General features: G+C 66.4%; 53 protein-coding genes and 1 riboswitch (2 of these 54 only partly in view). Of the genes, 14 read left to right on the top strand and 39 right to left on the bottom strand.

Annotated features, from left to right (window positions below):
* From AB1281_RS21375 to AB1281_RS21290, 18 genes are all read right to left on the bottom strand, one after another.
* Positions 1-2,144: the 5' portion of a host specificity protein J gene (locus AB1281_RS21375; protein WP_430346927.1), read on the bottom strand. Its footprint begins 1,345 nt before the window's first position; the window shows 2,144 of its 3,489 coding nt (coding positions 1-2,144); the start codon lies at positions 2,142-2,144; its stop codon lies beyond the left edge, outside the window.
* Positions 2,141-2,743, bottom strand: a complete 603-nt coding sequence (locus AB1281_RS21370; RefSeq protein ID WP_430346926.1) for a tail assembly protein — start codon at positions 2,741-2,743, stop codon at positions 2,141-2,143. The genes AB1281_RS21375 and AB1281_RS21370 overlap by 4 nt, the downstream gene beginning before the upstream one ends.
* On the bottom strand, positions 2,736-3,476 hold the full coding sequence (locus tag AB1281_RS21365; protein WP_430346925.1) for a C40 family peptidase: 741 nt from the start codon (positions 3,474-3,476) through the stop codon (positions 2,736-2,738). Before AB1281_RS21365 ends, AB1281_RS21370 begins: the two co-directional genes overlap by 8 nt.
* 60 nt (positions 3,477-3,536) lie before the next feature.
* Positions 3,537-4,232 carry a phage minor tail protein L gene (locus tag AB1281_RS21360; RefSeq protein ID WP_430346924.1) on the bottom strand — a complete coding sequence of 232 codons (696 nt, stop codon included), beginning with the start codon at positions 4,230-4,232 and terminating at the stop codon, positions 3,537-3,539.
* Entirely contained in the window at positions 4,229-4,549 is a 321-nt protein-coding gene (locus tag AB1281_RS21355) for a hypothetical protein (RefSeq protein ID WP_430346923.1), read from the bottom strand. The genes AB1281_RS21360 and AB1281_RS21355 overlap by 4 nt, the downstream gene beginning before the upstream one ends.
* A gap of 121 nt (positions 4,550-4,670) precedes the next feature.
* On the bottom strand, positions 4,671-5,783 hold the full coding sequence (locus AB1281_RS21350) for a hypothetical protein (RefSeq protein WP_430346922.1): 1,113 nt from the start codon (positions 5,781-5,783) through the stop codon (positions 4,671-4,673).
* A 203-nt stretch (positions 5,784-5,986) separates the two neighbouring features.
* Positions 5,987-7,123 carry a hypothetical protein gene (locus AB1281_RS21345; protein ID WP_430346921.1) on the bottom strand — a complete coding sequence of 379 codons (1,137 nt, stop codon included), beginning with the start codon at positions 7,121-7,123 and terminating at the stop codon, positions 5,987-5,989.
* A gap of 84 nt (positions 7,124-7,207) precedes the next feature.
* Positions 7,208-8,362, bottom strand: a complete 1,155-nt coding sequence (locus AB1281_RS21340; RefSeq protein WP_430346920.1) for a hypothetical protein — start codon at positions 8,360-8,362, stop codon at positions 7,208-7,210.
* A gap of 33 nt (positions 8,363-8,395) precedes the next feature.
* Positions 8,396-9,547, bottom strand: a complete 1,152-nt coding sequence (locus AB1281_RS21335) for a hypothetical protein (RefSeq protein ID WP_430346919.1) — start codon at positions 9,545-9,547, stop codon at positions 8,396-8,398.
* Between the two features lie 117 nt (positions 9,548-9,664).
* Positions 9,665-10,837, bottom strand: coding sequence for a hypothetical protein (locus AB1281_RS21330; RefSeq protein WP_430346918.1), 1,173 nt, complete (start codon positions 10,835-10,837; stop codon positions 9,665-9,667).
* A gap of 2 nt (positions 10,838-10,839) precedes the next feature.
* A complete protein-coding gene (locus AB1281_RS21325) occupies positions 10,840-11,169 on the bottom strand; it encodes a phage tail protein (protein WP_087921208.1) in 330 nt (109 codons plus the stop codon).
* Positions 11,169-12,440, bottom strand: coding sequence for a phage tail tape measure protein (locus AB1281_RS21320; protein WP_232289673.1), 1,272 nt, complete (start codon positions 12,438-12,440; stop codon positions 11,169-11,171). Before AB1281_RS21320 ends, AB1281_RS21325 begins: the two co-directional genes overlap by 1 nt.
* 162 nt (positions 12,441-12,602) lie before the next feature.
* Complete coding sequence (locus AB1281_RS21315; protein WP_014035628.1) at positions 12,603-12,860, bottom strand: DUF1799 domain-containing protein; 258 nt, start codon at positions 12,858-12,860, stop codon at positions 12,603-12,605.
* 50 nt (positions 12,861-12,910) lie between these two features.
* A complete protein-coding gene (locus tag AB1281_RS21310; protein ID WP_014035627.1) occupies positions 12,911-13,219 on the bottom strand; it encodes a phage tail assembly chaperone in 309 nt (102 codons plus the stop codon).
* Positions 13,219-13,878, bottom strand: a complete 660-nt coding sequence (locus AB1281_RS21305; protein ID WP_164117887.1) for a phage tail protein — start codon at positions 13,876-13,878, stop codon at positions 13,219-13,221. Before AB1281_RS21305 ends, AB1281_RS21310 begins: the two co-directional genes overlap by 1 nt.
* A gap of 73 nt (positions 13,879-13,951) precedes the next feature.
* Positions 13,952-14,308, bottom strand: a complete 357-nt coding sequence (gene gp17 / locus AB1281_RS21300; RefSeq protein WP_014035625.1) for a tail completion protein gp17 — start codon at positions 14,306-14,308, stop codon at positions 13,952-13,954.
* Positions 14,309-14,331: 23 nt separating this feature from the next.
* A complete protein-coding gene (locus AB1281_RS21295; protein WP_164117884.1) occupies positions 14,332-14,682 on the bottom strand; it encodes a head-tail adaptor protein in 351 nt (116 codons plus the stop codon).
* Entirely contained in the window at positions 14,679-15,191 is a 513-nt protein-coding gene (locus AB1281_RS21290; RefSeq protein WP_069138078.1) for a head-tail connector protein, read from the bottom strand. The genes AB1281_RS21295 and AB1281_RS21290 overlap by 4 nt, the downstream gene beginning before the upstream one ends.
* A gap of 376 nt (positions 15,192-15,567) precedes the next feature.
* Between AB1281_RS21290 and AB1281_RS21285 the strand changes: the two genes are divergently transcribed.
* Entirely contained in the window at positions 15,568-16,524 is a 957-nt protein-coding gene (locus tag AB1281_RS21285; protein ID WP_075675623.1) for a cation diffusion facilitator family transporter, read from the top strand.
* 111 nt (positions 16,525-16,635) lie between these two features.
* Complete coding sequence (locus AB1281_RS21280) at positions 16,636-17,061, top strand: organic hydroperoxide resistance protein (RefSeq protein WP_049399846.1); 426 nt, start codon at positions 16,636-16,638, stop codon at positions 17,059-17,061.
* A 210-nt stretch (positions 17,062-17,271) separates the two neighbouring features.
* On the opposite strand, the gene mmsB is transcribed toward AB1281_RS21280, so the two are convergent.
* From mmsB to AB1281_RS21255, 5 genes are read right to left on the bottom strand one after another with little or no spacing between them, the layout of a single operon-like run.
* Complete coding sequence (mmsB, locus tag AB1281_RS21275) at positions 17,272-18,162, bottom strand: 3-hydroxyisobutyrate dehydrogenase (protein ID WP_075675624.1); 891 nt, start codon at positions 18,160-18,162, stop codon at positions 17,272-17,274.
* The gene (locus AB1281_RS21270) at positions 18,159-19,334 is read right to left on the bottom strand and encodes an enoyl-CoA hydratase/isomerase family protein (protein ID WP_430346917.1); all 1,176 of its coding nucleotides are present in this window, start codon (positions 19,332-19,334) and stop codon (positions 18,159-18,161) included. Before AB1281_RS21270 ends, mmsB begins: the two co-directional genes overlap by 4 nt.
* The gene (locus tag AB1281_RS21265; protein ID WP_005407685.1) at positions 19,331-20,128 is read right to left on the bottom strand and encodes an enoyl-CoA hydratase; all 798 of its coding nucleotides are present in this window, start codon (positions 20,126-20,128) and stop codon (positions 19,331-19,333) included. The genes AB1281_RS21270 and AB1281_RS21265 overlap by 4 nt, the downstream gene beginning before the upstream one ends.
* Complete coding sequence (locus AB1281_RS21260) at positions 20,125-21,291, bottom strand: acyl-CoA dehydrogenase family protein (protein ID WP_134966924.1); 1,167 nt, start codon at positions 21,289-21,291, stop codon at positions 20,125-20,127. The genes AB1281_RS21265 and AB1281_RS21260 overlap by 4 nt, the downstream gene beginning before the upstream one ends.
* A gap of 14 nt (positions 21,292-21,305) precedes the next feature.
* The gene (locus AB1281_RS21255; protein ID WP_049399840.1) at positions 21,306-22,811 is read right to left on the bottom strand and encodes a CoA-acylating methylmalonate-semialdehyde dehydrogenase; all 1,506 of its coding nucleotides are present in this window, start codon (positions 22,809-22,811) and stop codon (positions 21,306-21,308) included.
* 115 nt (positions 22,812-22,926) lie between these two features.
* Between AB1281_RS21255 and AB1281_RS21250 the strand changes: the two genes are divergently transcribed.
* Entirely contained in the window at positions 22,927-24,294 is a 1,368-nt protein-coding gene (locus tag AB1281_RS21250; protein ID WP_032128200.1) for a helix-turn-helix domain-containing protein, read from the top strand.
* 425 nt (positions 24,295-24,719) lie between these two features.
* Positions 24,720-25,673: a DUF1028 domain-containing protein gene (locus AB1281_RS21245; RefSeq protein ID WP_430346916.1), complete on the top strand. Its 954-nt coding sequence runs from the start codon at positions 24,720-24,722 to the stop codon at positions 25,671-25,673.
* 97 nt (positions 25,674-25,770) lie between these two features.
* Here AB1281_RS21245 and AB1281_RS21240 read toward each other — a convergent pair whose 3' ends face one another.
* Entirely contained in the window at positions 25,771-27,663 is a 1,893-nt protein-coding gene (locus AB1281_RS21240; RefSeq protein WP_430346915.1) for a patatin-like phospholipase family protein, read from the bottom strand.
* A gap of 194 nt (positions 27,664-27,857) precedes the next feature.
* Between AB1281_RS21240 and AB1281_RS21235 the strand changes: the two genes are divergently transcribed.
* The 4 genes from AB1281_RS21235 to pncA all read left to right on the top strand — a co-directional run bounded on the left by AB1281_RS21235 (position 27,858) and on the right by pncA (position 32,216).
* Positions 27,858-28,907, top strand: a complete 1,050-nt coding sequence (locus tag AB1281_RS21235) for a bifunctional nicotinamide-nucleotide adenylyltransferase/Nudix hydroxylase (RefSeq protein ID WP_005411941.1) — start codon at positions 27,858-27,860, stop codon at positions 28,905-28,907.
* Positions 28,908-28,970: 63 nt separating this feature from the next.
* Complete coding sequence (locus AB1281_RS21230; RefSeq protein ID WP_430346914.1) at positions 28,971-30,380, top strand: nicotinate phosphoribosyltransferase; 1,410 nt, start codon at positions 28,971-28,973, stop codon at positions 30,378-30,380.
* Positions 30,381-30,472: 92 nt separating this feature from the next.
* Positions 30,473-30,686, top strand: a riboswitch (cobalamin riboswitch).
* 161 nt (positions 30,687-30,847) lie between these two features.
* Positions 30,848-31,534, top strand: a complete 687-nt coding sequence (locus tag AB1281_RS21225; protein WP_080376050.1) for an epoxyqueuosine reductase QueH — start codon at positions 30,848-30,850, stop codon at positions 31,532-31,534.
* Positions 31,535-31,589: 55 nt separating this feature from the next.
* Positions 31,590-32,216 (top strand): bifunctional nicotinamidase/pyrazinamidase, encoded by a 627-nt coding sequence (gene pncA / locus AB1281_RS21220; RefSeq protein WP_430346913.1) that lies wholly within the window; start codon positions 31,590-31,592, stop codon positions 32,214-32,216.
* 288 nt (positions 32,217-32,504) lie between these two features.
* Here pncA and purU read toward each other — a convergent pair whose 3' ends face one another.
* Complete coding sequence (purU, locus tag AB1281_RS21215; RefSeq protein WP_032128205.1) at positions 32,505-33,356, bottom strand: formyltetrahydrofolate deformylase; 852 nt, start codon at positions 33,354-33,356, stop codon at positions 32,505-32,507.
* Positions 33,357-33,470: 114 nt separating this feature from the next.
* On the opposite strand from purU, the gene AB1281_RS21210 reads away from it, so the two are divergent.
* Positions 33,471-34,382 (top strand): LysR family transcriptional regulator, encoded by a 912-nt coding sequence (locus AB1281_RS21210; RefSeq protein WP_430346912.1) that lies wholly within the window; start codon positions 33,471-33,473, stop codon positions 34,380-34,382.
* A 3-nt stretch (positions 34,383-34,385) separates the two neighbouring features.
* Here AB1281_RS21210 and AB1281_RS21205 read toward each other — a convergent pair whose 3' ends face one another.
* The 3 genes from AB1281_RS21205 to AB1281_RS21195 form a co-directional block, all read right to left on the bottom strand.
* The gene (locus AB1281_RS21205) at positions 34,386-35,486 is read right to left on the bottom strand and encodes an NADH:flavin oxidoreductase/NADH oxidase (RefSeq protein WP_430346911.1); all 1,101 of its coding nucleotides are present in this window, start codon (positions 35,484-35,486) and stop codon (positions 34,386-34,388) included.
* Between the two features lie 159 nt (positions 35,487-35,645).
* A complete protein-coding gene (locus AB1281_RS21200) occupies positions 35,646-36,452 on the bottom strand; it encodes an NAD-dependent protein deacetylase (protein ID WP_430346910.1) in 807 nt (268 codons plus the stop codon).
* A gap of 56 nt (positions 36,453-36,508) precedes the next feature.
* Positions 36,509-36,910 carry an acyl-CoA thioesterase gene (locus AB1281_RS21195; protein ID WP_049435481.1) on the bottom strand — a complete coding sequence of 134 codons (402 nt, stop codon included), beginning with the start codon at positions 36,908-36,910 and terminating at the stop codon, positions 36,509-36,511.
* Positions 36,911-37,062: 152 nt separating this feature from the next.
* Between AB1281_RS21195 and AB1281_RS21190 the strand changes: the two genes are divergently transcribed.
* A complete protein-coding gene (locus AB1281_RS21190) occupies positions 37,063-37,698 on the top strand; it encodes a LysE family translocator (protein WP_430346909.1) in 636 nt (211 codons plus the stop codon).
* A gap of 159 nt (positions 37,699-37,857) precedes the next feature.
* Here the strand turns inward: AB1281_RS21190 and AB1281_RS21185 are convergent, their stop codons facing one another.
* The 8 genes from AB1281_RS21185 to AB1281_RS21150 all read right to left on the bottom strand — a co-directional run bounded on the left by AB1281_RS21185 (position 37,858) and on the right by AB1281_RS21150 (position 48,594).
* Entirely contained in the window at positions 37,858-38,877 is a 1,020-nt protein-coding gene (locus AB1281_RS21185) for a ribonucleotide-diphosphate reductase subunit beta (protein WP_008264781.1), read from the bottom strand.
* 127 nt (positions 38,878-39,004) lie between these two features.
* Positions 39,005-41,407 carry a ribonucleoside-diphosphate reductase subunit alpha gene (locus tag AB1281_RS21180; protein WP_075675636.1) on the bottom strand — a complete coding sequence of 801 codons (2,403 nt, stop codon included), beginning with the start codon at positions 41,405-41,407 and terminating at the stop codon, positions 39,005-39,007.
* Between the two features lie 534 nt (positions 41,408-41,941).
* Positions 41,942-42,601: a hypothetical protein gene (locus AB1281_RS21175; RefSeq protein WP_294990235.1), complete on the bottom strand. Its 660-nt coding sequence runs from the start codon at positions 42,599-42,601 to the stop codon at positions 41,942-41,944.
* Between the two features lie 10 nt (positions 42,602-42,611).
* Complete coding sequence (locus tag AB1281_RS21170) at positions 42,612-43,259, bottom strand: DUF1120 domain-containing protein (RefSeq protein ID WP_101764727.1); 648 nt, start codon at positions 43,257-43,259, stop codon at positions 42,612-42,614.
* 126 nt (positions 43,260-43,385) lie between these two features.
* Positions 43,386-45,797, bottom strand: a complete 2,412-nt coding sequence (locus AB1281_RS21165) for a fimbria/pilus outer membrane usher protein (protein WP_430346908.1) — start codon at positions 45,795-45,797, stop codon at positions 43,386-43,388.
* Positions 45,798-45,838: 41 nt separating this feature from the next.
* Complete coding sequence (locus AB1281_RS21160; protein WP_430346907.1) at positions 45,839-46,558, bottom strand: fimbria/pilus chaperone family protein; 720 nt, start codon at positions 46,556-46,558, stop codon at positions 45,839-45,841.
* 267 nt (positions 46,559-46,825) lie between these two features.
* Complete coding sequence (gene zapE, locus AB1281_RS21155) at positions 46,826-47,926, bottom strand: cell division protein ZapE (protein ID WP_059034176.1); 1,101 nt, start codon at positions 47,924-47,926, stop codon at positions 46,826-46,828.
* Entirely contained in the window at positions 47,923-48,594 is a 672-nt protein-coding gene (locus tag AB1281_RS21150) for an alpha/beta hydrolase (protein ID WP_430346906.1), read from the bottom strand. Before AB1281_RS21150 ends, zapE begins: the two co-directional genes overlap by 4 nt.
* Before the next feature lie 43 nt (positions 48,595-48,637).
* Between AB1281_RS21150 and AB1281_RS21145 the strand changes: the two genes are divergently transcribed.
* On the top strand, positions 48,638-49,495 hold the full coding sequence (locus tag AB1281_RS21145) for an EamA/RhaT family transporter (protein WP_430346905.1): 858 nt from the start codon (positions 48,638-48,640) through the stop codon (positions 49,493-49,495).
* A 60-nt stretch (positions 49,496-49,555) separates the two neighbouring features.
* On the opposite strand, the gene AB1281_RS21140 is transcribed toward AB1281_RS21145, so the two are convergent.
* From AB1281_RS21140 to AB1281_RS21130, 3 genes are all read right to left on the bottom strand, one after another.
* Positions 49,556-51,001, bottom strand: a complete 1,446-nt coding sequence (locus tag AB1281_RS21140; RefSeq protein WP_430346904.1) for an ExeM/NucH family extracellular endonuclease — start codon at positions 50,999-51,001, stop codon at positions 49,556-49,558.
* A 185-nt stretch (positions 51,002-51,186) separates the two neighbouring features.
* Complete coding sequence (locus tag AB1281_RS21135) at positions 51,187-51,705, bottom strand: c-type cytochrome (protein WP_014035592.1); 519 nt, start codon at positions 51,703-51,705, stop codon at positions 51,187-51,189.
* 187 nt (positions 51,706-51,892) lie between these two features.
* Positions 51,893-52,507, bottom strand: coding sequence for a TetR/AcrR family transcriptional regulator (locus AB1281_RS21130; RefSeq protein WP_075675641.1), 615 nt, complete (start codon positions 52,505-52,507; stop codon positions 51,893-51,895).
* 159 nt (positions 52,508-52,666) lie between these two features.
* Here AB1281_RS21130 and AB1281_RS21125 point away from each other — a divergent pair, with 159 nt between their 5' ends.
* The 3 genes in view from AB1281_RS21125 to AB1281_RS21115 are tightly spaced (at most 26 nt apart) and all read left to right on the top strand, a layout consistent with a single transcriptional unit that may run on beyond the window.
* On the top strand, positions 52,667-53,830 hold the full coding sequence (locus AB1281_RS21125; protein WP_014645571.1) for an isovaleryl-CoA dehydrogenase: 1,164 nt from the start codon (positions 52,667-52,669) through the stop codon (positions 53,828-53,830).
* Positions 53,831-53,840: 10 nt separating this feature from the next.
* Positions 53,841-55,451, top strand: a complete 1,611-nt coding sequence (locus tag AB1281_RS21120) for a carboxyl transferase domain-containing protein (protein WP_197588865.1) — start codon at positions 53,841-53,843, stop codon at positions 55,449-55,451.
* A gap of 26 nt (positions 55,452-55,477) precedes the next feature.
* Positions 55,478-55,824, top strand: partial view of an acetyl/propionyl/methylcrotonyl-CoA carboxylase subunit alpha gene (locus tag AB1281_RS21115; RefSeq protein ID WP_430346903.1) — the beginning only. 1,636 nt of this gene lie beyond the right edge of the window; 347 of the gene's 1,983 nt are visible here — the first part of the coding sequence; the start codon lies at positions 55,478-55,480; its stop codon lies off the right edge, out of view.

Here is a 55,824-nt window from a genome sequence, read left to right as displayed (position 1 = left end):
GATACCGCGCCCAGCGCATTGACCGCGCGTACCCGCGCCAGATACTCGCCCGCATAGACGCCACGCACTTCCAGGCTCTGCGCCCCGACGCGTCCGGCGCGGACCCAGTTGAGATCACCACGGCGCCATTCCACGTCATAGCCGATCGCCTTGTCTGCGGCATCCCACTCGATGGTGAGCACGGACGTGGCGATGCCCTGGTCCACCACCACATGCGAGGCCATCCGCACGTTGGCCGGTGCCGGCTGCACGCTGGGCGGAATGATGCTGATCGGCGGCTGCTCCAGGCGCGTGCCGTCGTCGATGGCGGCGTACTTGCCCGGCACGTGCTTGAGCGCGGTGATCTGATAGGTCAGGTCCTCGCCTTCGCTGATCGACAGCACGCGATAGTGCTGCAGGGCCAGCTCCGGCGATTCCAGTGCCCAGACCGACTGCGCCACCGGTACCGCCGACCACGGCGCGGTGACCGTTACCGTCTCGCCGTCCACCGACTGCACCGTGCGTGCTTCGGTCTGCCCACTGGGCAGGGTGGCGCGCAGGGTGTCACCGGCCGCGATCTGCTCCGGCATGCGGTCCAGCACCAGGCTGCGCGTACCCGCGCTGCGGATACGCCCTGCATTGCGGCGGCCGGCGCGGTTCGGGTCGGCCACCTGGATCACGTCGCCAGGCATGCAGCCCAACGCGTCCAGGCCCACCGAGAAGCTGATGGTTTCGGTTTCCAGCATCTCGGTATGCAGGATGTGGTTACCCACGCGCTGCGCCTGCGAACGCGAGTGGCAGCCCACCGCCGTCACTTCGGTCTGGTTGATGCCGTAGCGGGCCACGCCGGGCAGGTGCTGTACCACTTCGACCTTCTGCCGGCCGAAGTCGTCCGGATCGATCCACGACACCAGGGCCACCGTGTGCCGCGCCGTGCGGCTGCTGCCGGCATAGTGGAAGCGCCCTTCGATGACGTTGGCCTGGCTGTAGGTCAGCACCGGGTCCTTGGGCATGTCGGCCGAGGCCATCACTTGCCCCGCCGCATAGAAGCTGATGCCGCGGAACATGGTGGCGATGTCCTGCAACACGCGATAGGCCTCGGCGCGGGTCTGCAGATACAGGCTGCAGGTGAAGCGCGGCTCTTTGCCGCCCTGGCCATCGCTGACCAGTTCATCGCAGTAGCGCGCGATCTGGTACAGCCGCCACTTGTCCACCCAGTCCAGCGGAACACGATGGCCCAGGCCGAAGCGATCGTTGGTGACGATGTCGAAGAACACCCAGGCCGGATTGTTGGTCCAGCCACTCTTGAAGGTGCCGTCCCACACGCCGCTGTAGAGACGGCTGAGCGGATCGTAGTTGGAGGGGATGCGTACGATGCGCCCCCAAAGCTGGTAGGACCGGGTGGGGATGTTCTGGAACTGGCTGGCATCAACCTGTACCGCCGCCAGCGCGCAGTTCGGATAGCGCAGCTTGGCATCGATGATCTCGGTCATCGACAGCACGTTGATGGTATCGGCGATGGTGCTGCTGTTGGCGTTGGCGGTCAGCCGGCGGATACGCACCTGCCACTGGTTGCCGGCAGGCAGATCGATGCGTCGGCTGCGCTCGTACTGGCTGGTGGTCTTGCCACTGAAGGCATCGGTCAGCACCGTGCTGAACGGGCCGCCGTCGGTGGACAGATCCACCGCATACATGATCCGGTAGCCTTCGGTGTCACCGTTCTCGGTGTTGGTCTTCTGCAATGCCGGCACCGCGAAGCGGATACGGACGGCCGACAGGTCGGCACCGGATACGGTTCGAACCACCGGCGCATCGCTGCGCAGCTCTACGTTGACGCCGACTTCGTTCTCGATGGAGGGGAAGCCACTGATGTGCTCCTGGTCCTGGGTGCCGGAACGCGTCTGCACGTCCACGCCGGAGAAGTTCAGCGTGCCGTCCGGATTCTCGATCGGCACCTGGTCCAGGTAGATCGACTGCTTGCCTGCGACCAGGCCGCGGATCTCGCCTTCGCTGGCGAGGTCGATGATGCGGGCCACCGCCATCGAGTGCAGGCTGTCGGCGGTTTCGACCGGGGTTCGGGCGTTGCTCGCGCCCTTCTTGGCGCCCGCCAGTACAGGCGCAGCTGCACTGCGCGTGCGCGGTGCGGAATGAGTGATCTGGTTCAAAACTGGTCCTCCGCCAGGATGCCGCCGCTGATCACGGCCGAGCCGATGAACATGCCCTTGCTGTCATGGCCGCCATAGGCGACCGGAACGGGGTTGCCCTGCGCCTGCGTGTTGACAGTGCCGTTCATGCTGTAGCTGGGTGCGTTCTCGGGTGTGTCTTTGGCGCCCAGGCCTTTTGGCTGGGGGGAGAGCATCTGCACGACACCGCCAGCGACCATGCCAATGCCCGACGTCATGACTCCCGCGCCACTCCCTGGTACGTAGGCATTCATGACCGCTCCGATGACTATCAGCACAACGCCCATGATCGTCTGCAGAACACCTCCCCGCTTGCTACCCATCATCACCGGCGCGATGCGGATGTCATCCTGCCCTGGCGGGTCGTGCAGCTGATCCCGCGACAGGTTCTGCCTGCCAGCGAACACAGCAAATTCCATGCCCTTGGCTTTGGCACCCATCAGGTACTGCTGGAACCCCGGCAGCATCGTGCACAGCGCATGCACGGCCTCGGCCGGGCTGTTCACCGCCAGCCGGAACCTGCGCCCAAAGCGTGCACCCAGCTTGCCGTACAGGCGGATCGTACGAAGACGGTCAGTCATGGCGCACCTCGCGATGGCGGACGATGCAACGGGTGCGCTCGGCCCACATGCCGCCGTAGGGCACGGTCTCGGACAGGCGGCCATGCAGGTGATGCAGCATCTGCCCGTCGCCGAGGTAGATGCCCGCGTGATTGGTGACCGGCGAGCGGATCTGCATCAGGATCATGTCGCCCCGCTGCGGTTCGCCCTCGATCAGGTCGAAGCCCTCGGCGTGCAGCCGTTCAAGGCTGTACAGGTCCTGGCCATGGCTCCACCAGTCATCCTGGCGTTCGTACTCGGACAGCCGGATGTCCAGTTCGCGTGCGTGGAAATCGCGGACCAGGCTGTAGCAGTCCAGCACGCCGTGGGCGAACTGGCGACCGACCAGCGGTGCCATGTACCCCGAGGGATGCAGGGTCTGCAGATCAGCGCACTGCGGTGGCTCGCCGGTTACCTGGCCGACGCTGACAATGTGCCAGGTCAGCCCGCTGCGCTCGCACATGACCCGATCGGCATCGGACGGCGTCGCGGCGGCATCGGGGTGGCTGTGCACCAGGGCCAGCACCTCGCCCTTGTCCTCCGCCACGGCATAGTCCTCAGCCGGCAGGCGGAAATGCTCGCTGGGCGTGGCGGCCACGTTGCGGCAGGGAAGATAGCGTTCGTGGCCTTCAATGGCCACGATCAGCCCGCAGCATTCGCGCGGGTACTCGGCCACGGCGTGCGCCTGGATGGCCTGCAGGGTTGTCGGTTGCATGTTTCACCCATGAAAAAGGCCCGCGCGGGCGGGCCTGGAAAGTGGAAGCGGGAGTTTCGATCAGGAGCGCAACAGGCCCGCGGCGGGGAAGCCGCCATAGGGAAGCGGCTTGTCCTGGCCGAAGCGCAGCTTGCAGCTGCGCACCCGACCGCCGCACTGGTCGCGTGCCGGATCGTCGGTGGCGACGTCGTCGCTGTCCGCTACCGCCGGACCGTTGTAGCCGCAGTACGCGCCGCGATAGCCGCCACGCACCAGCCAGCCACACATGCCGGCGATGATCTGCCTGCCCGGCAGCTGCTGGCCATTGAGATCGATCGCGGTGGTCAGCTCGAACTCGACCATCTGCTTGTCTTCGCCGATCTTGCGCTCGATGAACCAGACTTCGTCGGGGAAGTGCTCGGCGGGATCCGCGCTGGGATTGCCTTCCTCGAAATTGGCGGCATCCAGGTACTTGGCCAACGTCTGCCGGCGGATGATGCGGGCACCGACCAGGTCGTCGAACAACAGGCACATGGCGGTGATGCGGCCATCGATGTTGCTCACGCGCAGGCGCGGATTCGGTGGCTGGTCGCTGGTGCGTTCGAAGCCGCTGGCCTCGATCGGCCAGGGGCCATATTCCTGGCCCTGCCACCAGATGAGGCCGCTCTGCAGGTGTGCGTGGAAGAACAGCTTGTCGGCGCCGAAACTGCTGGCGTCGAGCTCGTATACGGTGATGCGGCCACCCGGCTCAAGCTGCTGGGCATCGGCGGTGATCATGGGGTGTGCTCCTGTTTCGACCAATCGAACATGTGGGGCTGTGGAAGTGCCGTACGAACCTGCTCCCAGGTCTCAATGTCTGCAGGCCAGTCCTCGGCAAGCTCCTCGAGTGCGACACTGACTGCGTCGCGCCAGGCGATCATGGCGGCGGCATTCTGCGCATAGCGGGGGACAGTACTGTTGATGTAGCTGCAGCAGTTCTCGATGCTGTCGTGGCCGAGGCGAAGTGCGTATGGCGTCATCCAGTCCCATGCCAGGGAGCGCAACAGTTCATGACGGCGCTCCGATGTCATGCTGAGCAGAGACTCAGCAGCCACTGCGGTATTTCCGGCCGCCACCCACTCCTCGTAAAGGGCCCATGAGCGGTGCCCTCTCGGTATGAAGGTGGATGACTCCGTGCACCTGACAATGTCTGGATTTCCTGTCAGTTGATACATTTCAGATCTCCGCGTCCGATGTCCAGTGCCACCACATTCCCCAGGCGCCACTGTTGTTGTTGCCGTAGAGTGAGAACCCCGATTGGGATGCGTCCTCGACCACGCCATTGATGTCGGCGTTGTTGTTCTGGCAGATTTTCCCTGCCGCTCCGGACTCGGAGGAGTAGAGGGTGACCGCCGCCGAGCTGCGTTTGGGAACCCGGTACTGCTGGTAGAAGAAGTTCAGAGCGTTCGCGGCGGTAGACTGTGCTACACAGCTCCGCCCTTGGCGGGTAACCGTTCCCGGGGATACCGCCGCGGGGTAGCTCTTTTCGAAGTAGCGTTGGCAGAGCATCAGCTCAATCGAGTCTGGCCGCAGTTCATACTCTGTCGGCGTAGCCCCTCGCTCCAGCTGCATGCACGTCAGGGAGAATGAGCCCGATTGAGCGACGAGCTGGCCGCCATAGGCCGCAGGCGTGCAGAAATCCACAATGACATGAAGCTTGCTGTTCGGTCCGACTGCTTTTCCCTGGATGCTTGGCAGGTCAGCCGTGAAGTAGCGCAATGAAGATGCAGTGCCAAGTTCCTGGACACCTGCATAAACGGTCACATCCGGAGATCCACCCGATCCGAAAGATTGGATGAAGCGCACGCCGACTTTTCTTCCGGGTGAATCCGCCCATGCCTGCATGCTCAGGGTGACTTTTGACCCGGACAGCGTCTGCACCCCTTCGACCGGCTGCGTACAGAAGGCTTCCGTGGCAGCAGTCGCCCCGGATACATCGCAGCTCATGTAGCCTGGAACGCCAAACGCGGGGGCTCCAAACTCCTTTCGAGCCACCCTGACCTGACCCGCCCCGGTACATACGATCTGATACCTGTCGGGAACATAGACTGCGAGCGGCGCAACCACCGTCCTGCTGCTTCCTCTTTGCCAGAAGCGGAAGTCACCATTGATCAGAACATTGCGTCCGGTCAGCCTGCCTGCGATCCCCGCGAGCGTGGATTCCACATTACCCAGCCCGTCATAGACCTCTGCAAAATTCGCATTGATCTTGGTGAACGCCGGGCGCTGTGTTTCACCCCGCTTGCCGTTCGCCTGAACGGTATCGAGGTCGATTATCTTTCTGCTCATTTAGCTTTCCTTGCCGCATCGTCGAAGCCTGCGGTCATGTTGTACTTCGGCCGGCTCATTCCGAGGGAATGCCGGGCCACGGAGGGTTCATGAATCCCCTCAGGACTGTCGGTTGCATGTGCCATCCATGAAACGGGCCCGTGTTGCGGCCAGGTGGCAATCGGGAGTGCAGCACGCTCGTTTGTGGGGGGCGGTTGCAGGGGTCAGAGCTCCGCGTCTGCGTGCACCAGGACCTGGGAGGTGGTCGACCACACCACCACCGCACCCCACTGCTGCATGTTGTTGGACATCGTGGACAGCACGGCCGCGTCCACGGTGGACTGCCAGCCCGGATCGCCACCGTTGAAGTTGATGAGGCTGCCTTCGGAGCCGAAGCCGACCAGGTTGAGCGCGGCAGAGGGCGAGGTGACCCTGGGCGCCACGCGCTTGCGTACCTTGAACGGAATGCACGCGCGCGTGTCGCCGTTGGCGGTGTAGGTGATGCCCAGGATCCGGTTCACATCCACCGTCTCGTAGTAGCGTTGGCACAGCAAGAGCTCCAGTGCTTCGGGCCGGCGATCGAAGTCGGTGGCGGTATCGCCTTCTTCGATCTGCACTTCGGCCAGTTGCACGCTGCCGCTCTTCTGCCCGGCGGCGAACGCCCGCGCGCCGAAGTCGGTACCGGCATCCAGCCAGAAGCTCAGTTGCAGGTAGCTGTCCGGGCCCAGCGTCTTGCCGGCAAGGCCGGGAACATCCACGGTGACCTGGTGCCATCGCCACAGGGTATCGAGTACGACCGAGGCGCCGATGCTGTCGCGTGCGGTGGACCCGCCCGTTCCGTAGGACTGCTGCAGTTCCACACCGACGCGGAAATCGTCCACCGAGGACCGCGCCTTGAAGCTGATGGTGACGGTGCGCCCGGCCAGGCTCCGGACGTCCTCGATGCGCTGTTGGACCAGCGCCATGTTGCCGGCACCGGCCACGCTCTGCACATCCAGCCGGAGCAGGTGGCGTGATCCGGCCAGCAGGCGCCCTCCCTGGCCGCCGCCTGCAGGCACATCCTCGCGTGTGACGGCCACCTTGGTGCCGATGGCATTGGCCAACCAGCGGTCGGCGATGTAGCGCGGGCCTGTGGATGCAGGAAACACTGCGCCACGCTGCCAGAGCCGGAAGTCGCCGTTGATCAGGCAATTGCGGCCAGCCATTCGGCCATCCAACCCATCCACCGCAGTCTGGACGGCATCCAACCCGCCATATACTTCGGCGAAGTTCTCGTTGATCTTGGTGAATGCCGGGCGCTGTGTTTCACCCCGCTTACCGTTCGCCTGAACGGTATCGAGGTCGATTATCTTTCTGCTCATTTAGCCTTCCATTCCGAATCAGCAAAGCCCAGGGACAGGTCGTTGCCCCGCCTGAAAAAGACGGTGGAACGCCATATCTGATACTCAGTAAATCTCTGCATCCGCCGTCCAGTGGAACCAGCCACCCCAGCGCCCGGGGGAGTTGCCCCAGGCTACTTCGAAGACGTTCGTCGCGATCGTGGGAACCGATGCGGGCGTTCGGCTGCTGTCGTCCTGATTGACATATCCGGGCTCGACCACATTGTTGTTGGGCCTGACGACAATCACCGGCGTCACTCGCTTGCACGTCTTGAATGGCACCGACAGGTAGCTGGTTGCGCCGCTCGCAGCCGAGTTGCCCCAGCTGTAGCGACCGCTGTTGGTCGGAGTTCCGGGAACGACGTCATTGTCATAGGACTTTTCGTAGTAGCGCTGGCACAGCTGCAGCTCGTGGGCCAGCGGGCGCAGGTCGAATGCCGTTGCCAGGTTGCCGCGCTCCAGCTGCATCATCGCAATACCAAACTCTCCGTTCTGGCCGGAGATGACACCGCCATAGGCATCCGCGCACAGATCCACCACCAGCCACAGGAAATCGCTGTCGGCATTGCTTCCCAGCGTCTTCCCCTTCACCGATGGCAGTCGCGCACTGAGCTGGAAATAGGTCCAGGACGCGGCGGTGACCGCTACGGTTCCCAGCTCCACGCTGACCGCAGCGGATGGCGAACCACCGGTGCCAAAGTGCTGGATGAGACGAACACCGATGCGTTTTCCTGGCGGGCCATAGGCGAAGCCGGAAACCGTCACTTCGCCGTCGGACAGCGTCGCCGCGCTCTCGACCTTCTGTGCGACGTAGGCGCTGCTACCTGCACTGGTCTTGGAGACAACGCTGTTGAGGAAACGGCGCGATTCCGGCGCGGCGCCGCCGGCAGGCAGATTGGCCCCGCGATTTGCGGTATGCGTGCAGCCCAGCGCTGCCACCGTCCAACGATCGGCCACATAGATCTCGCCGCCCTGGGTGGTGCCGGTAGTGGCCCGCTGCCAGAAATCGAAGTTGCCGTTGATCAGGCGGTTCCTGCCTGGAACTGCGGTCTGAAGAGCACGCTCCAGTGAATCCACACGCTGTCCGATCGCGGTCACGCCATCCAGCGCGCCATACACTTCTGCGAAGTTCTCATTGATTTTTGTGAACGCTGGGCGCTGCGTTTCACCCCGCATCCCGTTCGGCTGAACGGAATCGAGGTCGATGATCTTTCTCGTCATTGCTGTCGTCCTGAAAGTCCTGGGGGCGCCCAATCACAGCTCGGCTTCGGCCCACCAATGCCACCACCCGCCCCAGCGACCTGGATTGTTGGTCCAGCTGACTTCGTAGCCGGAAGGCGAGGCGTAGTTGACCAGGCAGGGAACGCGGGAGATGTTGTCTTCTGCGATATGTCCATCCTGCTGGATGTTGTCGGCCGAGATGATCATCACGTAGGGATGGGCACGCTTGGGTGCATGGAATCGCACACTCTGGTAGTGCGCCACTCCCGGTGAGTTGATTGAGAAGGCTTCGCGGCCTTCGTTGTGCGCGGTATTGGGCACGATGTCGAGGTTGTAGCTCTTCTCGTAGTAGCGCTGGCACAACGCCAGTTCCACACCCGGCGGCCGCCAATCAAAGCGCGTCGCTGCGAGTCCGGCTTCGACCTGGAACTGTGTGAAGCCGAACGATCCGTTCTGCGCCACCAGCTCGCCCCCCTGGCCGGTACCGCACAGGTCGAACACCACGTAGAGATGGTCATTGCCATTGCTGCCGAGCACCTTTCCTCGGGTACTCGGCAACTTCACCGTGATGCTGTGGCGCTTGGCGGTCGCCTCCAGCGTGAGTACGCCGGCTTCCAGCGTCACCTGTGGCGAAGGTGAGCCACCTGTTCCGAAATCCTGGATGACACGCACGCCCACACTGCGACCGGGCGCATCAGAGTTCGCCCATACCGAGATCGTGATCTCTCCGCTTGCACTGCGGACACCCTCGATCTTCTGCCCCATCCAGGCGCCACTTCTGGCGATGGCCTCGGATACGGTGCAGACCAGAATCGACCGGGTATCTTCCGGAAAACCGGCCTGCCCGTCGTACGCCACGCGCTGCACGTCGTGGTTGCAGACCAGTGCCGAGTTCGTGAAACGGTCGGCGAAGAATGTCTCCGCTCCCAACGTTCCCGAGCCGCTGCCAACACGACCGGACGTGCGACGTTGCCAGAACTGAAGGCCACCATTGATGAACAGATTCCTTCCAGGAATGCGCTCGGTAATGGCGTTCCCCACGGTTTCCGGGATCTTCGCAACATCGGTCAAGGCGTTGTAGACCTCGGCGAAGTTCTCGTTGATCTTGGTGAATGCCGGGCGCTGTGTTTCACCCCGCTTTCCGTTCGGTTGAACGGAATCGAGGTCTATGGTCTTTCTTGCCATTAGTGGCTCCTTGAACGAGGTGAATCGGTGGCGGCCGATCGGAGTTCGAGCACTTTCATTCCGTCATCGGGCGGGTCTCACGGCTTCCCGACCGGTCCCGCAGATGCATGAATGCACTCAGAGTTCGGCATCGGCGGTGTAGTGGCCTGCCAGGAGAACAGAGCCGCTTACCAGGAACCCTGCCCCGCCCACGTCCGCCATGAACGCCTGGCTCGTTGCCATGACTACATTGGTCAGGGTTCCCGCGCGCCATGCTCCGCCAGCGGCGTCGTAGTACCTCCAGAAGCTCGGCGATCCGATGTCGCCACCTTCCCCGCCTGCGTGGAACTGCAGCTGTGGCGTGCTGCGCATCGTACCTTTGAACTCTGCAACAACGCGGCAGGTTCCACTGTTGAAGGCCACCGCGTTCCGGTGCACGGCGGAGCTGCTCCTGCTGTTGGGCACTTCTGTAACAGGGAAGGACTTCTGGTAGTAGCGCTGGCATAGCGCAAGCTCGTGCGCCGGTGATCTCCACTCGAGGCGGGTCGCCCGTGCGCCGGCTTCCCACTGCATTTCGCCGAAGTACAACTGGCCTGCCTGCGCGCCGAGCCCCCCGGTGCGCGCATTGAAGTCGCTGCCTGCCGAGAGCCATACCGCACAGATGACCGAATCATCGCCACCGCCAAGCGTCTTACCGTAGATGGAAGGAAGACTGACGGTCTTGCTGATCCGGTTCAGGCCCTGTGCGAGCGTAAACACTTCCGGCTGTATCCCCGTGACAGTGGGGCTTCCGCCTGTTCCGAAGCGCTGCAGGAATTCGACTGCGATCTTTCTCCCTGCAGTGCCTGCGTTGTAGACCAGGAAGGATAGCGTGCTCTCTGATGCGGCAAAGGTCCGCACGCTTTCCACACGCTGCTCGAACAGGAAATGATGTCCGGCAGCGTTGTGGTTCCCGTTGCAATTGGCGGCCAACGTGAACAGGCTTTTCGGGAAGTTCGCATCGCCCGGGGCAACGGGTGATTTGAATATGCCAGCTCCATCCATCCCTCCCTGCTGTGCAAAGAATCTGTCTGCACAGTAGGCAGCGGCAGCGGTGAAGTTGTCCCCACGCTGCCAGAAGTCGAAATTCCCGTTGATCAAGCGGTTCTTTCCCGAGACAGAGTCTGCGATGGCACCAGGGATTCCCTCCAGCGCCAACGCAACATCCTGAAAGTTCTGGTTGATCTTGGTGAAAGCGGGTCGCTGGGTCTCTCCACGCTTCCCGTTGGGCTGGATGGTATCCAGGTCGATCCGTTGAAGATCCATGCTCATGCCTACGCCTGGAAGGTCTGCTCGAACGTGGCGGTGATGGTCGAGACCTGGCCACCGAGATGGCTGTCGGTGTAGGAATCACACATGTAGAGCCCCTGCCCCAGTGGTCCCTTCCACAGGAAGCTGCGGCCGGCATGACCATCCAGGAAGGCCACGATCTCGTTGATCGTCCTGCGGTTGCCGACGAACTGCAGCTGGTAGCTGCGTGAGGTTGCATTCAGACCATCGGCAGCGGCCTGCGCATAACCATCACCGAACTTCGCGCGCTTCACGGCGGCGGTGGTGGTTCCCGTACTCTGGCTGGTTGCCGGCCAGGTGAAGGTGTCGGTCATTACATGGCACTCCTGCTGAGCACACCACCTGCCTTCAGGTCACGACTCTGTAGTTCGCGGTACTTGCGTTCCACGAACTGGCCGATCTCGTTGCCGAACTGCTGCAGCATGCCTTCGTTGGTGGTGACTTCCTTGCCACCGTTGTTGTCGATGCGGATGCTTACACCCACTCCGCCACCACCGCCGCCGTGCGCGGCCACGCCGAGACGACCGTCCGGCCCGCGGCGCAGCGGCATGATCGCTTCTGGTCCCGCTTCGCCAAATACGCCGGCGCCCTTGGCGAAGGCGAACAGCTGCGGGGTGTTGTAGACACCGCCGGAGTAGGCCGACAGGCTCGGCGACTGGTAGACGCCACCGTTGGCGTTGGCCTCCACCCCCGTGCCATATCCGAACAGGCCCGCGATCTTCTTGACGCCCCAGACGATTGCCTGTTGGATGGCAATCATCTTGAGATCGGCGATGATCGACTTGGCCAGATCCTTGTAGTTGGACTTGCCCGTCTTCACGAAACTCTGCAGTGCCGCCTCGGCGCCGGTGAACGCCTTGGAAAAGGCATCCTGGGTAGACTTGGCGGAGTTCTCGGTCTTTTCCATGTACTCGCCGAGCGCGCTGCCGAAGCCCTTGCGGAACCCCGAAAGTCCTGTGGTGCCCTTGGTGTCCTTGGCGTCCTTGGTTTCGCCCGCCTTGGTATCACCAGCCTTGGCGTCCTTGGCAGTCGCCACGCCTGCAATCACCGCCGCCGCGTCCGTCGCTGCATCCTTGGGCGTCAGGTCGACCCCCATCAAGCCGGCGATCTTCCTCGCCCCCCAGACCAGCGCTTGCTGTGCAGCGATCATCTTCAGGTCGGCCAGGATGGACTGGGCCAGCTCCTTGTACTTGGACTTGCCGGTCGTCACGAAGCTCCGCAGGGCTTCGTCGGCGCCAGTGAACGCTTTGTCGAACGCCTTCTTGGCCGCCGTGGCGGTGTTTTCGGTCTTCCCGATATAGTCGCCGAGCGCGCCGCCCAGGCCCTTGCGGATGCCCGCCAGGCCCATGTCGTCCTGTTGGGCCTTCTCTTCCTTCTTTGCAGCCTTGCCAGCGTCCGCGGCGGCTGTGGTCGCACCCGCCTTCGCCGCCGCCTGCAGCTGCGTGTTCAAGGCAGTCAGTTGCGTGGACAGTGCGGTGACCAACGAAGCGCTGGTGGTCAGCACGGCATTGAATGCCTGCTGCACCGTATTGATCTTTTCCAGCTGCCGCTGGAACTCCTGTGTGCTGCCGGTCATCTCGGTCATGCTGCGCCTTGCTGCCTGCATGGCCGTTTCCAATGCGTTGCTGGCCTCCACGGTGGCCCGTGTGCTGCCAGGCGATGTAGTGCTCATTGAGTGTTCCTCGGGAGAGTCGGCTCCGCATCTGCGGAGCCGGGATCGGTCATCGGCGTAATCGCGATGGCCGGCTCATTCCTGTTGCATCTGCTCCAGGGCAGCGCGTTCGATGACGCGGATCGCCGCCATCACCTCGTCGTACTGTTCGCTGTCGAGCGCTTCGCGCTGCAGCTCGTGGTAGACCACGTTGTAATCCAGCCCGATCGGGCCACCTGCGCCGACGCGCCACTGGGTGGCAACCCGCGAGAAAAGTTCGATGGGAAGCACGCACTCCGGCCACAGCTCGACCTGCGGCGGTGGAAAGTGCTTTGCCTTCAATCCAAGCTGCATCAGCTCGGACTCGGTGGGGGCCCGCCAGTACAGGGCCCCCACCGCCTCGATCAGTTTCCCTTGCGTGCGACCTGCAGCGCCTGGGTGTAGCCACCGATGATGGCGCCATCCAGGCCGGCCTGCTGCTGCAGCGCGAGCTCGACGCCGGCGGTGTCCAGCGCCACATCGGCATCCCAATCCACCACGATGTCCAGGATCGCCTGGGCCACGCTCAACGTGTCATCACCCAGACGCTCCAGCAGGCTGGCGTAATCGGGCACCGACAGATGCCGGTAGGTCAGGTTGAGCTTCTGCTCGCGACCGTGACCGACGATGGTCAGGGTGCTCTTGAAGCTCTCCGGCGCCTTGACCTGGAACATCAGGCGCCCTCGACCAGGATGGAGTCTGCCAGCGCAGTGAAGGTTGCGGTGGTGCCCATCGGGGTGTTGGCGGCCATGGTCGGGTCGCCGTTGTAGCTCAGGTAACCGTACCAGTACAGCACGTCGCCGCCGACCAGCTTTGCCCGCAGGATCACCGGTTCGCCCTTGGCATCAGCCTTCTTCAGTGCCGGGTACCACGGCTTCTTCGGGTCGTAGAACAGCGGCAGGGTGATGGTCTTGGCGTTCTTGAAGGTCGGCAGCTGCACCTGGCGGCCGGTCGGATCCTCCAGCAGCGTGCCGCTCCAGTACTGCTGCTCGCCACCGGCGGTGGTCGGGTCGCCCTGCTGGTCCAGGTCGACGAAGGCGCCGGCCTTGCGCAGTACGCCCGCACCGCTGGTGCCCGGGAACAGCACGGTGTCGGTGGTATCGATGCCCAGCAGTTCAACGCTGCCGGTGGCTTCAGCGCCGGCGCGGGTGGCGCGGTTGTTCAGGGCCGGCCAGCCCGGCAGTTCGATGACCACCACATCGCCGGTGTCGACACTGTTGGCCGCGACGCTGGCCAGGGCCGGCGCGGCCTTGGAGATCGCGGTGGTGGCGATGGCGGTGGAGATGACCGGTGCGAAGCCGAACTGGGTGCCCTTGGGAAGCTTGAGTGCCATGGTGTATTTCCTCGTTGGATGAAAAAAAAGGCCCGGCGGTTGCCGGGCTGGGGTGTTGCGCGGGTGATGCGGTTTACGGGTCGACGTACCACAGGCCGAAATCGAGCCGCGCGCCGTGCTTGTGCAGCACCGGCTCATGCACGGCGATTGCAGCGCCGAACGACTCGGCGCTCGGCAGTCCTGCGCAGACCTGGTCCTCAATGGTGCGAATCAGGGTGTTGGCCTGGGCACGACTGTCTGCCCAGACGGTCAGCTGCACGCGAGCGTGCTTCTGTTCGGGAATGGAACCTTCGTTGAACCACACGGACTGCCCACCCACCTGCTGGTATACAGCGCATGGGTAGATGACCGGTTCCGGCGGGACGTCGGGATACAGCCGGCCTTGCAACAGCGGGGCCAGCAGCGCGTGCAGCTGTGCTTCGTAACTCATCGCGGTGTCCTGGTTGGCGTCGCTCAGGCAATGCCTGAAGACTGTTCGGTGAACAGCACCGTGCTCTGGCGCCGGCTGAAGTCGGGAGCAACGCCGGTGATGTCGAAGACGCGACCGTCATGCACGATGCGCATGCCGACGTGGATACCGGCCTGTCGTGCGGCCGCCAGACGGACATGGAACCGCTGGCGCCGGATCGTTGCCGGCAGTCGGCTTTCCAGCGTCAGCCGCTGCATGCTGTCGGCTGTATCGGCGGTGATGGCGGCCCACAGTTCGGCCACCGGCTGCCAGGCGTCCAGCGGCTGCCCCCAGGCATCGAGCTGGCCGTCCTGGCGCTCGATACGGATGCGACGATTGAGGTGGCCGGCATTCATGGCGTTGCGGCCGGCCGGTACGGATCAAGCAGTGCGGCCACGCCGAACGGCAGTTCCATTGCGATGGCAGTGGCGCCTGCCGGTGCATCGAGCGTCTGCGCAGAGACAACCACGGCTTCGCGGTGGGCGTACAGGTGGCCCAGCAGCAGGCGGACTGCTGCGCGGATACTGTCGTTGGCCGGCATGCCCAACAGCAGGCGTGCACTGCGCGCGGTGGCCACGGCCAGGCGGCGATCGGCCACATCACGCATGGCCTTGGCCTTGGCCGCGTTGGTCTCGGCGTTGGCGGCGGCAACCGCGGCTTCATGCCCGGTCACCGCCGCCGCCATGTCCTGCGGTAGCTGGTCCAGCGCCTGGTCCAGCGCGGCCTGGTCGGCGTACAGTTCGCGGCCCAGGTAGGCTGCGGCCGCGTCGCTGGCTGCTGCCAGCAGGTCACCCAGGATGGCGTCGTCAAAGTCGCCGTCGATACGGCAGTGCGCGCGGCACTGCTCAAGGGTCAGCAGGGGCATCGAATCCTCCTTCGTTGATGGATGTGGAGTGCCCCGACCCTGCGCGCACGGCGGCGCCCCACGCGGTCACCAGGACGGCGCGGGAAAAGCAGGATCGGGGCGGAAAACAGAACGGCCGCGACGCGAGCGTCAGGGCCGGTGGCGATGGCATCGCAGCGCGATGGCGCAAACGAAAGAAGCCCCCGGGGTCACCGGAGGCTTCTATGTCATCGTGGTACAAACGATACGCTTCGGGTGTGCACCCGTCAATCCGCAAACGGTTACCAGTCTGGTGACTCTTCCAGGCGCTGTGCGGCTGCGGTCACGGCGGCATGCTGCAGGCTGGATAGAATGGCGACGCGCTGCTCCCGCAGCCCATTTCCCGCTGGATTCCCGCATGCCTGCCACCCCCGAACGCTTCTTCGATGCGCGTACCGAACAAGGCGTGCTGCGCCTGTCCATCGCAGGCTCACTGCTGCTGGCCGCGGCAGCGGTGGTGTTCGGCCTGCTGGCCAATTCCTCGCTGATCATCTTCGATGGCATCTACGGCCTGATCGATGTGGTGATGACCTGGCTGTCATTGCTGGTCGCGCGGCTGATCGCTCTATCCACCAGCAGCGATGCGCTGCAGTCGCGGCTCAACCAGCGCTTCACAATGGGCTTCTGGCACCTGGAGCCGATCGTGCTGGGCGTGAGCGGCACATTGATGATCGGCGCGGCGCTGTATGCACTGGTCAATGCGGTGGACGCGTTGATGTCCGGCGGCCGCCATATCGCACTCGGTCCGGCCATCGCCTTCGCCGGGTTGTCGATCGTCGGCGAAGGTGCGCTGGCCTGGTTCGTGCTGCGTGCCAACCGTCGCATCGGTTCGGAGTTCATCGCGCTGGACGCGAAGAACTGGGTGATCGCCGCCAGCATGTCGGCCTGCTATCTGCTGGCCTTCCTCGGCGGTGTGCTGGTGCGTGGCACCTCGCTGGCCTGGGTCGGGCCGTACATCGACCCGGCCATCCTCGCCTTCGTCTGCGTGCTGGTGATGATCGCCCCGCTGGGCACCGTGCGCCGTGCGCTGGCCGGCATCCTGCTGGTCACCCCGCCGGAACTGCAGGCGCACGTGGACGCGGTGGCACGCGCGATCGTCGCCAGGCACGGCTTCGTCGAGCATCGCAGCTATGTCGCGCAGGTGGGGCGTGGCGAGCAGATCGAGCTGTTCTTCGTGGTACGCGAGGACGACCCGCCGCGGCCCCTGCTGGAATGGGACCAGCTGCGCGACGAGATCGGCGATGCGCTGGGCGAGGCCTCGCCGGACCGCTGGCTGACCATCATGTTCACCACCGACCGCGAGTGGACGATCTAGGCCGGCAGGACGATCAATCAAGTTTTTCGTACGAACTGCAACCCAACGTACGCAGAAACCGGGCAAAGTAGGCTCCAACGCAACACCCACCCACTGACCAGGAGCATCACGATGTCCATCGAAAAGGTTCTGTATACCGCCCAGGCCACCTCCACCGGCGGCCGTGAAGGCCGTTCCGTCTCGTCCGACAACGTGCTGGACATCCAGCTGTCGACCCCGCGTGAGCTGGGTGGCGCCGGCGGCCCGGGCACCAACCCGGAACAGCTGTTCGCCGCTGGCTACTCGGCCTGCTTCCTCGGCGCGCTGAAGTTCGTGGCCGGCCAGGCCAAGGTCGCGCTGCCGGCCGACACCACCGTCACCGGCAAGGTCGGCATCGGCCAGATCCCGACCGGTTTCGGCATCGAGGCCGAGCTGACCATCAGCGCTCCGGGCGTGCCGCGCGAGCAGCTGGAAGAGCTGGTGCAGAAGGCGCACATCGTGTGCCCGTACTCCAACGCCACCCGCGGCAACATCGACGTGACGCTGGTCGTTGCCTGATGCGGCCGGGGTCGGATCCCTTTGCCACCGGCAAAGGGCTCTGACCCCATCGCGGAGTATTCGGGGTCGGATCCCTTTCGCGTTGCGAAAGGGATCCGACCCCTCAAAAAAAATGGGCGGATGCCGGTCGAAACCGAACATCCGCCCATCCCACCTTCGTTGTCCCACATGGGGGCATGAGGTTGCCGGCCAGCGGCCGGCACTACCAGGTCACTTCTCGCTCGTGATGAGCTGCACGACGCTGGAGAAATCCAGCTTGCCGCGACCGGCCTGGTGGTTCATCGAGTACAGGTTGCGGGCCACTTCGCCCAGTGGAATCGAAGCGCCAACACTCATCGCCGCTTCCACCGCCAGGCCCATGTCCTTGAGCATCAGATCGCTGCCGAAACCGCCACTGTAACCGCGCGAGGCAGGCGCGTTTTCCAGCACGCCCGGCCACGGGTTGCACACTTCGGTGGCCCAGCTGCGGCCGGTGCTGACCGCCATCATCTGCGACAGCACCTTCGGGTCCAGCCCGTGCGCCACGCCGAGTGCGATGGCTTCGCCGGTGACGGCCATGATCACGCCCAGCGCCATGTTGTTGCACAGCTTGGCGACCTGGCCGGCACCGCTGGCGCCGACATGGAAGATGTTCTTGCCCATCGCCTGCAGCACCGGGCGCGCGCGTTCCAGCGCGTCCTCTTCGCCACCGACGATGAAGGTCAGGGTGCCGGCCTGGGCACCGGCGGTACCGCCGGATACCGGCGCGTCGATCATCTGCAGGCCACGTGCGGCGGCGGCTTCAGAGACCTTGCGGGCGCTGGCCGGGGCGATCGTGCTGCAGTCGATGACCAGCGCACCGGCCGGGATCGCGGCGAGGATGCCGTCGTCGCCCAGGTACACGCCTTCGACGTGGCGGCTGGCCGGCAGCATCGAGATCACCACTTCGGCACCGGCCAGGGTGTCGCGTGCGGACGATGCGGCGCTGGCACCGGCATCGACGGCGGCCTGCACCGCGGCCGGAACCAGATCGAACACGCGTACGCTGTGGCCGTTCTTGACCAGATTGGCGGCCATCGGGCCACCCATGTTGCCCAACCCGATGAATGCAATGTGGCTCATGCAAGGCTCCTTTCAACAAGGGGAGTGCCCAGGTCAGCCAGCGGATGCGCGGCATCGGCCCAGGGGGAAGCGAAGAAGGTGTCGGCCCACGCGGCGGTGGCCTCGGCCAGGGTGACCGGGTTCCACTGCGGATTGCGGTCCTTGTCGATCAGCAGTGCGCGGATGCCTTCGGCGAAATCACCATGGGCGGCGCAATGCAGGGCGACGATGTACTCCAGGCGATAGATCGCGGCGAGGTCCTGGCCGGCACCGCGGCGCTGCAGTTCGTACGACAGCCGTGCCGAGCCCGGTGCACCGGCGGCGAAGGTCTTCTGTGCCGCCTGCAGCCAGGCATCGTCGGTCTGCAGGCCGGCAATGCGCGCAACGATCACTTCAAGGTCATCGCCTTCGCACAGCGCATCGACCTGCGCCGCATTGGCCAGCAGCGGACCGGTCGCGGCATCGCTGGCATGCGATTGCAGCAGATGGCTGAGCCGCTCATGGTTGTGCGCGGCATCGCCCGACCAGGCCACCTGCAGCAGCGCATCGAACACCGCGCTGCGGCGTTCTTCGGCCACATGCACGTCGGCCAGGCCGGCGTAGATGGCGTCGCCCGAGTTCAACAGTGCGCCGGTCAGGGCCAGGAACAGGCCGCCCTTGCCCGGCACGCGCGGCAGCAGCCAGCTGCCACCCACATCGGGGAACAGGCCCACGGTGATTTCCGGGAAGGCCAGCTTGGAGCGCTCGCTGACCACGCGGTGGCTGGCGCCGGACATCAGGCCGATGCCGCCGCCCATCACGATGCCGTGGCCCCAGCACAGGATCGGCTTGGCGTAGGTGTGGATGAGGTAATCGACGCGGTACTCGACGTCGAAGAACTCAGCGGCGTAGTCGTTCTCGCGGATGTCGCTGCGGCCGGCCTCGCGGAAGGCGACCATGCTCTTGTACAGGCCGTGCAGGTCGCCGCCGGCGCAGAACGCCTTTTCGCCGGCGCCCTGCAGCACCACCATGGCGATGCCATCGTCGTCGGCCCAGGCATTCAGCTGCTTCAGCAGCAGGTGCGCCATCGGCAGCGAGAAACCGTTGAGCGTACGCGGCGCATTGAGCGTGGCGATGCCGATGCGCGTGCCGTTGCCGGCCACACGCTCTTCGAACAGCACCGGTGCGTCGTCGGCAGCGGTGTCGGTGCTCATGCGTTCTTCCACTGCGCGGCGCGCTTTTCCAGGAAGGCGGTCACGCCCTCAACCTGGTCGGCAGTATCGAACAGGTCGACGAAGGCTTCGCGCTCTGCCACCAGCGCCGAGGCGTGGGTGCCGGTGCGGGTGGACTGCACCAGGGTCTTGCAGGCGGCGATGCTGGTCGGGCTCTGCTTGCCGGCCTTCTTCGCCCATTCCAGCGCCAGCGCCTTGGCTTCGCCCTTGCCGACCTTTTCTTCGGCCAAGCCAATGCGCAGTGCGGTCTCGGCATTGATGCGCTCGCCCAGCAGGATCATGCGCTTGGCCCAGCCCTCGCCGACCAGGCGCGGCAGGTTCTGGGTGCCACCGGCGCACGGCAGCAGGCCGACGGTGGCCTCCGGCAACGCGACCTGGGCGTGGTCTTCAATGATGCGCAGGTCGCAGGCCAGCGCGCATTCCAGGCCGCCGCCCATGGCGTAGCCGTTGATCGCAGCGATCGACACGCCACGGAACCCGGACAGCGCTTCGAAGGCTTCGCCGAAGCGGCGCGCGGCTTCACGTGCAGCGGCCTTGTCGCCGGAGGCGAACTGGTTGAGGTCGGCACCGGCGGAGAAGAATTTCTCGCCGTCACCGGTGATCACCAGCGCGTAGATGTCGCGGTCTGCGTTGAGCGCGCCCACCAGGTCGCGTAGCGCCGACAGGCTGTGCACGGTCCAGGTATGCGCCGGCGGGTTGTTCAGGGTGACCACGGCGGTGTGGCCATCCACCTCCACCTTCAGGCCCACGTGCTCCTGGGTACGCCAATCCTTCATCGCAGTTCCTCTTCGGTGTTGAGCAGGTGACGGGCAACGATCACCCGCATGATCTCGTTGGTGCCTTCCAGGATCTGGTGCACGCGGCAGTCACGCAGCAGGCGCTCGATCGGGTATTCGCGGATGTAGCCGTAGCCACCGTGGATCTGCAGTGCTTCGTTGCAGACGTTGAAACCGGCATCGGTGGCGAAGCGCTTGGCCATCGCGCACCACACGTTGGCGTCGCTGGCACCGGCATCGAGCTTGCGCGCAGCGGTGTGCACCATCTGCCGGGCGGCCACCAGCTGGGTGACCATGTCGGCCAGCTTGAACTGCAGTGCCTGGAACTCGGCCAGTGCCTTGCCGAACTGGCGGCGCTCGCCCATGTAGCGGCGTGCAGCGTCCAGCGCGCCCTGCGCCGCACCCAGCGAGCAGGCGGCAATGTTGATGCGGCCGCCATCGAGTCCCTTCATCGCCAGCTTGAAGCCGCCGCCTTCCTCTCCCAGAAGGTGGCTGACCGGCACGCGGACGTTTTCGAAGGTGATGCCACGGGTGGGCTGGCTGTTCCAGCCCATCTTCTCTTCCTTGCGGCCGAAGCTGATGCCCGGCAGGTCCGCCGGCACCGCAATGGCGCTGACACCGCCGGCACCGGCACCACCGGTACGCGCCATCACCACCAGCAGCTCGGTGGCACCGGCGCCGGAAATGAAGGCCTTGGAGCCGTTCAGCACATAGAAGTCGCCATCGCGCACGGCGGTGGTCTTCAGCGACGCCGCATCGGAACCGGCGCCCGGTTCGGTCAGGCAGTACGAGGCCAGCTTGTTGCCCGAAGACAGGTCGGTGCCCCAGGCATCGCGCAGTGCCGGCTGGCCCCACGTGGACACCATCCACGAGGCCATGTTGTGGATGCTGATGTACGCCGCCGTCGACGGATCGACGCTGGCGAGCTCCTCGATGACGACGGCGGCGTCCAGTCGGCTCAGGCCGCTGCCGCCCACTTCCGGGTCCATGTACAGACCGCAGAAGCCCAGTTCACCGGCCTTGGCGATCGCCTCGCGCGGAAAGATGCCCTCCGCATCCCATCGCGCGGCGTGCGGCGCCAGTTCGGCCTGTGCGAAGTCGCGCGCCGCCTCGCGGTACGCCTGCTGCGCTTCTTCCAGTTCCGTCGTCATCGAGTGGCTCATGGCTGCTCCTGCCGTTACTTCAGGCTGATCGTGGTGTTGACGCCGTGGCTCAGCGTTTCGTCATCGAACCAGCGCGCGGTGACCGTCTTGGTCTGGGTGTAGAACAGCACCACCTGCTTGCCGTACGGCCCCAGGTCGCCCAGCTTGGACGCGCGCGAACCGGTGAACGAGAACAGCGGCACCGGCACCGGGATCGGCACGTTGATGCCGACCTGGCCGACGTCGATGTCTTCCTGGAACTTGCGCGCGGCGGCGCCGGACTGGGTGAACAGTGCGGTGCCATTGCCGTTCGGGTTGCTGTTGACCATCGCGATGGCCTCTTCCAGCGTCTCCGCTTCGAGGATGACCAGCACCGGCCCGAAGATTTCTTCCTGGTAGATGCGCATGTCGGTGGTGACACCGGCAAAGATGGTCGGGCCGACGAAGTTGCCCTTCTCGAAACCATCGACCTGCGGCTTGCGGCCATCGAGCACCAGCTTGGCGCCCTGCTCCACGCCCGAGGCGATCAGGCCTTCCACGCGCTCGCGGGCGCTGCAGGAAATGACCGGGCCCACGTCGGTGCCAGCCACGGTGCCGCCGCTGACCTTCAGGGTCTTGGCCTTGGTGACCAGGTCCTGCACCCAGTTGCGCGCTTCACCGACCAGCACCAGGGTGGAGGCGGCCATGCAACGCTGGCCCGCCGCACCGAAGGCGGCGCCGACCATCGCGTTGAGGGTCTGTTCCTTGTTGGCGTCCGGCAGCACCACGGCGTGGTTCTTGGCGCCCATCATGCACTGCACGCGCTTGCCGGCCAGCGAGGCGCGGTTGTAGACGTGGGTGCCGACGCGGGTGGAACCGACGAACGACACGGCCTTGATGTCCGGATGGTCGCAGATCGCGTTGACCACTTCCTCGCCGCCGTGGACGACGTTCAGCACGCCCTTCGGAATGCCGGCTTCCAGGGCAAGCTCGACCAGGCGCATGGTGACCATCGGGTCCTGCTCGGACGGCTTGAGGATGAAGGTGTTGCCCGTTGCAATCGCCATCGGGAACATCCACAGCGGGATCATCGCCGGGAAGTTGAACGGGGTGATGCCGGCGCACACGCCCAGCGGCTGCATGATCGTGTAGGTGTCCACGCCATTGGCAACGTTGTTGGCCAGCTCGCCCAGCTGCAGGTTGCCGATGGCGGCGGCGTGCTCGACCACTTCCAGGCCACGGAACACATCGCCTTCGGCGTCCGGCAGGGTCTTGCCCTGTTCGGCGGTGAGGATGTGCGCCAGCTCGCTCATGTTCTCGCGGATCAGCTGCTGGTATTTCAGGAAGATGCGCGCGCGGGTGCCGATCGGAGTCTTGCGCCAGGTCTTGAAGGCTTCTTTGGCAGCGGCAACGGCGGCGTCCACTTCGCCGGTGGTGGCGAACGGCACCTTGGCCAGCACGTCCTGGGTGGCCGGATTGATCACGTCCTGCCAGTGGGAGGTGGCCGATTCAACGAACTGGCCATCGATCAGCATGCGGATACGGGGCGCTGCAACAGTCATGACGACAATCCCACAGGGTGCGAAAGATGCTTGGCATTATTCACAGCACCCACCTCGATTTCCGGGCTGAATCCGCTTAATCTGGCCAACACGCCAGACGATTCATGTTAATTCTGTGAATTATTCAGCCCCCCAGCGACAACTTGGCCTGCGCCTGCTGCGGCTGCGCGAACAGCGCGGCTACAGCCAGGCGGATCTGGCACGGGCGCTGGGGCTGTCGGCCAGCTACCTGAACCAGATCGAGCGCAACAAGCGCCCACTCACGCCAGCGGTGCAGAAGAAGCTGGGCGAGGTATTGGGCGACGTTTCCGCACTGTTCGACGAGGATGAGCCCGCCGCGCTGCAGGAAGCGCTGGGCGAGACCCTGCGCGATCTGGGCCTGGCGGAGGTCAGCGCGACCGAACTGCGCGCGCTGGCCGGCAACCTGCCGCAGGTCAGCCGCGCCCTGCTGGACCTGCACCGCCGCCACCTGGCGCTGCGCGAGCATGCCGCCGCGCTGGAATTCCAGCTGGGCGAGCCCGGCGCCGGCAGCACCCTGCCGGCCGGCGACCAGGTACGCGAGTTCTTCAACCGCATGCACAACCACATTCCCGAGCTGGACGAGCTGGCCGAGCAGCTGTTCGCCGAATGGGGGCTGTCGCCCGGGCACGTGGCACCGCGGCTGCGCCAGCTTCTGGCCGACCGCCACGGCGTGCTGGTGGAAGTGGCCGCCCTTCAGGCCGGGCGCGAGAAGCGGCAGTACGATGCCGGTGCGCGGCGGCTGTGGCTGCCCGATTACCTGGAGCCCGGCCAGCAGGCGTTCCAGATGGCGGCCGAGCTGGCCCTTCACGGCTACCTGCCGCAGATCGATGCGGTGGTGGCGCGCGCCGGGTTCACCGATGAGGCACGCATCGCGCAGGCGCGGATCGGTCTCTCCAACTATTTCGCCGGTGCGCTGGTGATGCCGTACATGCGCTTCCTGCGTGCGGCCGAAACCAGCAGCTACGACATCGAACTGCTGGCGCATCAGTTCGGCGTCGGCTTCGAAGCGGTCTGCCATCGGCTGAGCACGCTGGCACGGCGCAGTGCGCCTGGCCTGCCGTTCTTCTTCATCCGCGTGGACCGCGCCGGCAACGTGTCCAAGCGCCATTCGGCCACCGATTTCCACTTCTCGCAGGTAGGCGGTTCGTGCCCGCTGTGGATCGTCTACGAGGCGTTCAACCAGCCCGGCCGCATCCTTACGCAGACGGCGCGCATGCCCGATGGACGCCGCCATTTCTGGCTGGCACGGCAGGTCAGCAGTGGCCCGGTGGGCCATGGCCAGCCGCGCAAGACCTTCGCGGTGGCCCTGGGCTGCGATCTGCAGCACGCCGAGCGGCTGGTGTATTCACTGGGGTTGGATGTGCAGAGCCCGGGCAACTCGGTATCGATCGGCCCGGGGTGCCGGGTGTGCCCGCGCGAGGACTGCATGCAGCGTGCGTTCGCGCAGTTGCCGGGGCGGTAGGGTTGGTTCGGCAGGGCTGCGCCCTGCACCTGCCGAAGCCGAAGCAACGGCAACGGCAACGGCAACGGCAACAGCAAAGGCTGGCATTCCGTGGGATGGCGGGGCGGTGTCAGATTGCGGGGACGCCGTGAACCCATCCCTGGGGGCTTGGCCGCGGCATCCATGCCGCGGACACCCCGCAATCTGACACCACCCCGCCTTCGACAGTTTCCTGCTGCTGTTGGTGGGTGCTGACCGTTGGTCGGCACGCTGCTCTTGGTGGGTGTCGACCTTGGTCGACACGGTAGATCCACGCCATGCGTGGATGCTCTTCGATGTTCGAAATATTCGATTTCGATGGGGTTCCATCCACGCATGGCGTGGATCTGCTAAACCTTTCGTGCGTAGGCTGCATCCCATTGCAATGCCCGCCCTGGAGACACCCAATGTCCTTGCTGCGCACTTGCCTGGTCCTGCTGCTCGCTGCCGTCGCGGCGCCGGCGTGGGCGACCTTTTCCATTGCTGCCTGCAACGCGGCCGGCGACTGCGGGGTGGCGGTGGCCACGCACAACCTGGCGGTCGGCGGTGTGGGCGTGCCATGGGCACAGGCGAAGGTGGGCGCGGTCGCCAGCCAGTTCGAGACCAACCCGACCTATGGCTCGAAAGGCCTGGAGCTGCTGGCCAAGGGACGCACGCCTGCGCAGGTGCTGAAGCAGCTGTTGGATGAAGATGGCAACTTCGATGGCACCACGCTTGCCGAGCGCCAGGTGGGGCTGGTCAGCGCGCGCGGCGGCAATGCGCAGTACACCGGCGCTACCGCGCAGCAGGCGGATTGGGCCGGTGCACAGGGCGAAGGCATGCTGAGCGTGCAGGGCAATGCCCTGGCTGGGCCGCAGGTGCTGGCCGCGATGCAGCGCGCCTTCGCCGCATCACAGGGTGAATTGGCGGCGCGCCTGCTGGCGGCGCTGGAAGCGGGCCAGGCCGCGGGTGGCCAGCGCAGCGGGCAGTGGTCGGCGGCGCTGCTGGTGCGTACGCCCGGCGGCGACTGGCAGGACACCGACCTGCGTGTGGACGCCGATCCACGCGCCGTGGCGAGACTGCGCGAGCTGTACGACATGCGTCTGTCGAACGAAGCCATCATCCGCGCCGAGCAGCGCTGGGAGAATGGCGATGTGGCAGGAGCGCGCGCGGCACTGGCAACGTCGTTGTCGCTGGCACACGGCTGGGACCGCACCTGGGCGCGCGCTGCGCGCCTGGCGATGCGGCAGGGCGATATGGCGCTGGCCCGCGAGTACCTGGCAGGCCTGCGTGCACTCAATCCGGGCTGGGTGAAACAGGAGCTGGCATTGCCCTTGTATGCGCCATTGCAGGGTGATGCAGTGGTGGCGCCGTGGCGGTGAGGCACCGCAGGGGGTCAGATCCGTTTTCCTGCGGAAAACGGATCTGACCCCCATTCGAGATGCATCCACGCATGGCGTGGATCTACCGAGGACCGGCTCAGTAGATCGGCGTCACTTTCATCTGCGGCAACGGACGCGGTGCACCGTCGGTGAGGTCGGGGCCGAGGTCCTCCCAGGTGCGGCCCTGCTCGACCATCAAGCCCCACAGCTGCTGCGAGCCGACCCGCTTGTCTTCCGAACCCAGCTTGTATGACGGTGGCGTCGGTTCACCGCGGGCAACCATCGCGTATGCCGCGCGATAAGCCAGCACCTGCTGTGCCGGGTCATCGGTGCGTGCCACTTCCAGCGTGTAACGCTGGTAGGCCGAGGCCAGGTTGCGCCAGCGGATCCAGTAGTGGTTCTCGAACGAGAACGAACAGAAGCGCGCACCGGCGAGGCTGCCCTTGTCGGCGATGCGGGTCAGCACCTCCTGTGGCATGTCCAGGTTCATGCCGCCTTCGTCGCCCTGCAGGCTGACGTGCACGATGCGGTCGCGGTAGCCCGGCGCACGCGCCTGCAGCAGATCGCGCCAGTTCTGCATGGTCGCCACCACCGCGAACAGGAAACGACCCAGCTCCGCAGCGGCCAACGGCGTGGCGATCGACTGATAGGTGCGCTGCCAGCCATGGCGGTTCTCGGTCGGCAGGAACACGGCATGTTCCAGCGCCTGGCGGCCACTGCTGCCGTGGCTCACATCTTCGGCATGCTGCGGGTAGACCAGATTGATGGCGAACGTCGGCCAGCGCGGCAGGGCGGCGTCGAACAGGTGGATCGGGAAGTTGCTGCTGATGCCACCATCGGAGAACCAGCAGATGCGGAACGCGGTGATCACCGGGCCGCAGGTCTGGCCGGCACTGGTCAGCCCTTCCATGCTGTCGGCAACGTTGTGCTCCTGGTCGGCTGCTGGCGCGGTCGGTTCACAGCGGCGCTCGCGGCGCGAGGGCTCATGCAGCGGCACCGCGCTGATCAGCAGCGGGAAGCTCAGGCTCATGCGCGTGGCCACCAGCACCGGCAGCTTCGGGCCCTGCGGCAGGTGGTAGTACTGCCGCCCTTCCACCTCCAGCGGCGGGCCGGCCTGCTTCACCAGCCACTGCACCACGCTGGCGGGGAACAGCTGCTCGAACTCCTCGCGCAGGAACCAGAACTGCGCGCCGCCCAGCGGCAGTGTGCGTGGTTCGTTGTGCGACACGCAGGTGGTGATCATCTGCAGGCTGATCGCATGCGGGCTGTCAGGCTCACCGGCATAGCGCGGCGCATCGTGCAGGTCGGCGAAGGTCAGCGGTGCATCCAGCGGCTTGCCGGACAGCTGCTGCAGGCATTCATGCAGCCACTCGGTCAACGCCGGCGTGCGTGCATCGCGGCCGAGGCCGCTGCACAGGCCCAGCAGGTTGCGTCGCGCCACCCGTGCCACACGCAGCGCGGCACCGGCCACACCCGCACCGTACGCACACAGCAGTGAGGGCAGCAGCGTGGCAGCCACGCCGCTCCAGCCACCGCCCCACCAGCCCAGGCCGAGCAGCAGCGCCAGTGACACCAGCACTTCCAGCGGTGCGATCTCGAATACCGCAACGGCCAGGCACAGCAGTTTGTGCGGCAGGCCGGCATTGCCGGTCAGTACCACCAGCAGCCGGTAGGCGGCGCGCGCGCCCCGTGCCGGCTGGAACAGGCTGTAGATGAAGCCGCGCCGCGACAGCTGCGCCGACACCGCCGACAACCCGCCGTAGCCGGCATCGCCGGGCAGGTGTTCGCCCGCCTGCTGGCGGCGATCACCGCACGCCGCCGCAGCCGCCACCGCCGCAGCGATGGCACCGGCCGAAGTGCCGCCGATGCTCTTGAAGCGGTACTCGCGCGCCAGCGCCAGTACCGCATTGGGGTACACGATGCCGCTGGTGATGCCGCCTTTCATGACCAGATCGCAGTACTTGTCCGCCACTGTCTTGCCCCCGAGCATGCCGTCCGCCGCGTGGGTGCCAGTATGGCGCAGAGGCTTCTCAGGGCCTGAGAACAGCAGCGCAGTCCCGGCAGGAACCTTCGGTGTTCAGCGGAAGGCATGCCTGCAGGCTTGACCCGCCCCGCCATCGGCGTAGCATCTGCAGCAAGCCAAAGGACAGACCCGCGGCTGCCACAACGACATGAGGGATTCTCATGGAATTCGACTATCTCGTCTTCATCGGGCGATTCGAGCCCTTCCACAACGGCCACGCCGCCGTTGCCCGCCTGGCCCTGAGCCGGGCCCGCAAGCTGATCTTCCTGGTCGGCTCTGCCGATACCCCCCGCAGCCTGCGCAATCCCTGGACCGTGGCCGAACGCGCCGTGATGATCCAGGCCGCCCTCGATGGCCACACCGACCGCCTGCTGATCCGCCCGCTGCGCGACCACCTGTACAACGAAGCGCAGTGGATCGCCAACGTGCAGCGACAGGTGGCCGAAGCGCTGCGTAACGACGGTGCCGCCGCCGATGCGAAGGTTGGCCTGATCGGCATGGACAAGGATGCCTCCAGCTACTACCTGCGCGAATTCCCGCAGTGGCCGCTGGTGGACGTGCAGCACACCGCCACCCTGTCGGCCACCGAACTGCGGCGCTATCTGTTCGAGGCCGGCGACGTCGACTTCCACGGCGCGCTGCTGATGCTGCGTGGCAACGTGCCGGCGCCGGTATACGACATGCTCGAAGCGTTCCGCAAGAGCGCGCCTGCCTATGGCCAGCTGGTGGCCGAGTACCGCTTCATCGAACAGTACAAGGCGGCCTGGAAGGACGCGCCCTACGCGCCTACCTTCGTCACCACCGATGCGGTGGTGGTGCATTCGGGCCACGTGCTGCTGGTGCGGCGCCGTTCGGAACCCGGCAAGGGCCTGTGGGCGCTGCCCGGCGGCTTCGTCGGCCAGGAACAGAGCCTGCTCGACAGCTGCCTGCGCGAACTGCGCGAGGAAACCCGGCTGAAGATTCCGCTGCCGGTGTTGAAGGGGTCGCTGAAGGGCCAGCAGGTGTTCGACCACCCCGACCGCAGCCAGCGTGGCCGCACCATCACCCACGGCTTCCACTTCGAATTCCCGGCCGGTGACCTGCCGCCGGTGCGCGGCGGCGACGATGCCGACAAGGCGCGCTGGATACCAGTGAGTGAAGCACTGGACATGGGCCCGCAGCTGTTCGAAGACCACCTGCACATCCTGGAGTATTTCCTCGGCCGCGGCTGACCGGCCCGGCTTCCCACTGGCGGATAGACCGCCGGTGCCACTCGACGCGAAGGAGCTTCCGTCATGCACTACCTCGATAATCTTCTGCTCAACACCGACAGCTACAAGGCCAGCCATTGGCTGCAGTACCCGCCGGGTACCGATGCCACGTTCTTCTACGTGGAATCGCGCGGCGGCCTGCACGATCGCACGGTGTTCTTCGGCCTGCAGGCGATCCTCAAGGACGCCCTGGCACGGCCGGTCACCCATGCCGACATCGACGACGCCGCTGCGGTATTCGCCGCGCATGGCGAACCGTTCAACGAAGCCGGCTGGCGCGATATCGTCGACCGGCTTGGCGGCCACCTGCCGGTGCGCATCCGCGCCGTGCCCGAGGGCAGCGTGGTGCCCACCCACCAGGCGCTGATGACCATTGAATCGACCGATCCGGCCGCGTTCTGGGTGCCCTCGTACCTGGAAACGCTGCTGCTGCGCGTGTGGTACCCGGTCACCGTGGCCACCATCAGCTGGCATGCACGGCAGACCATTGCCGCGTTCCTGCAGCAGACCAGCGACGACCCGCAGGGGCAGCTGCCGTTCAAGCTGCACGACTTCGGTGCGCGCGGTGTCTCGAGCCTGGAATCGGCCGCGCTGGGCGGTGCCGCGCACCTGGTCAACTTCCTCGGCACCGATACCGTCTCGGCGCTGTGCCTGGCGCGCGCGCACTATCACGCGCCGATGGCGGGCTATTCGATTCCCGCCGCCGAGCACAGCACCATCACCAGCTGGGGCCGCGAGCGTGAGGTGGACGCCTACCGCAACATGCTGCGCCAGTTCGGCAAGCCCGGTGCGATCGTGGCGGTGGTGTCGGACAGCTACGACATCTACCGCGCGATCAGCGAGCACTGGGGTACCACCCTGCGCGATGAAGTGATCGCCTCGGGCGCCACCCTGGTCATCCGTCCCGACTCGGGCGACCCGGTGGAGGTGGTGGCCGAAAGCCTGCGCCGGCTGGATGAAGCCTTCGGCCACACCCTCAACGGCAAGGGCTACCGCGTGCTCAACCATGTGCGGGTGATCCAGGGCGATGGCATCAACCCGGACACCATCCGCGCCATCCTGCAGCGCATCACCGGCGACGGCTACGCCGCCGACAACGTGGCCTTCGGCATGGGCGGCGCGCTGCTGCAGCGGCTGGACCGCGATACGCAGAAGTTCGCGCTGAAGTGTTCGGCCGCACGGGTGGACGGCGAGTGGATCGACGTCTACAAGGACCCGATCACCGACGCCGGCAAGACCAGCAAGCGCGGCCGCATGCGCCTGCTGCGGCGTCTGGATGACGGCAGCCTGCACACGGTGGCATTGCCTTCCAGCGGTGACGAAGCGCTGCCGACCGGCTTCGAGGACGCGATGGTGACCGTGTGGGAGAACGGCCGCCTGCTGCACGACCAGCGGCTGGATGACATCCGCGCGCGGGCTGCGGCGGGACGTTGAGGACGTTCCCGGGGTCAGAGCCCGTTGCTTCGCAACGGGATCCGACCCCTGGGCCTTGACCGGTGCCGGCAACGCGTCCACCGTGGGCACGCCGAAGGTATCCCTGCCGTGGCTGGATGGTGGCAGGGATTTAAACGGGAATCCGGTGAAGGCGCCTCGCGCGCTCATTCCGGAGCTGCCCCGCAGCGGTGAATGGAAACGAATCCTGCCAACAGCACTGGGCTCACGCCTGGGAAGCGGCGGGTAGTAGGTGGGCTGCGGCCCGTGTCCATCAGCCCGAATACCGGCCCCGGCCGGGGGACACGACCGTCCCCTGACTCGACCTGGAATCTCCGCGGGGAGGTTGCCGGGGCCGTCGTCGTCCTGCGCGTGCAGGCGGTGTGGCCGCGCGCGTCCTGTTCACGGTATCCAGCCAGACCCGTTCACCCACGCGCTGATGCATGGGCCACCGCCGTTGCCGGCGGTCCATGCGGTACCTGACGATGACCGAGCTCCAACGCCCCACCCTGACCCTGCCCGCCGACGGCAAGCGCCTGCTGCTGCATTCGTGCTGCGCGCCCTGTTCCGGCGAAGTGATGGAGGCGATCACCGCCTCCGGGATCGACTACGCGATCTTCTTCTACAACCCCAACATCCATCCGGTGAAGGAATACGAGCTGCGCAAGCAGGAGAACATCCGCTTCGCCGAACAGCACGACATCCCGTTCATCGACTGCGACTACGACACCGACAACTGGTTCAGCCGTGCGCGCGGCATGGAAAACGAGCCCGAACGCGGCATCCGCTGCACGATGTGTTTCGACATGCGCTTCGAGCGCACCGCGCTGTATGCGCACGAGCATGGCTACGACACCATCAGTTCGTCGCTGGGCATCTCGCGCTGGAAGAACATGGCGCAGATCAACGACTGCGGCATCCGCGCCGCCTCGCGCTATGAAGGCCTGCAGTACTGGGACTACAACTGGCGCAAGGGCGGCGGTGCCAGCCGCATGATCGAGATCAGCAAGCGCGAGCAGTTCTACCAGCAGGAATACTGCGGCTGCGTGTACTCGCTGCGCGATGCCAACCGCCACCGCCGCGAGAACGGGCGCGAACGGATCAGGATCGGCCTGCTGTACTACGGGCAGGACGCTGAGACGCCGCAGGGCGATTGACGTGCAGGCATGGGGCGGCCACGCTGGTCGCCCCTTCTGTTGTACCGGACCTGCCATGACCGCCCTGCCCGCCGACGTCGCCCTGCTGGTGATCGACCTGCAGCCGGACTTCATGCCCGGCGGTGCGCTGGCCTGCGACCAGGGCGATGCGTTGGTAGCACCGATTGCCGATCTGCTGGCACAGCGCCGGTACCGCACCGTGGTGGCGACCCAGGACTGGCACCCGGCCGACCATGCCTCGTTTGCCAGCCAGCACGCCGGCCAGCGCCCGTTCGAGACCATCCTGCTGCACGCGCAGCCGCAGACGCTGTGGCCGGACCATTGCGTGCAGGGCAGCGCCGGTGCCGCCCTGCACCCGGGCGTGGACTGGACGGTGGCCGACCTGATCCTGCGCAAGGGCACGCGCCAACAGGTGGATTCGTACAGCGCCTTCCGCGAGAACCACGGGCCCGACGGCGAGCGCCCAGCCACCGGCCTGGCCGGCTGGCTGCACGAACGCCGCATCCGCGAAGTGCATGTGTGCGGCCTGGCCCGCGACTACTGCGTGCTGTGGAGCGCACAGGACGCGGTGAAGTCCGGCTTCCGGGTGAAGTTCCTGTGGGAGCTGACCAAGCCGGTGACCGACGCCAACGACGCGATGGTGCGCGAGGCGCTGGGCAAGGCGGGGATCGCGATCGCCTGAGGCGTGACCGCCGGGCATGGCCCGGCGCTACCGTGCACGTCGCTTATGCCGCTTGCGCGCTCCTGCCCACGACAACACAATCGATTCATCCAGCCCCCTAACTACGCCCCCCTACAGATCGCGGGACGGCCGAACCGGGGGCTTTTCATTGGATGAAATCAGGATTCGGTAGTGCCGGCGGCTGGCCGGCAACCTCGGGATCTCTGCAGTTGCCGGCCAGCGGCCGGCACTACCGGATCACGCCCGTTGGTAGCGCCGGGCCATGCCCGGCGGACGCGGGATGGACGATTACCGGAACACCACCGTACGGTGCCCGTTGAGCAGGATGCGGTGCTCCACATGGCGGCGAACGGCGCGCGCCAGCACCAGCGATTCGGTATCGCTGCCCAGCCGCACCAGCTCGCGCGGCGCCATCGCGTGGTCCACGCGGGCCACGTCCTGTTCGATGATCGGGCCTTCGTCCAGATCCTCGGTGACGTAGTGCGCGGTGGCGCCGATGATCTTGACCCCGCGCGCGTGCGCCTGGTGGTACGGCTGCGCGCCCTTGAAGCTGGGCAGGAAGCTGTGGTGGATGTTGATCGCTCGTCCGGCCAGCGCGCGGCACAGCGTGGGTGACAGGATCTGCATGTAGCGCGCCAGCACAACCAGATCAATGCGCTCGCGCTCGACCAGGTCGATGATCTGTTGTTCCTGCACCGCACGCGTATCGGCGGTCACCGGCAGGTGGTGGAACGGCACCTGGTAGGACGCGGCCAATGGCGCGAAGTCGGCGTGGTTGGACGCCACCGCCGCGATGTCGACCTTCAGCTGGCCGCTGTGGGCACGGAACAGCAGGTCGTTGAGGCAGTGCCCCTGCTTGCTGACCAGCACCAGCAGGCGCGCGCGGCGCCGGCCATCATGCAACTGCCAGTCCATGCCGAAGCCGGCGGCCAGCGTGGCCATGGCGGCATGCACGGTCTCCAGCGGCAGGCCGGCGTCACGGTCGAAATGCACGCGCAGGAAGAAGCGGCCACTCTCCTCGTCGCCGAACTGCTGGGCGTCGAGGATGTTGCAGCCGTGGTCGAACAGCAGGCCGGATACGCGGTAGACGATGCCGGTACGGTCGGGGCAGGACAGGGTGAGGATGGAATCGGGGCGCATCGCCCGAGTGTAGGGCAGCGACCTGCCCGATGGCTCGATGGTCACCGATGCAACCGACCTGCTTGGTTCAGTCCCAAGCGATACTTGGGCGTCCCCGTGGCAAGCTGGTCGGTCATGAACCTGTTGCAACTGATCCGCAGCTTCACCCGCACCGCAGAGACCGGCAGCATTGCCGCCGCGGCCCGCATCCTTGGCATCAGCGCTACCGCAGTCGGCCAGAACATCAACCGGCTGGAAGCACATCTGGGCGTACGGCTGCTGAACCGGAGTACGCGCCAACTGGCGCTCAGCGAAGCCGGCGCGCTGTACCTGGCGCAGGTCCGCCACATCGAAGCCGACCTGGCGCGTGCACAGGCGATGGTCACCTCCGGCAACATCGAACCGGCCGGGCCGCTGCGCATCGCCAGCAGCAGCGCGTTCGGCCGCCACGTGCTGGCACCGTTGCTGCCGTCACTGCAGCAACGCTACCCGCAGCTGCAGCTGGAGCTGCGGCTGACCGACCGCGCCGTGCAGCATGGCCCTGAAGCGGTGGATGCCAGCATCCGCATCGGCGCGCAGCTGGAAGACGGTGTGGTCGCGCGGCAGCTGGCGCGCGTGCCGTTCGTGTTCTGTGCCTCGCCGGCCTACCTGAAGGCACACGGCACCCCGCAGCAGCCCTCCGAGCTGGGCGGCCATCGCGGGCTGCTGCACCGCTTCCCCACCGATGGCCGGCCGCTGCGCTGGGGCCTGCTGAAGGACGGCCAGCGCGTGGACGCCGCGCTACCGCCGAGCATGGTCTGCGATGACATCGATGCGTTGGCGACGCTGGCGGCGGCCGGTGCCGGCATCACCCGGCTGGCCGCGTTCGTGGCCGAGCCGTACCTGCGCGATGGCCGCCTGCAGGCGGTGTTCGGCGCCGACACGGCGTGGCGCCCGGAGCCGATGGAGGTCTATTTCTGCGTCAGCGACCGCCGCGATTTCACCGCCAAGATCCGCGCGCTGTTCGAGCACCTGCAGGCCGGCATGGCGCCGGCCTGGCGGGTGTGAACCTCAGCGTGCCTTGAACACGCCGCGCGCATCGCGCGGTTCGCAGCGCAGGTACTGCGGCGCCGGTTCCACGCTGTCACGCAGTGCCGCGGCGGCATGCCACGGCCAGCGCGGGTCGTAGAGGATGCCGCGCGCCAGCGCCACGGCATCGGCGTGGCGGTGGCGCAGGATCGACTCGGCCTGTTCCGGTTCGGTGATCATGCCCACCGCGATCACCGGCATGCGCACCTTGGCCTTGATCGCCGCTGCGAACGGCACCTGGTAGCCCGGGCCGACAGTGATCTTCTGGCGCTCGTCCAGGCCGCCGCTGGAGACATGCAGGAAATTGCAGCCGCGCGCGTCCAGCACCTGGGCCAGCGCCTCGCTCTGCACCAGGTCCCAACCACCCTCGACCCAGTCGCTGGCCGAGATGCGCACGCCCACGGCGACCTTGTCGGACACCGCTGCACGCACCGCATCGAACACTTCCACCAGCAGGCGCAGGCGGTTCGGCAGCGAGCCACCGTAGCCATCGGTACGGCGGTTGCTCAACGGCGACAGGAACTGGTGCAGCAGGTAACCGTGCGCGGCATGCAGCTCGATCAGCTCGAAGCCCAGGCGCTCGGCGCGCACCGCACTGGCGGCGAAGGCGGCGATGAGCTCGGCGATGCCGGCCTCATCCAGCGCCTGCGGTGCCGGATCGGCAGCATGGAACGGCAACGGCGACGGTGCCACGGTGGCCCAGCCACGCGCATCGTCGGCCGGCAGCTGACCACCGCCATCCCATGGGCGGTTCACCGAGGCCTTGCGGCCGGCATGGCCGAGCTGGATGCCCAGCGGCATCGGCGACCAGCGGCGGACGCTGGCCAGCACCTGCGCCAGCGCCGCCTCGGTACCGTCATCCCACAGGCCCAGGTCGGCCCAGCTGATGCGGCCCCGCGGCTCGACCGCGGTGGCTTCCAGGATCAACAGGCCGGCGCCGGACTGCGCCAGGTTGCCCAGGTGCATGGCGTGCCAGTCGCTGGCGCGGCCGTCTTCGGCGGAGTACTGGCACATCGGCGCGATGACGATGCGGTTGGACAGGGTCAGGGGGCCGAACGAGATCGGCGAAAACAGCTGGCTCAAGACGGTGATGAACGACGTAGGGGGTGCGTATTGCACCGCTGCGCGGCTTCCGGATCAACCGTCTGGATGGATCGCTGTTTCGCGCGGCCTGCTGCAGCCGAGCATGGGCTCGGCTCTACAGAAGCCCTCGACCCTTGCAGGGCCGAGCCCATGCTCGACTCAGCACGACGCCCACGTGGCCAGCGCTTCAGCGCAGTCCCGCTCGTCCTTGAACAACAGCAGGTCGTCGGCACGGGTGCGGCCACGGTTCAGTGCCGCCACCGGCAACCCTGCCCTGGCCGCCGCCTGCACGAAGCGGAAGCCGGAATAGACCATCAGCGACGAGCCCACCACCAGCACGGCGTCGGCCTGCTGCAGGTGATCATGCACCGCCGCCACCCGTTCACGCGGCACGTTTTCGCCGAAGAACACCACGTCCGGCTTCAACAGGCCGCCGCAGCAGGCGCAATCAGGCACCACGAAGCTCGAGAAATCGGTCTCCAGGTCGGCATCACCATCGGGGGCGATGCCGGCCTCCAGCGCATCCCAGCCGGGGTTGGCGTCCAGCAGGCGCTGCTGGAACTCCTCGCGACCACTGCGGCGCTCGCAGCCCATGCAGCGCACACGGTCCAGGCGGCCATGCAGGTCGATCACGTTGTGGCTGCCGGCACGCTGGTGCAGGCCGTCCACATTCTGGGTCAGCAGGACCTGCAGCGTGCCGCGGCGTTCCAGCGCGGCCAGCGCCTGGTGGGTGCCGTTGGGCCGGGCCAGGCCGAAGCGTGGCCAGCCGAGCAGGCTGCGCGCCCAGTAGCGCTGGCGGGTGGCCGCCTCGCCCATGAAGGCCTGATAGGTCACCGGCGGCGTGCGTTTCCACTGGCCGTCGGTATCCCGGTAATCGGGAATGCCCGAGGCGGTGCTGCAACCGGCGCCGGTCAGCACGAACAAGCGCTGGGCGCGGTCGATGAAGTCGGTCAGCAGCGGGGTCATGGCTGCCACATGGGGGCGCGCAAGCGCCCCCGCAAGCGCCGGTTCAGCCGGCGGGCTCAGGCGACCGGCAGCGGCGGCACCGCGATCGGATGGCCTTCCTCGTCCAGCGCGATCATCACGAAGTGGCCGCGGGTGCACAGCTTGCGCTCGCCGCTGTGCAGGTCTTCGGCGACCAGTTCGACCTCGACCTTCATCGAGCTGCGGCCGACTTCGACGATGCGGCCGATGGTTTCCACCATCTGGCCGATGCGGATCGGCAGCTTGAAGTCGACCTGGTCGCTGCGCGCGGTCACCACGGTGCGGCGCGAATAGCGGGCGGCGGCCAGGAACGCGGCCTTGTCCATCCATGCCAATGCCTGGCCACCGAACAGGGTGCCCAGGTGGTTGGTGTGGTTGGGGAAGACGATTTCAGCCATGCGCACTTCGGTGGGCGGCACGGTCTCGGGGATCGGGGTCATGGGGGTGCTTCGGTGTGGGGTGCTGCGGATTCTAAGCGACCGGCGTGATGGCCATCGGCATGCACGTGCAACGGTCACCCGGCAGCGGTGCCTGCGCAGGCCGCGCCTGCGGCAGGCGTTACACTGCGCCACGCCCACTGCCAGGACTGCCCATGCCCGCCACTTCCGACCTGCTGGCCTTTGCGCTGGTTTCGCTGGCCATGGTGCTCACGCCCGGGCCGAACATGATCTACGTCATCTCGCGCTCGATCTGCCAGGGGCCGATGGCTGGCCTGATCTCGCTGGGCGGGGTGGCGCTGGGCTTCGTGTTCTACATGCTGTGCGCGGCACTGGGCATCACCGCGCTGCTGATGACCGTACCGTTCGCCTACGACGCGCTGCGCATCGGTGGCGCGCTGTACCTGCTGTACCTGGCCTGGCAGGCACTGAAGCCGGGCGGCCGTTCGCCGTTCGCGGTGCGTGACCTGCCGCAGGACAGCCCGCGCAAACTGTTCACGATGGGCTTCCTGACCAATCTGCTGAACCCGAAAGTGGCGGTGATGTATCTGTCACTGCTGCCGCAGTTCCTGCATCCGGACGGCGAAGGCAGCGTGCTGATGCAGTCGATCGTGCTGGGTTCCACCCAGATCGCGGTGAGTGTGACCGTGAACGGCATGATCGCGCTGACCGCTGGCAGCATCGCCGGCTTCCTGGCCGCGCGCCCGACCTGGCAGGTGGTGCAGCGCTGGCTGATGGGCACGGTACTGGCCGGGCTGGCGGTGCGCATGGCGGTGGAAGGGCGGCGCTGACTGTAGGGTCGAGCCATGCTCGACTTGTCTTCGCGAACGGCAGTCGAGCATGGCTCGACTCTACAAAAACCGAGCCGTCGAGCACGGCTCGACGCTACAGATACGAAGAACCCCGGCGTTGGCCGGGGTTCTTCGTTGCGACAGAGCTGACCGGTTCGATCAGAAGTTCATGTCGAAGGCGACTTCGCCCTGCACGCCGACCTGGTAGGCCGAGACGCGGCGTTCGAAGAAGTTGGTCAGCTCCTGCACGTCCTGCAGTTCCATGAACGGCAGCGGGTTGCGCACGTTGTACTTCTTTTCCATGCCCAGCTTGGCGAAATGCTGGTCGGCGCAGTGCTGCAGGTACTGGCGCATGTCGCGGGTCGAGATGCCGGCCACGCCGCCGGACAGCACGTCCTCGGCGAACTGCACTTCGCATTCGATGGCTTCGGCCAGCATGTCGTAGACCTGCTGCTTCATCTCGTCATCGAACAGGTCCGGCTCTTCCTCACGCACCACGCGCACCGACTCGAACGCGAACTCCATGTGCGCGCTCTCGTCGCGGAACACCCAGTTGGTGCCCGAGGCCAGGCCCGGCAGCAGGCCGCGCGAACGGAAGTAGTACACGTAGGCGAAGGCTGCGAAGAAGAACAGGCCTTCGATGCAGGCGGCGAAGCAGATCTGGTTGAGCAGGAACTGGCGGCGCTCGGCACGGGTCTCGATGCGCTTCAGGTCCTGGATCGAGTCGATCCACTTGAAGCAGAAATCGGCCTTCTTCTTGATCGAGTCGATGTTCTCTACCGCGGCGAAGGCTTTGACGCGCTCTTCCGGATCCGGCAGGTAGTTGTCGAGCAGGGTCAGGTAGAACTGCACGTGCAGCGCTTCTTCATACAGCTGGCGCGACAGGTACATGCGCGCTTCCGGCGCGTTCAAGTGCTGGTACAGGTTCAGCACCAGATTGTTGGACACGATCGAGTCGCCGGTGGCGAAAAACGCGACCAGGCGGTGGATCAGGTGACGCTCACCCGGCGACATCTTGCTGTGCAGGTCGGTGATGTCGATCTGGAAGTTGATCTCTTCCACCGTCCAGGTGTTCTTGATCGCATTCCGGTACATGTCATAGAACTGCGGGTAGCGCATCGGGCGCAGGGTCAGTTCAAAACCGGGATCGAGCAGCATCTGCTTGGGCTTGTCGGCCATGGGTGTTTCCTTGTCTTCTCGGGTCAAAACGCCGGGCATGGCCCGGCGCTACCTTGGTGTTTTCTGCAGTCGAGCATGGCTCGACTCTACAAAGGGGTGTGCCGGCCAAAGGCCGGCACGGCCGCTTTTATTGGCAGGCCTCGCAGGCTTCCGGGTTTTCCAGCGAGCAGGCGATGGCTTCGTCCGGACTGAACACCTTGGCCGGGGCCGCAGCGCTGACCGTGGTCTTGGCGATCTTGGTGGCCGGGCGCGAACGCAGGTAGTAGGTGGTCTTGATGCCCTGCTTCCAGGCGTACATGTACATGGAGGACATCGCGCCGATGTTCGGGCTTTCCATGAACAGGTTGAGCGAGGCCGACTGGTCGATGAAGGCGCCACGCTCGGCGGCCATGTCGATCAGCGAACGCATCGGCAGTTCCCACGCAGTGCGGTAGACCTCGCGCAGCGTTTCCGGAATCTGTGCCACGCCCGCGATGGAGCCTTCGGCCAGCTTGATGGCATCGCGCATTTCCGGCGTCCACAGGCCCAGCTTCTTCAGCTCGTTGACCAGGTAGCGGTTGACCTGCAGGAAGTCACCGGACAGGGTCTCGCGCTTGAACAGGTTGGACACCTGCGGCTCGACGCACTCGTAGCAGCCAGCGATCGAAGCGATGGTCGCGGTCGGGGCAATCGCGATCATCAGCGAGTTGCGCAGGCCGTGTTCCTTGATGCGGGCACGCAGGGCATCCCAGCGCTCGGCGTCTTCCGGCACCACGTTCCAGGCGTCGAACTGCAGTTCGCCACCGGCGGCGCGGGTGTCGTTGAACGACGGGTGCTTGCCACGTTCCTGGGCCAGCTCGCAGGAGGTTTCCAGCGCGTGGAAGTAGATCGCTTCGGCGATCTTCTTCGACAGGGCGCGGGCTTCGGCGCTGTCGAACGGCAGGCGCTTGCGGAAGAACACGTCCTGCAGGCCCATGCAGCCCAGGCCGACCGGACGCCAGCGCAGGTTGGCACGGCGGGCGGTTTCGATCGGGTAGAAGTTCAGGTCGATGACGCGGTCGAGCTGGCGCACGGCCAGGCGCACGGTCTCGGCCAGCTTCTCGAAGTCGAACTCGTTGTGCTCGTCGAAGTGGTTGCCCAGGTTGATCGAACCCAGGTTGCACACCGCGGTTTCATCGTTGGACGTGACTTCCAGGATTTCGGTGCACAGGTTCGACAGGTGGATCACGTTGCCGGCGCGCAGGGTCTGGTTGCTGGCGCGGTTGCACTTGTCCTTGAAGGTCATCCAGCCGTTGCCGGTCTCGGCCAGCGTACGCATCATGCGGGCATACAGCTTGCGCGCGGAGATGGTGCGGTTGGCCTTGCCCTGGGCTTCGGCCTGCAGGTAGGCCTGCTCGAAGGCTTCGCCGAACAGGTCGGTGAACTCCGGCACGACGCGCGGATCGAACAGCGACCATTCCTGGTCGGCTTCGACGCGCTTCATGAACAGGTCCGGCACCCAGTTGGCCAGGTTCAGGTTGTGCGCACGGCGGGCTTCGTCACCGGTGTTGTCGCGCAGTTCGAGGAAGTCCTCGATGTCGGCGTGCCAGGTTTCCAGGTACACACAGGCCGCGCCCTTGCGCTTGCCGCCCTGGTTCACCGCGGCCACCGACGAATCCATGGTCTTCAGCCACGGCACGATGCCGTTGGAGTGGCCGTTGGTCGACTTGATCAGCGAACCACGCGAACGCACGCGGGTGTAGCTGACGCCGATGCCGCCGGAGAACTTCGACAGCTGGGCGATGTCGCCGTACTTGGAATAGATCGACTCCAGCGAGTCCTGCGGCGAATCCAGCAGGAAGCACGAGGACAGCTGCTCGTGGGTGGTGCCGGAATTGAACAGGGTCGGGCTGGACGGCAGGTAGTCCAGGTTGCCCATGCGCTTGTACAGCGCCAGGGTCTCGGACACGTCCTCGCTCAGCGCGCTGGCGATGCGCAGGAAGAACTGCTGCGGGGTCTCGATCACCTTGCGGGTGTGCGGGTGGCGCAGCAGGTAACGGTCGTACAGGGTGCGCAGGCCGAAGTAATCGAAGTTCAGGTCCAGCGCGCCGTCGATGGCGTCGTTGAGCTTGCGTGCATTGGTCTGCACGAAGTTCAGCAGGCGGTCGTTGATCAGGCCGACTTCATGGCCACGGCTGACCGACTGCGAGAAGGCGTAGATTTCCTGGCCCGAGACTTCCTTGGCGATGTAGTTGGCCAGCAGGCGCGCAGCCAGGCGGCCGTACTCGGGCTCTTCACCGATCAGCAGGGCGGCGGTGCGGATGGACAGTTCGTCCAGCTCGCGGGTGGTGGCGCCGTTGTACAGGCCGGAAATGGTACGGGTGGCCACGCGCATCGGATCGACGGCGTGCAGGCCTTCGGAGGAACGCTGCACCGCACGCACGATCTTGTTCAGGTCCACCAGTTCGGTGGTCCCATTGCGCTTGGTCACACTCATCGCGTTGGCCGTCGGCGGCGACGTCAACAGGAATTCGCTTTCCTTCTCGATGGTGGCGCTGGATTCGGTGCTCACGGCGTGTGTCCTCTTGGCGTGATTGGGGGTGCTCGATGCATCGGGTGACGCAGCCCGGGACATGACAGCCCAGGATGGCAGGACGGCGTCGCAGGGGATGAGACCCTGCGCCTGCCACTGCCGTTGACGATCGCGGATGGGTACCCCGGGCACCCCCTGGAATTGGGGTTGCTGCGACCGACGGCCACAAGATAGTGGGGGTAATGGGGTCCGTCAACGCCAAATGTAGTGAAATTCGGCAATCCCTTGCGCCGCAAGGATCGTGCCATCGGCGCCCGGATCAGACGCTTCAGACCTGCCGGAACGGGCTGCGCAGTCAAGCCCGAAAGCGTCATTGCGGTGGTACAACGCACCGCGGAAACGGAACAATGACAGCTTCACATGACAGTGATGAAACTGGCTAGGGACAACCCTGTGGATAGGTGGTGGGCAGCCGGTGGGAATCCGGTGGACGGGTGACTTCCGGCCTGCCAGAGGACGGCGGGGTGGCCGACAGCAGCCGGGGCAGGCGTTGCACCTGCCCCGGCATTGCCGTCAAAGACCGAAGGCGTAGTTCAGTGTCAGGTTGCCGTCCAGCGGCGTTCCTTCGGTGATCGGCGCACCGCGCACCGTTTCACTGGCGACGAAGGCGCTGACCCGCAAGCCCATCGAGAACACGCTGCCGCTGAGCGGCAGGGCACCGGTGGTGCCCGAGGTGGTCCAGCTGTGCGACAGGGTCTTGTCCAGGAAGGTGCTGGCGGCACCGGTGCCGGAGGCCGCGCCCTTGGTCCCGCGCAGCACGTTGACGTTGGCCTGGTCGACCTTGGCCCCGTTCAGGGTCACCGTGAAGTAGCCCAGCTTGCTGGTGGGGAAGCCCGCCACCGCGCCCAGCCCGAAGTTCTGCGAGCTGACGCTGGAGCTGGAGGCCTCGCGGTTGTCGACCACCTGGAAGGACATGAAGGTCTTGCCACTGCCGCAATCCACCGTCCACACCTGGTCGATGGTGGACAGCGTGAGATAGCCCGTGGTCGGGATGAGGCTGGCGTTGACCTTGCCATAGTCGTAGACGCCATCCTTGTCGGAACTGACCACGCAGGTCGGCGTCTTCACCGTGCCGGTCACCTCCAGGTCCTTGGGCGCAATGGCAGCAGAGGCCATGCCGCAGGCCGACAGCAGGGCCAGCGCGAGCGAGGAGCGGATCATAGGGGTACGCATGGGAGCCTCCTTACAGGCCGTAGGCGAAGTTCAGGGTCAGCGAGCCTTCCAGCTTCGCGTCCTCGGTGATGGGGCCGCCCATGGTCTGGCTGCCGGCAAGGTTGGCGACCACATCCAGATCGGTCTCGAACACGCGGCCGATCTGCTGCAGGTTGGCCGCCGTCTGCGCCCAGCCCATGGTGTAGCTGCTATGCCGCAACGGCGCCGTGGCCGCACGGGTAATGGCGGTGGTGTTGGTGGTGAACACGTTGGATGCGGTGCCATTCACCTTCGGGTTGCGCATGGTCACCGTGTAGTAGCCCAGCTTGCCGGTGCCGTTGACGTTACCCATGCCGAAGTAGGACGAGTCCACCGCACTGGCCGACGCGGCGGCGTTGTCGGTCACCTTGAAGGTCAGGTAGGTGTCGCCTTCGCACTCGATCTTCCAGGCCTTGCTGATGGCAGGAAGCACGTTGTAGGTGGTGCCGGTGCGGATATCGCCCGGGCCCAGGCTGCCGTAGTCGTAGACGCCGTCATCGCCAGCGGTGACCAGGCAGGCCGGTACATCCAGGCTGCCGGTGACCTTCAGGGTCGAGGGCGCGATGGGTTCTGCGTGCACGGCACCGGCCGACAGCAGTGCCAGCGCGGTTGCGGCAAGGGAAAGCTGGACTTTACTCATGGTGTGGAAACTCCCAGGTTGGAGGGGGATGAGGGGATCGTCTGCGGCGACGATCCATTGGCGGAGCGACCAAGGTCGCCACCGGCAATACGGACACCGCGCGTTCGCGGCGCTGGAATGAGGCCGTCACAGGCAACGTCCTTCGGACGCCTCGTAGGGACGCGCGGGATCGAACCGGGCCGGCACGCTGTAGTGCACTTCACAGCGACCGCTGGCATCGTCCAGCAGCACCGGCTTGCCGATCTGCTCGTTGTCCAGGATCGCGTTGCCCTGGCCGATCACGGTGCCAATGAAGTCGCCTTCGGCGGAGTACAGCGCGGTACCCACCCGCGCCAGTTCGCCGCCGCGGGTGCGCACGGTCAGCAGCAGCTGGCGCACCGGGTGCGCACTGATGGTGTGGGTGGCGACGGCGCCGCGCGCCAGCGCCAGATCAAGCGTGGTACTGGCAAAGCGCTGGTTCAGCGGCAGCGTGCGCCCCTCCAGCTGCAACCGGGTTCGCCGGTACGGGGTGATCGACGGCAACACCGCCGTACCCAGCACGGAGGTGGTGGCACTGCCGGCGCCGCTCAGGCCGATCCCGGCCACACGTGGAATCCGGACCACGGCAAAGGTGTCACCAATGCGCGAGCTGGAAAACGCCAACGTGCGCCCCGAGGCCAGCGCTACACCGCCGCTGGCGGCCAGATATTGGGTCTGGGCCTGACCCTGGATATGCGAAATCCCCGCATTGAATGCGCCATACGCGGTGCGCTGGTTGGCCGCGACCGCCAACCGCTGCTGCGAACCGCTGTGCGACGCATCCACGTTGTAGGCCAGGCCACCCGCGGTGCGGCTCTGGAAACTGGCCCCCAGGTTGCGCGACGCATCTTCATAGCGGTAGGCACGGGCACTGACACTGCCGCGTCCCAACGGAACCTGCAGATTGACGAACGCGGCGCTGCCCCGCCCCTGCGCATGCTGCAGGGTCAGGTTGACGTTGACCCGGCCGAACCGGCGTGACGCCGACAGCGTCTGCCCGCGGCCAACATCGCCGCCATGGTGGCTCTGCCAGAACGTGTAGGAAAACGCACCCCACGTAGCGCTGGACCAGCCCACCGAGGCCGACAGCGATTGCTGCAGCCGCTCGCTGCGCGAAGCGCAGGCTTCCTGCAAGATCCAGGGTTCGCACGGCCACGGTCGGGTATCGCGCAGCGACAATGTGTCTTCCAGCGTTGCGAACGCAGCGCTGCGGCGCTGCCAGGACGCTCCGAGGCTGAGTCCATTGTCGAAGCTGGCATTGCCCTGCAGCTGCAGCTCGTGGCCGAAGCCCCATTGCGCGGCATGCGAGAAACGCGCCCCCACGCCCCAGTTGCTGCGCGACCCAAGGCTGAAGCCGGACTGTGCCGCCAATCCCTGGTAGTCACGGGCAAGCAACAGCGACGTGCTGACACGGGTATCAGCGTGCAGCTGCATGGCGCCCCCGGCATGGACCAGCCAGGGAGCATTGCCCTGCAGGTGCACGCCATCGCGGGCACGGTAGCGCCCCACCCCAAGCTGGAAGGATGGCGCGGCATCGGCCTCCGGCACATCCATCGGTGCCGGTACCCGATAGCGGGTCGTGCGCCCGTCCTCTTCCCGGACTTCCACATCGAGGTCCGTACCACGGCTGGTCACGGCGATGTCGCTGATCGAATAGACACCTGGCGCGACCACGCTGCGATGCACGACGCTGCCGCGCTGGCGCACTTCCACCACCGCATGGCTGTCGGCGATGCCCTCGATCGGCACGCTGAGGCGGCTGGCCTGGCGCTGCATGTCATCGGAAAACAGCTGTGCCCCCACCACCGGAGTGCCACCGAAGCCTTCCGAGGCCAGGCTCAGCTGGCCCGCCTGGAACAACGCCGAGGCACGCTCCAGCGCACGCTGGGCATAGGTTTCCTGCTGCACGTAGCGGCTTTGCGAGCGACGCCGTGCATAGTCGCCACGGCTGCGTACGGCCCAGTTGGCGGTATTGAATCCCAGTTCCATGCGTGCACTCAAAGAATGGTCATTGCCCGTGCGTCGCTGCACGCGTTGGGAGAAAACGTCGTAGTTGAGAACCAGGGCACTGCCGCCACGCTGAAAGGCACCGCCCGCGCTGCTGTCGCGCAGGGCCGTGGCCGGCACGACCAGATCCATCCGCGCACTGCCGGGCCGAAGCTCGACCCGGGTACCGGGATGGACCTGCTGCAGCGGCGCGCAGATCTGCTCCGGGTCGTCCTGTTTCAGGCCCAGCTGCGCCAGTACTTCGGCGGAGAAACAGGGCTCACCCTGAGCATCGAAACGCACCTGCAGCGGCTCGCGACGCATGCCGTTCACACTGGCGTCGACCTGGTGCACGCCTGGCAGAAAGCCGGCCCGGCGTGCAAAGAAGCGTGCAACGTCGGCCGAGACGCCATTGCGCTCCAGCTGCTTGAGGTCGAACTGCACCTCCTGTGCGGCAACTCCGGTGGCGCTACTCATTCCTCCCGCGCCGATCACCAGGGCGGCAACCGGCGCCAATGACGGCGGCTGCCTCATGGGTGGGGTCCTTGCATGCAGGTGGAGTCATCGCCGCGCGCTCACGGCTGCAGCGGCAGTTGTTCCTTGTCCTTGGCGAAGCCATAGCGGCTCAGCGGCACGATTTCGACGTGCCCGTTGCTGCCGCCCACTTCACCCGCCAGGGTCAGCACACGCGTTTCGCCCGGCATCAGGTAGGGATGCGGCAGCACACCCAACGCGGCGGAGGGCTGCAGGCGCAGCTCGGGGCCGATCCGGATCACATGGGGTCCACTGTTGCGGACGGTCAACTGATCGCCATCGATGGAGAACCGCAGGTCCTGCCAGGGACGCGCTGCAACGGCAACTGCACGCGGCTGCAGGATGAAGCCGATCTGCTGGCGGATCGGCATGCGCATGCCGCGCTCGCTCTTCTGGGTGACACCTTCGAACGACGCCCGCAGCATGTATTCGCGATCCAGCACCGTGCCCTTCTTCAGCGTGAAGTTGACGATCTGGCTCTGGCCCGGGTCGATGCGGGTCACCGCCGGGGTCACCAGGATGTTGCCGGCCATCGGCTGGTCGTCCAGGTCGTCCACGCTGCTCAGCAGCAGGATCGGCTCGCTGCCGGGATTGCTGATGTTGAACGCGGTACGTCCCTCGCGCTCCTCCAGGATCACCGTATTGCTCTGCAGGGCGAAGGTGGACGCCTGCAGCGGCACAGCCGGGCCGAGCAGCGCGGCGGCAGCCAGCCATTTCCAGGCCAACAGATTCCCGCGCCGCTTCGAAAGAAGAGCGTTCATGGCAGTTCCCGTTCGGTGGGGCCCCGTTGCGGCACAGGCACGCGACGTCAGGCGATGACGGCCATGCTAGGCCGACCCCACCCGGTGAACTATCAGGCAAGTCTTAAAGCGATAGTCGTTGACGCTTTTTGCCCAGCCGACGCCCCCGCCTGCATCGGGTAGTGCCGGCCGCTGGCCGGCAACATCATGGCCCTTGAAGGCATCGAGCAGATGCCGGCCAGCAGAAGCAGCCGAGCATGGGCTCGGCCCTGCAACCCGCGGCACCCCTCACGCCCGGTGCGGGGTACCCAGGTATTCGGCGCTCTGCATCTCGATCAGGCGCGAGGCGGTGCGCTCGAACGCGCCCTGCAGGCGCTGGCCGGTGTACAGCTCGATCGGCGAGGTGCTGGCGGTGCAGACCAGGTTGACGTGGCGGTCGTACAGTTCGTCGATCAGGTTGACGAAGCGGCGCGCGGCATCTTCGTTCAAACGGTCGAAGGCGGGGATGCCGCCCAGCAGCACGGTGTTGAACTCGTGCGCGATCTCGATGTAATCCGACGGGCCACGCGGGCCTTCGCACAACGCGGCGAAATCGAACCAGGCAATGCTCTTGCCACGGCCGCGCACCGGGATCTTGCGGCCTTCGATCTCGATGTTGCCGGGCTTGGCCGGCTGGCCGCCGCTCAGTTCGTTCCAGCGCGTGGCCAGCCACTCATCACTGTCGGCCGCCAGCGGTGCGCGGTACACCGGCGAGCGGGTCAGCGCGCGCATCCGGTAGTCCTCGGTGCCCTCGGCGTACAGCTCGACGCAGAAGCGCTGCAGCAGGCCGATGGCCGGCAGGAAACTCTCGCGCTGCAGGCCATTGAGGTACAGGTTCTCCACCGCGGTGTTGGAGGTGGTGACCAGGGTTACGCCTTCGGCGAACAGACGTTCGAGCAACCGTGCCAGCAGCATCGCATCGCCGATGTCGGTGACGAAGAACTCGTCCAGCACCAGCACGCGCAGGTTGCTGCGCCACTCCTGGGCGATCTTCGCCAGCGGATCGCTCTGCCCCTGGTGTTCGCGCAGGCGCTCGTGGACGCTGCGCATGAAGCGGTGGAAATGCGTGCGGTACTTCTGCTTGATCGGCAGGCCGTCGTAGAACAGGTCGACCAGGAAGGTCTTGCCACGGCCGACGCCGCCCCAGAAGTACAGGCCCTTCACCGGCTCGGGCTTCTTCCAGAACGAGGACAGGCGGTCCAGCCAGCCATCCTCGGCACTGTCCAGCAGGCCCAGGTGGATGCGGTCCAGTTCGGCCAGCGCCGCGTGCTGGGCCGGGTCGTTCTGCCAGTCGCCACGGGCAACCCCTTCCGCGTACCGCTGCGACGGGGTCAACTCGGTTGCACTCATGCCGCCGCGCCCAGCCAGTGCTTGACGCCGTGGGTCAGCGCGCCGCGCAGGTCGATCAGCTTGCGGTGGAAGAAGTGGCTGGTCTCGGGCATGCGCACCAGCTCATGCGGGACGTCCAGCGTGTCCAGCCACTGGTAGACGGCCTGCGGATCGACGATCTCGTCCTGCTCGCCCTGGATCACCAGCCAGCGGGCCGGCGGCGCGATGCCATCGAAATCCCAGCGACCGGCCGGCGGCGCGATCGAGATCAGCGCTTCCGGCTGCAGCGCGGCAGCCGCCTTCAGCGACACGAACGCGCCGAAGCTGAAACCGGCCAGCCACAGGCGGTCGTCCGGACGCTGGCTGCGCACCCAGGCGGCGACCGCCTTCAGGTCGTCCTGCTCGCCCACGCCGCCATCGAAGGTGCCGGCCGAACCACCCACGCTGCGGAAATTGAAGCGCACCGTGGCGATGCCCAGCTCGCGCAGGGTGGTGGCGGTCATGGTGACCACCTTGTTGTGCAGGGTGCCGCCTTCGGTGGACAGCGGATGGCAGACGATGGCCACGATCGGCTGCACCGGCACATCGGCCTTGGGCAGGTCGACGACCACGTCCAGCGGGCCGGCCGGGCCATCCAGTTCAAGGCAGGCGGTTTCGCCGGGAGCGACGGGGAACGAGGGCTTGTGCATGGCACCATGATACCGTCCCCCGCCCCTGCCCTGTGCCCGCCCCATGCTCTACCTGTCCCTGGCCGTGATCTGCAGTGTGCTGGTTTCGGTGTTGTTGAAGGTGGCCGGACGCCGCCAGCTGGATGTTGCGCAGATGGTCACCTGGAACTATCTGGTGGCGGCGACGCTCACCGCCGTGGTGCTGCAGCCGCCGCTGGATGCGCTGCGCGCGCCGCACGCGCCGTGGCTGTCGCTGCTGGCACTGGCGGTGGTGCTGCCGTCGATCTTCCTGGTGCTGGGCCGCGCGGTGGCGGTGGCCGGCATCGTCCGCAGCGACGTGGCACAGCGCTTGTCGCTGCTGCTGTCATTGGCCGCCGCGTTCCTGTTCTTCGGCCAGACCGCCACGCCGTGGAAGCTGGCCGGGCTCGGCCTGGGCCTGCAGGCGATGGTGGCCATCAGCCTGCGCCCGCGCGGCCCGGCCGTGGCGTCCTCACCCGGTGGCTGGGGCTGGCTGCTAGGCGTATGGGCCGGGTTCGCGGTGGTCGACGTGCTGCTCAAGCAGGTGGCGCTGTCCGGCACGCCCTCGATGGCGGCGGTGCTGGCCAGTTTCAGCGTCGCCTTCGTGCTGATGCTGGCATTGCAGCTGTGGCGGCACGCCAGTGGCCGCAGCCGGTTGGCCTGGCGCAACCTGGGCGCGGGCGCGCTGCTGGGCCTGCTCAACGGCGGCAACATCCTGTTCTATGTGCACGCGCATCAGTCCATGCCGGAGAGCCCGGCCACCGTGTTCGCCGGGATGAACATCGGCGTGGTGGTGCTGGGCGCGCTGGTGGGCGTGTTCGCCTTCGGCGAGGCCACCACCCGGTGGAACCGCGCCGGGCTGGCGCTGGCGGTGCTGGCGATCGGGTTGATCGCCTGGGGGTGAGCGCGGCCTCGGGGTCAGAGCCCATTCCGTTGGAATGGGATCCGACCCCGGCGCTGGGCGTTATCTGTCGAAACCCAGCAGCAGCGGGTCGTGGTCGGAGCTGCGCCACGGGCCCTGCACGTTGCGGCCCTGGTAGCCGCTGGCGTCCTGCTCGTCGGCATTGCTGTGCCATTCGGCGGCACCGCGCAGGCGCTTGGCCATGCCCGGGTTCAGCAGCGCGTGGTCGAGGCGGCCGGTGTAGCCGTTGTAGACGTAGCTGTAGGGGTGCTCGACCTTGGCGACCTTGAACGCGTCCTGCCAGCCCAGGTCATGCAGGGTGCGGATCGGGTCTTCCATCGCGTAGGCGTTGAAGTCACCCAGCAGCACCGCGTCCTTGGCGCCGGTACCGGTCGGATCGGTCTGCAGCCAGGCGTGCAGCTGCTGCGCCGAAGTCACCCGGGTGGCGTTCCAGCAACCCTGGTTGTCGTTGCGATCAGCGTCGGCGCCGGCCGCGTCACGGCAGCCCTTCGACTTGAAGTGGTTGGCGACCACCACGAACGCCGCGCCCTGCTTGCCCTGGAAGGCCTGCGCCAGCGGTACGCGGCTGTGCTCTACGAACGGGCCGCCGGTCAGCGTGGCCGGCCTGCCAACCGGCTGCAGGCGCGTGCTGCGGTAGATGATGCCGACCCGGATCGGGTTGTCGCCGGGGCCGGTGCCCGCGTCGACGAAGCGCCAGTCACCCTGCGCGCCGCGGTCACGGTTGAGCGCATCGACCAGTTCGGCGATGGCCGACTGCGGGCCGTAGCCATCGTTCTCCAGCTCCATCAGTGCGGCGACATCGGCGCCCAGCGCATTGACCGTGGTGACCAGCTTGACCACCTGCGCTTTGTGCTCGTCCAGCGTGCGCGCGCCGCGCAGGGTCGGGAAGCCACCGCCCTGGCCATCACCGTTGAAGAAGTTCTCCAGGTTGAAGGCCGCCACGTGCAGGCTGCCCGGTACCGTCGGCACCGCCGGGCGCTTGAGTTCCGGCAGTTTCAGCGCCCCCTCGACCTGCAGGCGCGGGCGGCCCTGCGCGTCCACGCGCACGATGCCCTCCACGTTGCGCAGCTGCATGCCGGTGCGCAGCACCGGGTTGCCCGGCAGGTAGGCCACGCTGGCCGGGTCGCGGGCATCGCTGCCATCGTCCAGCACCAGGCGGCGACGCTGGTTGTCGGCCATCACCTGCTCGTAGCCGGCAGTACCCGGCGCGGCCACTTCGGTCGGCTGCCAGAGGCGGCCGTCGAAGGCCACGGTGAGCTGGCCGAAGCGTTCCAGGCCATCGGTACCGGCCAGGGTCAGCGGTGCGGCGATGCGCACGCGCTGGCCATCCAGCGCGCGCCAGTCGGCCGGCGCGGTGGTCAGCACCACGGTGGCGCTGCTGCGCGCGGCGGGGGTGGTCGCGACCGGTGCGGCCTGCGGCTGGGCCTGGGCGAAAGCGCCGGCCGGCAGCAGCAGGGACAGGGCAAGGGCGAGGGAGCGGCGGCGCATCGACGGACGATTCCTTGGAAGAGGGCGCACAGACTAACCCTGAAATGCGAAACCCCGCCTGCGCAGCGGGGGCATAGGGGCGATCAGGCCTCGGCGGGCAAAGCCGGGGTCGTGCCGGCCGCTGGCCGGCAGCCCCAAGACCTTCGTGCGATGCGCGGTTGCCGGCCAGCGGCCGGCACGACCGGTTATTTCAGGTTACCCAGCATCCAGTCCACGGTGGCGTGGATCTGTTCTTCGGTCAGGGCCGGGTTGCCGCCCTTGGGCGGCATGATGCCGCCGTCGGGGCCGGTATAGCCCTCGATGGCGTGCTTGTAGAGGGTGTCCTTGCCCTGCGCGATGCGCTTGTCCCAGTGCGAATGGTCCAGCGTCGGCGCCATGCCCACGCCATTGGTGTGGCAGGCGGTGCAGAGGTTGTCGAAGATCACCTTGCCATCCTTGGTGCCACCGTAGGCCACCTGCGACGCGGCCTTGGCCAGCGCGGCAGCCTTGGCAGCAGCCTGCGCGGCGGCGCCGGTGCTGCCGGCATAGACCGCGCCGGTGGGCGAGATGCGCTGTTCGGTGCGCTTGGCCGCGGTCGGCGACACCTCGGGCGGAATCCGGGTGTGGATGTAGGCGGCAAGGAGGATGAGGCCGAGGGTGATGGTCGCCAGCAGCGCGATCACCATGGAGAAGCGTTTCAGGAACTCCAGATCGTAATTCCGCACTCTTCGTTACCCCTGGCTGATAGTCGTTGGACCACGGCTGAGCGACTGCGTGATGGACCGAGTATAGAACGCGCCTTGCGTGCGACAACAGGCGTCACTGCTGGTGCGGCGCAGCATGCCGGGGGATCCGACCCCGGCAACAGAAGCCGGCCAGCGGCCGGCAAAAGCAGTCGAGCATGGCTCGACTCTACAAAACCCGAGCGCCGATCGCGCGCAGGCAGAAGCTGCAGATCGCATCCACCAGCGCGTCTTCGTCGCGGTGCGCTTCGCGGCTGGGCGCGGTCGGGCCGACCATCGCCTCGGTGAAGGCACCGACCAGGCAGGCGGCGGCCACATGCGCGTCCTGCACCGGCAGCTCGCCGGCCGCTACGCCCTCCTCCACCAGCCGCAGGAACACGTCGCCGAACGCGCGACGACCGCGCATGCGCTCGGCTTCCACGTCCGGATCGACCGGCTCGACGATGAAGGCGTGCGCCAGCCCCGGCCCGGCCAGGGCGCGGCGGACGAAGGCGGTGATCGCCAGCCGCAGGCGCTCGCTGGCCACCTCCGGGCCGCTGGCGATGCGTTCCATGATCGCGACCTCGTGGGCCACCGCGGCGTTGAGCACCTCCACGAACAGCTCGGCCTTGGACGGGAAATGGCGATAGATCAGGCCGGTGGACACCCCCGCCTGGGTCGCCACGGCGGTCACCGGGGCGTTGCGCCAGCCGCCGGTGGCGACCAGCTCGCGGGTGGCCAGCAGGATCCGTTCACGGGCGCCCGCCAGGCGTTCTTCCATCAATGCAGAGCGTTTATAGGCCATGTTCTGATTCTAGTTTCAATTTTTGAATTCGTATTCACTTCTTACCCGAACCCCGCTACGCTGGGCCCATCGCCCGTGCGGGTGGCGGTCCTGTACACCGCCGCCCGCTCCCCCGCCGGGTGCGTCCATTTCCTGCCATCCCGCCGTGGAGCCACCACAATGCACGTGCCATCCCTGAACTTCGATCTTGGCGAAGACATCGACCTGCTGCGCCAGAGCGTGGCCCATTTTGCCGCCGCCGAGGTCGCACCGCTGGCCGCCGAGGCCGATGCCAGCAACCAGTTCCCGCTGGCCCTGTGGCCGAAGCTGGGCGAGCAGGGCCTGCTCGGCCTCACCGTGGAAGAAGAATACGGCGGCACCGGCATGGGCTACCTGGCCCACGTGGTGGCGATGGAAGAAATCTCGCGTGCCTCCGGCGGCATCGGCCTGTCCTATGGCGCGCACTCCAACCTGTGCGTGAACCAGCTGCGCAAGAACGGCAACGAAGAACAGAAGCAGCGCTTCCTGCCCGGCCTGTGCAACGGCAGCCTGGTCGGCGCGCTGGCGATGAGCGAACCGGGTGCCGGTTCGGACGTGGTGTCGATGAAGCTGCGCGCCGACAAGCGCGGCGACCGCTACGTGCTCAACGGCAACAAGATGTGGATCACCAACGGCCCGGACGCCGACGTGCTGGTGGTCTACGCCAAGACCGACATGGAAGCGGGTGCCAAGGGCATCACCGCGTTCCTGGTCGAGAAGGGCATGAAGGGCTTCTCCACCGCGCAGAAGCTGGACAAGCTGGGCATGCGCTCTTCGCCCACCTGCGAGCTGGTGTTCCAGGACTGCGAGATTCCCGAAGAGAACGTGCTGGGCCAGGTCGGCGGTGGCGTGCGCGTGCTGATGTCCGGCCTGGACTACGAGCGCGTGGTGCTGTCCGGTGGCCCGCTGGGCCTGATGGCCGCGGCCATGGACGTGGTCATGCCCTATGTGCACGAGCGCCACCAGTTCGGCGAGCCGATCGGCAGCTTCCAGCTGATCCAAGCCAAGATCGCCGACATGTACGTGGGCCTGGGCGCGTGCCGCGCCTATGTCTATGCCGTGGCGCGCGCCTGCGACCAGGGCCGCACCACCCGCCAGGACGCCGCCGGTGCGATCCTGTACGCCGCCGAGAAGGCCACCTGGCTGACCGGCCAGGCGATCCAGATCCTCGGTGGCAACGGCTACATCAACGAATACCCGACCGGCCGCTTGTGGCGCGACGCCAAGCTGTATGAAATCGGCGCCGGCACCTCGGAGATCCGCCGCATGCTGATCGGCCGCGAACTGTTCCAGCGCACCCTGTAAGGCCACCGCGATGACCGTCCTGAACAGCCAGCTGCAACCGGGCAGCGAAACGTTTGAAAGCAACCGCGCGGCCATGCAGGCCGTGGTCGATGACCTGCATGCCACCCTCGCCCGCACCGCGCTGGGCGGCAGCGACGCCGCGCGTGCCAAGCACACCGCACGCGGCAAGCTGCTGGTGCGCGACCGCATCGACGCCCTGCTCGACCCCGGCAGCGCCTTCCTGGAAATCGCGCCGCTGGCCGCGCATGGCATGTATGAAGACGCCGTGCCCGCCGCCGGCGTGGTGGCCGGCATCGGCCGGGTGAGCGGGGTGGAATGCGTAATCGTGGCCAACGACGCCACGGTCAAGGGCGGCACCTACTACCCGATGACGGTGAAGAAGCACCTGCGCGCCCAGGAAATCGCCGAGCAGAACCACCTGCCATGCATCTACCTGGTCGATTCCGGTGGCGCGTTCCTGCCGCTGCAGGACGAAGTCTTCCCCGACCGCGACCATTTCGGCCGCATCTTCTACAACCAGGCCAACCTGTCGGCGCAGGGCATTCCGCAGATCGCCTGCGTGATGGGCAGCTGCACCGCCGGTGGCGCCTACGTGCCGGCGATGAGCGACGAGACCGTGATCGTGCGCGAGCAGGGCACCATCTTCCTCGGCGGCCCACCGCTGGTGAAGGCGGCCACCGGTGAAGTGGTCACGGCGGAGGAACTGGGCGGTGCCGATGTGCACACGCGCATTTCCGGCGTGGCCGACCACATGGCCGACAACGATCTTCAGGCACTGGCGCGGGTGCGCGCGATCATCGCCCAGTTGAACTGGCGCAAGCCGGAACCGGCGATGGCGGTGCAGGCCAGCGAGGAACCACTGCTGCCGGCGCACGACCTGTATGGCGTGATCCCGGCCGACACGCGCAAGCCCTACGACGTGCGCGAGGTCATCGCGCGCCTGGTCGATGGCTCGCGCTTCGATGAGTTCAAGCCGCGCTACGGCGCAACGCTGGTGACCGGCTTCGCGCATCTGAACGGCTACCCGATCGGCATCATCGCCAACAACGGCATCCTGTTCTCCGAGTCGGCACTGAAGGGGGCGCACTTCATCGAGCTGTGCACCCAGCGCAACATCCCGCTGGTGTTCCTGCAGAACATCACCGGCTTCATGGTCGGCCGCAAGTACGAGCAGGGCGGCATCGCCAAGGACGGGGCCAAGCTGGTGATGGCGGTGGCCTGCGCCAAGGTGCCGAAGTTCACCGTGGTGATCGGTGGCTCGTTCGGTGCCGGCAACTACGGCATGTGCGGCCGCGCGTACTCGCCGAACTTCCTGTGGATGTGGCCGAACGCACGCATCGGCGTGATGGGCGGCGAACAGGCCGCCAGCGTGCTGGCCACGGTCAAGCGTGATGGCATCGAAGCCAAGGGCGGCCAGTGGCCGGCGGCGGAAGAGGATGCGTTCAAGGCACCGATCCGCGAGCAGTTCGAACAGCAGGGCCATCCGTACTATGCCAGCGCGCGCCTGTGGGATGACGGCGTGATCGATCCGGCCGACACCCGCCGGGTGCTGGCCCTGGCGCTGTCGGCCAGCCTCAACGCCGCCCCGCAGCAGACGCGCTTCGGCGTGTTCCGCATGTAACCCGTGCCATGACCGAGCCTGTTGCCATGTTCACCAAAGTCCTGATCGCCAACCGCGGCGAGATCGCCTGCCGCGTCATCGCCACCTGCCGCCGCCTCGGCATCGCCACCGTGGCGGTGTATTCCGATGCCGACCGCAACGCACGCCACGTGCGCCTGGCCGACGAAGCCATCCACATCGGTCCGGCGGCCGCGCGTGAGAGCTACCTGCGCAGCGATGCGCTGCTCGACGCCGCACGCCTGACCGGCGCGCAGGCGATCCACCCCGGCTACGGCTTCCTGTCCGAGAACGCCGACTTCGCCGATGCCTGCGCCGCCGCCGGCATCACCTTCATCGGGCCGCCGGCCAGCGCCATCCGCGCGATGGGCGACAA

Source organism: Stenotrophomonas sp. NRRL B-14846 (assembly GCF_050473585.1).
Lineage (GTDB): Bacteria > Pseudomonadota > Gammaproteobacteria > Xanthomonadales > Xanthomonadaceae > Stenotrophomonas.
This window is presented reverse-complemented; position numbering and strand designations above follow the sequence as displayed.

What these genes read in the sequence shown, in the direction of transcription:
- AB1281_RS21190 (WP_430346909.1), top strand. Translation starts at nt 37,063, where the DNA reads ATGCCCGCCACTTCCGACCTGCTGGCCTTTGCGCTGGTTTCGCTGGCC.
- AB1281_RS21160 (WP_430346907.1), bottom strand. Translation starts at nt 46,558, where the DNA reads ATGAACGCTCTTCTTTCGAAGCGGCGCGGGAATCTGTTGGCCTGGAAA.
- zapE (WP_059034176.1), bottom strand. Translation starts at nt 47,926, where the DNA reads ATGAGTGCAACCGAGTTGACCCCGTCGCAGCGGTACGCGGAAGGGGTT.
- AB1281_RS21290 (WP_069138078.1), bottom strand. Translation starts at nt 15,191, where the DNA reads ATGCCCCTGCTGACCCTTGAGCAGTGCCGCGCGCACTGCCGTATCGAC.
- AB1281_RS21285 (WP_075675623.1), top strand. Translation starts at nt 15,568, where the DNA reads ATGCCTGCCACCCCCGAACGCTTCTTCGATGCGCGTACCGAACAAGGC.
- purU (WP_032128205.1), bottom strand. Translation starts at nt 33,356, where the DNA reads ATGCGCCCCGATTCCATCCTCACCCTGTCCTGCCCCGACCGTACCGGC.
- AB1281_RS21295 (WP_164117884.1), bottom strand. Translation starts at nt 14,682, where the DNA reads ATGAATGCCGGCCACCTCAATCGTCGCATCCGTATCGAGCGCCAGGAC.
- pncA (WP_430346913.1), top strand. Translation starts at nt 31,590, where the DNA reads ATGACCGCCCTGCCCGCCGACGTCGCCCTGCTGGTGATCGACCTGCAG.
- AB1281_RS21120 (WP_197588865.1), top strand. Translation starts at nt 53,841, where the DNA reads ATGACCGTCCTGAACAGCCAGCTGCAACCGGGCAGCGAAACGTTTGAA.
- AB1281_RS21340 (WP_430346920.1), bottom strand. Translation starts at nt 8,362, where the DNA reads ATGACGAGAAAGATCATCGACCTCGATTCCGTTCAGCCGAACGGGATG.
- AB1281_RS21270 (WP_430346917.1), bottom strand. Translation starts at nt 19,334, where the DNA reads ATGAGCACCGACACCGCTGCCGACGACGCACCGGTGCTGTTCGAAGAG.
- AB1281_RS21195 (WP_049435481.1), bottom strand. Translation starts at nt 36,910, where the DNA reads ATGACCCCGATCCCCGAGACCGTGCCGCCCACCGAAGTGCGCATGGCT.
- AB1281_RS21145 (WP_430346905.1), top strand. Translation starts at nt 48,638, where the DNA reads ATGCTCTACCTGTCCCTGGCCGTGATCTGCAGTGTGCTGGTTTCGGTG.
- AB1281_RS21230 (WP_430346914.1), top strand. Translation starts at nt 28,971, where the DNA reads ATGCACTACCTCGATAATCTTCTGCTCAACACCGACAGCTACAAGGCC.
- AB1281_RS21210 (WP_430346912.1), top strand. Translation starts at nt 33,471, where the DNA reads ATGAACCTGTTGCAACTGATCCGCAGCTTCACCCGCACCGCAGAGACC.
- gp17 (WP_014035625.1), bottom strand. Translation starts at nt 14,308, where the DNA reads ATGAGTTACGAAGCACAGCTGCACGCGCTGCTGGCCCCGCTGTTGCAA.
- AB1281_RS21325 (WP_087921208.1), bottom strand. Translation starts at nt 11,169, where the DNA reads ATGACCGACACCTTCACCTGGCCGGCAACCAGCCAGAGTACGGGAACC.
- mmsB (WP_075675624.1), bottom strand. Translation starts at nt 18,162, where the DNA reads ATGAGCCACATTGCATTCATCGGGTTGGGCAACATGGGTGGCCCGATG.
- AB1281_RS21330 (WP_430346918.1), bottom strand. Translation starts at nt 10,837, where the DNA reads ATGAGCATGGATCTTCAACGGATCGACCTGGATACCATCCAGCCCAAC.
- AB1281_RS21280 (WP_049399846.1), top strand. Translation starts at nt 16,636, where the DNA reads ATGTCCATCGAAAAGGTTCTGTATACCGCCCAGGCCACCTCCACCGGC.
- AB1281_RS21315 (WP_014035628.1), bottom strand. Translation starts at nt 12,860, where the DNA reads ATGCAGCTTGGATTGAAGGCAAAGCACTTTCCACCGCCGCAGGTCGAG.
- AB1281_RS21260 (WP_134966924.1), bottom strand. Translation starts at nt 21,291, where the DNA reads ATGAGCCACTCGATGACGACGGAACTGGAAGAAGCGCAGCAGGCGTAC.
- AB1281_RS21305 (WP_164117887.1), bottom strand. Translation starts at nt 13,878, where the DNA reads ATGGCACTCAAGCTTCCCAAGGGCACCCAGTTCGGCTTCGCACCGGTC.
- AB1281_RS21185 (WP_008264781.1), bottom strand. Translation starts at nt 38,877, where the DNA reads ATGGCCGACAAGCCCAAGCAGATGCTGCTCGATCCCGGTTTTGAACTG.
- AB1281_RS21245 (WP_430346916.1), top strand. Translation starts at nt 24,720, where the DNA reads ATGTCCTTGCTGCGCACTTGCCTGGTCCTGCTGCTCGCTGCCGTCGCG.
- AB1281_RS21175 (WP_294990235.1), bottom strand. Translation starts at nt 42,601, where the DNA reads ATGCGTACCCCTATGATCCGCTCCTCGCTCGCGCTGGCCCTGCTGTCG.
- AB1281_RS21140 (WP_430346904.1), bottom strand. Translation starts at nt 51,001, where the DNA reads ATGCGCCGCCGCTCCCTCGCCCTTGCCCTGTCCCTGCTGCTGCCGGCC.
- AB1281_RS21240 (WP_430346915.1), bottom strand. Translation starts at nt 27,663, where the DNA reads ATGCTCGGGGGCAAGACAGTGGCGGACAAGTACTGCGATCTGGTCATG.
- AB1281_RS21165 (WP_430346908.1), bottom strand. Translation starts at nt 45,797, where the DNA reads ATGAGGCAGCCGCCGTCATTGGCGCCGGTTGCCGCCCTGGTGATCGGC.
- AB1281_RS21370 (WP_430346926.1), bottom strand. Translation starts at nt 2,743, where the DNA reads ATGACTGACCGTCTTCGTACGATCCGCCTGTACGGCAAGCTGGGTGCA.
- AB1281_RS21130 (WP_075675641.1), bottom strand. Translation starts at nt 52,507, where the DNA reads ATGGCCTATAAACGCTCTGCATTGATGGAAGAACGCCTGGCGGGCGCC.
- AB1281_RS21235 (WP_005411941.1), top strand. Translation starts at nt 27,858, where the DNA reads ATGGAATTCGACTATCTCGTCTTCATCGGGCGATTCGAGCCCTTCCAC.
- AB1281_RS21125 (WP_014645571.1), top strand. Translation starts at nt 52,667, where the DNA reads ATGCACGTGCCATCCCTGAACTTCGATCTTGGCGAAGACATCGACCTG.
- AB1281_RS21265 (WP_005407685.1), bottom strand. Translation starts at nt 20,128, where the DNA reads ATGAAGGATTGGCGTACCCAGGAGCACGTGGGCCTGAAGGTGGAGGTG.
- AB1281_RS21335 (WP_430346919.1), bottom strand. Translation starts at nt 9,547, where the DNA reads ATGGCAAGAAAGACCATAGACCTCGATTCCGTTCAACCGAACGGAAAG.
- AB1281_RS21200 (WP_430346910.1), bottom strand. Translation starts at nt 36,452, where the DNA reads ATGACCCCGCTGCTGACCGACTTCATCGACCGCGCCCAGCGCTTGTTC.
- AB1281_RS21350 (WP_430346922.1), bottom strand. Translation starts at nt 5,783, where the DNA reads ATGAGCAGAAAGATAATCGACCTCGATACCGTTCAGGCGAACGGCAAG.
- AB1281_RS21170 (WP_101764727.1), bottom strand. Translation starts at nt 43,259, where the DNA reads ATGAGTAAAGTCCAGCTTTCCCTTGCCGCAACCGCGCTGGCACTGCTG.
- AB1281_RS21365 (WP_430346925.1), bottom strand. Translation starts at nt 3,476, where the DNA reads ATGCAACCGACAACCCTGCAGGCCATCCAGGCGCACGCCGTGGCCGAG.
- AB1281_RS21255 (WP_049399840.1), bottom strand. Translation starts at nt 22,811, where the DNA reads ATGACTGTTGCAGCGCCCCGTATCCGCATGCTGATCGATGGCCAGTTC.
- AB1281_RS21225 (WP_080376050.1), top strand. Translation starts at nt 30,848, where the DNA reads ATGCGGTACCTGACGATGACCGAGCTCCAACGCCCCACCCTGACCCTG.
- AB1281_RS21320 (WP_232289673.1), bottom strand. Translation starts at nt 12,440, where the DNA reads ATGACCGAGATGACCGGCAGCACACAGGAGTTCCAGCGGCAGCTGGAA.
- AB1281_RS21345 (WP_430346921.1), bottom strand. Translation starts at nt 7,123, where the DNA reads ATGAGCAGAAAGATAATCGACCTCGATACCGTTCAGGCGAACGGTAAG.
- AB1281_RS21310 (WP_014035627.1), bottom strand. Translation starts at nt 13,219, where the DNA reads ATGTTCCAGGTCAAGGCGCCGGAGAGCTTCAAGAGCACCCTGACCATC.
- AB1281_RS21360 (WP_430346924.1), bottom strand. Translation starts at nt 4,232, where the DNA reads ATGATCACCGCCGATGCCCAGCAGCTTGAGCCGGGTGGCCGCATCACC.
- AB1281_RS21150 (WP_430346906.1), bottom strand. Translation starts at nt 48,594, where the DNA reads ATGCACAAGCCCTCGTTCCCCGTCGCTCCCGGCGAAACCGCCTGCCTT.